This is a genomic window from Trinickia terrae, assembly GCF_005144415.1.
GTDB lineage: Bacteria > Pseudomonadota > Gammaproteobacteria > Burkholderiales > Burkholderiaceae > Trinickia_A > Trinickia_A terrae.
Genome location: NZ_SWJE01000005.1, coordinates 171,286 through 228,164 on the forward strand (window position 1 = coordinate 171,286; position 56,879 = coordinate 228,164).

Annotated in this window: 53 protein-coding genes, 2 tRNA genes and 1 pseudogene (2 of these 56 only partly in view); 37 read left to right on the top strand and 19 right to left on the bottom strand. The window is 60.5% G+C overall.

Going from position 1 to position 56,879, the window contains the following annotated elements; genetic code table 11:
* The 3 genes from FAZ69_RS10155 to FAZ69_RS10165 all read left to right on the top strand — a co-directional run.
* Positions 1–495, top strand: the 3' portion of a protein-coding gene (locus FAZ69_RS10155) for a HugZ family pyridoxamine 5'-phosphate oxidase (protein ID WP_136893946.1). 171 nt of this gene lie to the left of the window's left edge; 495 of the gene's 666 nt are visible here — the last part of the coding sequence; its start codon lies off the left edge, out of view; its stop codon occupies positions 493–495.
* Positions 496–892: 397 nt separating this feature from the next.
* On the top strand, positions 893–1,195 hold the full coding sequence (locus tag FAZ69_RS10160; protein ID WP_136894904.1) for an H-NS histone family protein: 303 nt from the start codon (positions 893–895) through the stop codon (positions 1,193–1,195).
* Between the two features lie 316 nt (positions 1,196–1,511).
* Positions 1,512–2,717 (top strand): cation diffusion facilitator family transporter, encoded by a 1,206-nt coding sequence (locus FAZ69_RS10165; protein ID WP_136893948.1) that lies wholly within the window; start codon positions 1,512–1,514, stop codon positions 2,715–2,717.
* A 40-nt stretch (positions 2,718–2,757) separates the two neighbouring features.
* Here the strand turns inward: FAZ69_RS10165 and FAZ69_RS10170 are convergent, their stop codons facing one another.
* From FAZ69_RS10170 to FAZ69_RS10180, 3 genes are all read right to left on the bottom strand, one after another.
* The gene (locus FAZ69_RS10170; protein ID WP_085228732.1) at positions 2,758–3,216 is read right to left on the bottom strand and encodes an Lrp/AsnC family transcriptional regulator; all 459 of its coding nucleotides are present in this window, start codon (positions 3,214–3,216) and stop codon (positions 2,758–2,760) included.
* Between the two features lie 91 nt (positions 3,217–3,307).
* A complete protein-coding gene (locus FAZ69_RS10175) occupies positions 3,308–3,958 on the bottom strand; it encodes a 3'-5' exonuclease family protein (RefSeq protein WP_136893950.1) in 651 nt (216 codons plus the stop codon).
* Entirely contained in the window at positions 3,955–4,599 is a 645-nt protein-coding gene (locus FAZ69_RS10180) for an MBL fold metallo-hydrolase (RefSeq protein WP_136893952.1), read from the bottom strand. Before FAZ69_RS10180 ends, FAZ69_RS10175 begins: the two co-directional genes overlap by 4 nt.
* Before the next feature lie 658 nt (positions 4,600–5,257).
* Between FAZ69_RS10180 and FAZ69_RS10185 the strand changes: the two genes are divergently transcribed.
* The gene (locus FAZ69_RS10185) at positions 5,258–5,830 is read left to right on the top strand and encodes a septal ring lytic transglycosylase RlpA family protein (protein ID WP_136894906.1); all 573 of its coding nucleotides are present in this window, start codon (positions 5,258–5,260) and stop codon (positions 5,828–5,830) included.
* Between the two features lie 54 nt (positions 5,831–5,884).
* Here FAZ69_RS10185 and rsmI read toward each other — a convergent pair whose 3' ends face one another.
* Entirely contained in the window at positions 5,885–6,757 is an 873-nt protein-coding gene (rsmI, locus tag FAZ69_RS10190; RefSeq protein WP_136893954.1) for a 16S rRNA (cytidine(1402)-2'-O)-methyltransferase, read from the bottom strand.
* On the opposite strand from rsmI, the gene FAZ69_RS10195 reads away from it, so the two are divergent.
* From FAZ69_RS10195 to FAZ69_RS10215, 5 genes are all read left to right on the top strand, one after another.
* Complete coding sequence (locus tag FAZ69_RS10195; protein ID WP_136893956.1) at positions 6,756–7,187, top strand: YraN family protein; 432 nt, start codon at positions 6,756–6,758, stop codon at positions 7,185–7,187. The genes rsmI and FAZ69_RS10195 overlap by 2 nt on opposite strands.
* 111 nt (positions 7,188–7,298) lie before the next feature.
* The gene (locus tag FAZ69_RS10200; protein WP_136893958.1) at positions 7,299–7,886 is read left to right on the top strand and encodes a phosphoheptose isomerase; all 588 of its coding nucleotides are present in this window, start codon (positions 7,299–7,301) and stop codon (positions 7,884–7,886) included.
* A gap of 44 nt (positions 7,887–7,930) precedes the next feature.
* A complete protein-coding gene (locus FAZ69_RS10205) occupies positions 7,931–8,734 on the top strand; it encodes a BON domain-containing protein (RefSeq protein WP_136893960.1) in 804 nt (267 codons plus the stop codon).
* Between the two features lie 26 nt (positions 8,735–8,760).
* Positions 8,761–9,105, top strand: a complete 345-nt coding sequence (locus FAZ69_RS10210; protein ID WP_439654764.1) for a c-type cytochrome — start codon at positions 8,761–8,763, stop codon at positions 9,103–9,105.
* A 68-nt stretch (positions 9,106–9,173) separates the two neighbouring features.
* Positions 9,174–9,249 (top strand) — tRNA-Ala (locus FAZ69_RS10215).
* Positions 9,250–9,445: 196 nt separating this feature from the next.
* On the opposite strand, the gene FAZ69_RS10220 is transcribed toward FAZ69_RS10215, so the two are convergent.
* The gene (locus tag FAZ69_RS10220; protein WP_240702172.1) at positions 9,446–10,288 is read right to left on the bottom strand and encodes a DUF4145 domain-containing protein; all 843 of its coding nucleotides are present in this window, start codon (positions 10,286–10,288) and stop codon (positions 9,446–9,448) included.
* Here FAZ69_RS10220 and FAZ69_RS10225 point away from each other — a divergent pair.
* The 5 genes from FAZ69_RS10225 (at position 10,287) to FAZ69_RS10245 (ending at position 18,302) form a co-directional block, all read left to right on the top strand.
* The gene (locus FAZ69_RS10225) at positions 10,287–15,251 is read left to right on the top strand and encodes a DEAD/DEAH box helicase (RefSeq protein ID WP_136893964.1); all 4,965 of its coding nucleotides are present in this window, start codon (positions 10,287–10,289) and stop codon (positions 15,249–15,251) included. The genes FAZ69_RS10220 and FAZ69_RS10225 overlap by 2 nt on opposite strands.
* A 35-nt stretch (positions 15,252–15,286) precedes the next feature.
* Positions 15,287–15,637, top strand: a complete 351-nt coding sequence (locus FAZ69_RS10230; RefSeq protein WP_136893966.1) for a hypothetical protein — start codon at positions 15,287–15,289, stop codon at positions 15,635–15,637.
* A gap of 106 nt (positions 15,638–15,743) precedes the next feature.
* Positions 15,744–16,652, top strand: a complete 909-nt coding sequence (locus FAZ69_RS10235) for an AbiTii domain-containing protein (protein ID WP_136893968.1) — start codon at positions 15,744–15,746, stop codon at positions 16,650–16,652.
* A 90-nt stretch (positions 16,653–16,742) separates the two neighbouring features.
* Positions 16,743–17,393 carry a hypothetical protein gene (locus FAZ69_RS10240; protein WP_136893970.1) on the top strand — a complete coding sequence of 217 codons (651 nt, stop codon included), beginning with the start codon at positions 16,743–16,745 and terminating at the stop codon, positions 17,391–17,393.
* 135 nt (positions 17,394–17,528) lie between these two features.
* Entirely contained in the window at positions 17,529–18,302 is a 774-nt protein-coding gene (locus FAZ69_RS10245) for a hypothetical protein (protein WP_136893972.1), read from the top strand.
* A gap of 1,784 nt (positions 18,303–20,086) precedes the next feature.
* Here FAZ69_RS10245 and FAZ69_RS10250 read toward each other — a convergent pair.
* Positions 20,087–21,040, bottom strand: a complete 954-nt coding sequence (locus FAZ69_RS10250) for a hypothetical protein (protein ID WP_136893973.1) — start codon at positions 21,038–21,040, stop codon at positions 20,087–20,089.
* A 183-nt stretch (positions 21,041–21,223) separates the two neighbouring features.
* Between FAZ69_RS10250 and FAZ69_RS10255 the strand changes: the two genes are divergently transcribed.
* Positions 21,224–21,922, top strand: coding sequence for a recombinase family protein (locus FAZ69_RS10255; protein ID WP_136893975.1), 699 nt, complete (start codon positions 21,224–21,226; stop codon positions 21,920–21,922).
* A gap of 62 nt (positions 21,923–21,984) precedes the next feature.
* Here FAZ69_RS10255 and FAZ69_RS10260 read toward each other — a convergent pair whose 3' ends face one another.
* On the bottom strand, positions 21,985–22,227 hold the full coding sequence (locus FAZ69_RS10260) for a helix-turn-helix domain-containing protein (RefSeq protein ID WP_076926612.1): 243 nt from the start codon (positions 22,225–22,227) through the stop codon (positions 21,985–21,987).
* 86 nt (positions 22,228–22,313) lie between these two features.
* Between FAZ69_RS10260 and FAZ69_RS10265 the strand changes: the two genes are divergently transcribed.
* From FAZ69_RS10265 to FAZ69_RS10280, 4 genes are all read left to right on the top strand, one after another.
* A complete protein-coding gene (locus FAZ69_RS10265; protein WP_169708602.1) occupies positions 22,314–23,345 on the top strand; it encodes a lysozyme inhibitor LprI family protein in 1,032 nt (343 codons plus the stop codon).
* A gap of 111 nt (positions 23,346–23,456) precedes the next feature.
* A complete protein-coding gene (locus FAZ69_RS10270) occupies positions 23,457–23,948 on the top strand; it encodes a YbjN domain-containing protein (protein WP_136893979.1) in 492 nt (163 codons plus the stop codon).
* A gap of 79 nt (positions 23,949–24,027) precedes the next feature.
* Positions 24,028–24,819 (top strand): TIR domain-containing protein, encoded by a 792-nt coding sequence (locus FAZ69_RS10275; protein WP_136893981.1) that lies wholly within the window; start codon positions 24,028–24,030, stop codon positions 24,817–24,819.
* 212 nt (positions 24,820–25,031) lie between these two features.
* Positions 25,032–25,385 (top strand): hypothetical protein, encoded by a 354-nt coding sequence (locus FAZ69_RS10280; protein WP_136893983.1) that lies wholly within the window; start codon positions 25,032–25,034, stop codon positions 25,383–25,385.
* 75 nt (positions 25,386–25,460) lie between these two features.
* Here the strand turns inward: FAZ69_RS10280 and FAZ69_RS10285 are convergent, their stop codons facing one another.
* Positions 25,461–26,441, bottom strand: coding sequence for an integrase (locus FAZ69_RS10285; protein ID WP_169708603.1), 981 nt, complete (start codon positions 26,439–26,441; stop codon positions 25,461–25,463).
* A 96-nt stretch (positions 26,442–26,537) separates the two neighbouring features.
* Between FAZ69_RS10285 and FAZ69_RS33225 the strand changes: the two genes are divergently transcribed.
* The 4 genes from FAZ69_RS33225 (at position 26,538) to FAZ69_RS33570 (ending at position 29,258) form a co-directional block, all read left to right on the top strand.
* Positions 26,538–26,603: transfer RNA gene (locus FAZ69_RS33225), tRNA-Ala, on the top strand.
* 585 nt (positions 26,604–27,188) lie between these two features.
* Entirely contained in the window at positions 27,189–27,518 is a 330-nt protein-coding gene (locus FAZ69_RS10290; RefSeq protein ID WP_136893987.1) for a helix-turn-helix transcriptional regulator, read from the top strand.
* A gap of 3 nt (positions 27,519–27,521) precedes the next feature.
* The gene (locus FAZ69_RS10295) at positions 27,522–28,499 is read left to right on the top strand and encodes a replication initiator protein A (protein WP_136893989.1); all 978 of its coding nucleotides are present in this window, start codon (positions 27,522–27,524) and stop codon (positions 28,497–28,499) included.
* Between the two features lie 468 nt (positions 28,500–28,967).
* Complete coding sequence (locus tag FAZ69_RS33570; protein ID WP_240702173.1) at positions 28,968–29,258, top strand: hypothetical protein; 291 nt, start codon at positions 28,968–28,970, stop codon at positions 29,256–29,258.
* Between the two features lie 122 nt (positions 29,259–29,380).
* Here the strand turns inward: FAZ69_RS33570 and FAZ69_RS10305 are convergent, their stop codons facing one another.
* The 8 genes and pseudogenes from FAZ69_RS10305 to FAZ69_RS10340 form a co-directional block, all read right to left on the bottom strand.
* Positions 29,381–31,231 (bottom strand): ATP-binding protein, encoded by a 1,851-nt coding sequence (locus tag FAZ69_RS10305; protein WP_136893992.1) that lies wholly within the window; start codon positions 31,229–31,231, stop codon positions 29,381–29,383.
* Positions 31,232–31,377: 146 nt separating this feature from the next.
* Positions 31,378–32,175, bottom strand: a complete 798-nt coding sequence (locus tag FAZ69_RS10310) for an endonuclease (protein ID WP_136893994.1) — start codon at positions 32,173–32,175, stop codon at positions 31,378–31,380.
* On the bottom strand, positions 32,172–33,437 hold the full coding sequence (locus FAZ69_RS10315; protein WP_136893997.1) for a DNA cytosine methyltransferase: 1,266 nt from the start codon (positions 33,435–33,437) through the stop codon (positions 32,172–32,174). The genes FAZ69_RS10310 and FAZ69_RS10315 overlap by 4 nt, the downstream gene beginning before the upstream one ends.
* A 79-nt stretch (positions 33,438–33,516) precedes the next feature.
* Positions 33,517–33,927: a very short patch repair endonuclease gene (locus FAZ69_RS10320; protein ID WP_136893999.1), complete on the bottom strand. Its 411-nt coding sequence runs from the start codon at positions 33,925–33,927 to the stop codon at positions 33,517–33,519.
* 9 nt (positions 33,928–33,936) lie between these two features.
* Positions 33,937–34,194 (bottom strand): annotated as a pseudogene (locus FAZ69_RS10325) (tyrosine-type recombinase/integrase); the annotation flags it as partial.
* Positions 34,142–34,690 (bottom strand): type I restriction-modification system subunit M N-terminal domain-containing protein, encoded by a 549-nt coding sequence (locus FAZ69_RS10330; protein WP_206171188.1) that lies wholly within the window; start codon positions 34,688–34,690, stop codon positions 34,142–34,144. The pseudogene FAZ69_RS10325 and the gene FAZ69_RS10330, both read right to left, overlap by 53 nt.
* A gap of 34 nt (positions 34,691–34,724) precedes the next feature.
* Entirely contained in the window at positions 34,725–35,624 is a 900-nt protein-coding gene (locus tag FAZ69_RS10335) for a helix-turn-helix transcriptional regulator (protein ID WP_136894001.1), read from the bottom strand.
* A gap of 194 nt (positions 35,625–35,818) precedes the next feature.
* Positions 35,819–36,265, bottom strand: a complete 447-nt coding sequence (locus tag FAZ69_RS10340) for an SRPBCC family protein (RefSeq protein WP_136894004.1) — start codon at positions 36,263–36,265, stop codon at positions 35,819–35,821.
* Positions 36,266–36,635: 370 nt separating this feature from the next.
* Between FAZ69_RS10340 and FAZ69_RS10345 the strand changes: the two genes are divergently transcribed.
* The 5 genes from FAZ69_RS10345 (at position 36,636) to FAZ69_RS10365 (ending at position 41,665) form a co-directional block, all read left to right on the top strand.
* Positions 36,636–37,724: an SGNH/GDSL hydrolase family protein gene (locus FAZ69_RS10345; protein ID WP_136894006.1), complete on the top strand. Its 1,089-nt coding sequence runs from the start codon at positions 36,636–36,638 to the stop codon at positions 37,722–37,724.
* A gap of 73 nt (positions 37,725–37,797) precedes the next feature.
* Complete coding sequence (locus FAZ69_RS10350; RefSeq protein WP_136894008.1) at positions 37,798–38,946, top strand: amidohydrolase family protein; 1,149 nt, start codon at positions 37,798–37,800, stop codon at positions 38,944–38,946.
* A 137-nt stretch (positions 38,947–39,083) separates the two neighbouring features.
* Entirely contained in the window at positions 39,084–40,913 is a 1,830-nt protein-coding gene (locus FAZ69_RS10355; RefSeq protein ID WP_136894010.1) for a carbamoyltransferase family protein, read from the top strand.
* The gene (locus tag FAZ69_RS10360; RefSeq protein WP_136894012.1) at positions 40,906–41,208 is read left to right on the top strand and encodes a hypothetical protein; all 303 of its coding nucleotides are present in this window, start codon (positions 40,906–40,908) and stop codon (positions 41,206–41,208) included. The genes FAZ69_RS10355 and FAZ69_RS10360 overlap by 8 nt, the downstream gene beginning before the upstream one ends.
* A gap of 55 nt (positions 41,209–41,263) precedes the next feature.
* Positions 41,264–41,665 carry a GFA family protein gene (locus FAZ69_RS10365; protein WP_136894014.1) on the top strand — a complete coding sequence of 134 codons (402 nt, stop codon included), beginning with the start codon at positions 41,264–41,266 and terminating at the stop codon, positions 41,663–41,665.
* Between the two features lie 26 nt (positions 41,666–41,691).
* Here FAZ69_RS10365 and FAZ69_RS10370 read toward each other — a convergent pair whose 3' ends face one another.
* From FAZ69_RS10370 to FAZ69_RS10380, 3 genes are all read right to left on the bottom strand, one after another.
* On the bottom strand, positions 41,692–43,044 hold the full coding sequence (locus FAZ69_RS10370; protein ID WP_136894016.1) for a sigma-54-dependent transcriptional regulator: 1,353 nt from the start codon (positions 43,042–43,044) through the stop codon (positions 41,692–41,694).
* Positions 43,037–44,899, bottom strand: a complete 1,863-nt coding sequence (locus FAZ69_RS10375) for a sensor histidine kinase (protein WP_136894910.1) — start codon at positions 44,897–44,899, stop codon at positions 43,037–43,039. The genes FAZ69_RS10370 and FAZ69_RS10375 overlap by 8 nt, the downstream gene beginning before the upstream one ends.
* Before the next feature lie 113 nt (positions 44,900–45,012).
* A complete protein-coding gene (locus tag FAZ69_RS10380; RefSeq protein WP_439654765.1) occupies positions 45,013–46,278 on the bottom strand; it encodes a 2-hydroxycarboxylate transporter family protein in 1,266 nt (421 codons plus the stop codon).
* A 501-nt stretch (positions 46,279–46,779) separates the two neighbouring features.
* Between FAZ69_RS10380 and rbsK the strand changes: the two genes are divergently transcribed.
* From rbsK to FAZ69_RS10425, 9 genes are all read left to right on the top strand, one after another.
* Positions 46,780–47,667 (top strand): ribokinase, encoded by an 888-nt coding sequence (gene rbsK / locus FAZ69_RS10385; RefSeq protein WP_136894020.1) that lies wholly within the window; start codon positions 46,780–46,782, stop codon positions 47,665–47,667.
* Between the two features lie 8 nt (positions 47,668–47,675).
* Positions 47,676–48,074 (top strand): D-ribose pyranase, encoded by a 399-nt coding sequence (rbsD, locus tag FAZ69_RS10390; RefSeq protein WP_136894022.1) that lies wholly within the window; start codon positions 47,676–47,678, stop codon positions 48,072–48,074.
* 21 nt (positions 48,075–48,095) lie between these two features.
* Complete coding sequence (locus tag FAZ69_RS10395; protein WP_136894024.1) at positions 48,096–49,610, top strand: sugar ABC transporter ATP-binding protein; 1,515 nt, start codon at positions 48,096–48,098, stop codon at positions 49,608–49,610.
* Between the two features lie 85 nt (positions 49,611–49,695).
* The gene (locus FAZ69_RS10400) at positions 49,696–50,646 is read left to right on the top strand and encodes an ABC transporter permease (RefSeq protein WP_206171189.1); all 951 of its coding nucleotides are present in this window, start codon (positions 49,696–49,698) and stop codon (positions 50,644–50,646) included.
* A 64-nt stretch (positions 50,647–50,710) separates the two neighbouring features.
* Positions 50,711–51,655, top strand: a complete 945-nt coding sequence (gene rbsB / locus FAZ69_RS10405) for a ribose ABC transporter substrate-binding protein RbsB (RefSeq protein ID WP_136894026.1) — start codon at positions 50,711–50,713, stop codon at positions 51,653–51,655.
* Between the two features lie 86 nt (positions 51,656–51,741).
* Positions 51,742–52,758 carry a LacI family DNA-binding transcriptional regulator gene (locus tag FAZ69_RS10410; protein WP_136894028.1) on the top strand — a complete coding sequence of 339 codons (1,017 nt, stop codon included), beginning with the start codon at positions 51,742–51,744 and terminating at the stop codon, positions 52,756–52,758.
* A 500-nt stretch (positions 52,759–53,258) separates the two neighbouring features.
* Positions 53,259–53,807, top strand: coding sequence for a fimbrial protein (locus tag FAZ69_RS10415; protein WP_136894030.1), 549 nt, complete (start codon positions 53,259–53,261; stop codon positions 53,805–53,807).
* Positions 53,808–53,889: 82 nt separating this feature from the next.
* Entirely contained in the window at positions 53,890–54,840 is a 951-nt protein-coding gene (locus tag FAZ69_RS10420; protein ID WP_136894032.1) for a fimbrial biogenesis chaperone, read from the top strand.
* Between the two features lie 179 nt (positions 54,841–55,019).
* Positions 55,020–56,879: the 5' portion of a fimbria/pilus outer membrane usher protein gene (locus FAZ69_RS10425; protein WP_136894034.1), read on the top strand. The gene runs 912 nt beyond the window's last position; only the first 1,860 of its 2,772 coding nucleotides appear in the window; it begins with the start codon at positions 55,020–55,022; its stop codon lies beyond the right edge, outside the window.

Here is a 56,879-nt window from a genome sequence, read left to right on the forward strand (position 1 = left end):
CGCAATTTGCAGGCCGACCCGCGCGCCGGGTTTCTGGTCGCGCATGCGCCGGGCGGCGATCCGCTGAGCGGGGAGCGGGTCACGCTGGTCGGCCGGTTCGAGCCGCTGGACCCGTCCGCCGCCTTTGTGACGCGCTATTTGCGCTATCACCCCGATGCCGAGCGCTACCTGGCGCTTGGGGATTTCTCCTTCTGGGCGATGGCGATCGAGCGGCTGCGCTATATCGGCGGCTTTGGCCAAATGGGCTGGCTCGATGCCGCCGATCTCGACCCGCTCGCGCCGCTGCCGGACGAAGATGAAATCGCGCTGGCCGCGTTTTTCGAGCAGTATCCGCAACGCCCGGCGCGCCTCGAATTAGCGGGTGTGGACCGTTATGGCGCGGACCTGAAGTTCGGCGGAATGTTCGAACGCCATGCTTTCAATGAACCCAAACAGAACATCCTGGAAATCGAGGTGGCACTGGCCGATTGCATTGCGCATCGCGCGTCGAATTAGTCTCGTGTTTATCCTGATCGGGAAAACGCTGATGGGTGCGATTTTAGTAAAGATCAACACTCATATCATCGGTCATAAATTCCTATCCTTTCATCGCATGAGAGGTTTTAATGAGATGGATGATATGAGTTTCATATTTTGGGAGCTATGCACATTGGGCTAGTCCAACACACAATATTTTGAGATGTGTAACAGAAAGTTAAATGCCGGCGATGATCGTGCATGATGCGCACGAGATCTGCGAATTGAAATCGGAGATTTTCATTTTTTTGCCTTTCACGCTTTTCTTCGCTTTCGAATTTGTGCTAATCTCGCTCCGAAATATCCGAGGCACAACGTAGTGAAATGGCAAGCCGGCTTCAGACCTGCGTCATTTATCGAAACCACAAGGGAAAGTATGTCTTCTTACAAGGAACTTCTCGCCCAACGAGAAAAGCTGGAGAAGCAGATCGAAGAGGCGAAGGCGCGTGAATACGCGGAAGTGCTTAACGAGATCAAACAGAAAATGGCCGACTACGGCATTACGCTCGCCGAACTCGGCGTCGGCGGCCGCGGCAAACATGCGAAAGTCGGGCGTCCGCGCGCCGGCGTTGCGCCGAAATATCGCGACCCCGAATCCGGCAGCACCTGGTCGGGCCGCGGCAAACCGCCGAAATGGATTGCCGGCCAAGATCGCGATCAATTCCTGATTCAGAAGTAATCGGCGCTGTACAGCAGTTGCCTTAAGGTTGACTTAAGGCTTGCTTTTGCTGCAACCGCCGAAGCGAAAAACCGCGCACCGCTAAACGTGCGCGGTTTTTTATTGTCTGCGGAAAGACAAGGGCGGCGCGTAGCGTCCAATGTCAAGCAATTCTGCTTACGCTTTCTTGCGCCCGTTGTGAGGATATCGAAATACGAATACGTCGCGTTTGTATAAGCATATGATTTAAAAAGAGAACTTGGGAGTTTGCGGCGACTTGTCATAGTTGCGCTGCTAGAATTCGGGCATTCAAAACAATCAATGCTCGGGTTTCCTAATGTCGCAAAGCTTCGAAAATTTCGACGCCGAATCCACGGAAAAACAAGCGGTCGCCCGCAAGACCACGTTCGTCAGCATCGTGCTGAACCTCGCGCTGACGACGCTTCAAATCATCGTCGGCGTCTTTGCCCATTCTCAAGCGCTTATCGCCGATGGCGTGCATTCGCTTGCCGATCTCGTGTCGGATTTCATCGTCCTGATTGCCAACAAGGCGAGCGGCGCCAAGCCGGATGCCGATCACAACTACGGTCACAGCCGCTATGAAACGGTCGCGTCGCTGTTTTTGGGCGGGCTGCTGATTGCGGTCGGCGTCGGCATGCTGTGGGGCGCGGGCAAACGCCTCGCCAACCTCGGCGAGATCCCGGCCGTGCATGCCGGCGCGCTCGTCGTCGCGGTGCTGGTGCTCGTATCGAAGGAAGCGCTCTTTCGCTACATGCTGCGCGAGGCGCAGCGCGTGCGCTCGGCGCTCCTGATCGCGAACGCGTGGCATGCGCGCTCGGATGCGGCGTCATCGCTGGTCGTGGCGATCGGCATCGTCGGCAGTCTCCTGGGCGTGCGGCTACTCGACCCGATCGCGGCGGCGATCGTCGGTTTCATGGTGGCGCGCATGGGCTGGACCTTTGGTTGGGATGCGCTACAGGACCTGTCGGATCGCGCGCTCGACGAGACCGCCGCCGCCGATGTCCGCACGCTCCTGATGGCGACGCCCGGCGTGCGCGACGTGCATGAGCTGCGCACGCGCAAGATGGGCGACTTCGCGCTCGTCGATGCGCATATCCTGGTCGATCCGCTGATTTCGGTGTCGGAGGGGCACTACATTGCCGAGTCTGCGCGTTCGCGCGTGCTGACCGACAAGCGCGTGCTCGACGCGCTGATCCACGTCGATCCCGAGAACGACGCGCTGCGACATCCCGCAGCCAACCTGCCGCCGCGCGATGCGGTCGTCGCGGCGCTCGGCGCCGAGCTGGCGAAGCGCGGATTGAGCGCCGTGAGCCTTAATCTCCACTACCTCAGCACCGGCCTGGACATCGAGGTGACGCTTGCCGCCGACGCGGCCGCCACGCCCGCGCAGGATATGCAACTCGCGAGCCGTGTGGATCTGGAGGAACTGGCCGCTCGGCTCGGAGCGCGCAAGGTTACGCTGATGCGCTCGCTCGATGCCAAACCACTGGCAGCCGACAAGACGGCTACACGCGTTCTCTAACCACCCGGGCACCGGCGCATGCCGCCGGATCGGGCCGCCCCTACAGCGGCAACTGAGTATCGAATTTGATTTCGCGCAGCACCACGCTGGTGCGAACTTGCGCCACGGCGGGGATCTTGAAGATGCGCTCGTGCAGGAACGAGTCGTACGCCTTGATATCGGGGGCGACGATTTTCAGGATGTAGTCGGCTTCGCCGGTGGTGCTGTAGCACTCGGTGACTTCCGGGCAGGTGGCGATTTCCCGCTCGAATTGCTCGACGCCGCCTTCGGTGTGCCGCGTCAGATGAATATGGGCGAGCGCGCAGACATGCAGCCCCAGTTTTTCGCGATCGAGCAGCGCCGTGTAGCGCTGGATCACGCCCGATTGCTCCATATCCTTGATGCGACGCCAGCACGGCGTGCTGGACAAGCCGACTTGATCCGAGATCTCCTGGACCGATCGGCGCGCATCGAGCTGCAGCAGGCGCAGAATTTTTTGAGAAAACGTATCGAGGGTCACGCGCGCCTCCCAGTTCGGCCGCAACTTTTTTGAATGTTAGAGGCGGCGGAAAAGAAAGGCAATGCGATGCCCGTGGACTGAGGGGATTTACCTAATTTGCCGGGTTGCTCGCGGCGTTTTGCCCTGTGTCGTCTCCGGTAGCCGCATCGCGCGCGGGCGAATTCGAGATGGCGGCGAGGGCCGCTTGCTGGTTGCGCAATTCGGCGAGCATGTTGCAAAAAAGCGCACCTTGCTCGATGGCGTCGTCGAGCGCGACGTGGGTGTGAGGATGGTCGTCGAACCAGTGCTTCGGCATGCGCGGCTTGATGCACTTCCGGTACGGCAGGCCGGTCATCGCGAAGGCGAGTGTCTTGATGTCGAGCGCGGACCACGAGAAGGGGCAGCGCCCCGCAAAGCGCATCATGTACCAGAACATGAAGGTGAAATCGAAGCCGGCCGGCATGGCGACGAACACCGGCTTGCCCGGCAGCGATTCGACCCACTCGACGTAGGCGACCAGCGCCGTCTCCGGCTTTTGTAGATCCGCGCGGCACGCCGCCCAGGCCTCCTTCTGCGTCTTCCACCAGGCTGCCTGGATCGGATGCGCCTCGGCGCCGGGCAGCGTTTCCAGGTTGGCGGAGAAGGTGGCGATCAGCTTCTTGTCGGCGGTGTAGGCAGCGGACGCGAAGCTGAGCATCGAGTGCGGGCCGGGAATCGGGCCGTCGGCTTCAACGTCGGTGCTGACGTAGATCTCGTCCGTCATGCGGCGGCTCCGTCCGCGACATAGGGGTTGGTGCGCCGCTCCTCGCCGAATGTCGAGGCGGGGCCGTGCCCCGGGACGAAGGTGATGTCGTCGCCGAGCGGCCACAGCTTGCCGCGGATCGATGCGATCAGGTCGGCGTGATTGCCGCGAGGAAAATCGGTGCGGCCGATCGAGCCGGCGAACAGCACGTCGCCGACCAACGCGAGCCGGTGCGTGCCGCTCACGAATACGACGTGCCCCGGCGTGTGGCCCGGACAGTGGTAGACGTCGAGCGTTTCCTCGCCGAACTGCACGGTGTCGCCATCGGCGAGCCAGCGGTCGGGCTCGAACGCTTCCGCGGCGGGAAAACCGAAGCGCTGGCTTTGCTGCGGCAATTGGTCGAGCCAGAAACGCTCGTCCTGATGCGGCCCTTCGATCGGCACCCCGTAGTGTGCGGCGAGCGTCTTCGCGCCGGCGCAGTGGTCGATATGCCCGTGGGTCAGCAGCACCTTCTCGACGCTCACGCCCAGCTTGGCGACCGCGGCCTGGATCCGCTCGAGATCGCCGCCCGGATCGACAACGGCGGCGCGGCCAGTCGCCTCGCAGACGAGCAGCGAGCTGTTTTGCTGAAACGGCGTGACGGGGATGATCGAGACTTTCATCGGAGACTAGACGCAGACGGCGAAAAGCTTCGATTGTACCGGCCGAGCGAGGCCGCCGCAGGCTGGCCGGATGGTCAAGCACCCAACCGAACGGTCCTAACAAATCCCGATTGTTACGCTCATAGTGAGAATCAATCGTGCCTATGAGCGTTGTCAGGTGCTTTGAAAATGGTTTTGCTATAATGCGCCCCATTGTGCGTGGAGCATCCACGCTGCCAATTGACGATCCGGACTCGCCCTTAGGCGAAAAACACCGGATCGCCGTCAAGTGAAGGGCCGTCGGTTGCGACGGCACGAACCTTGCGTCGGATAGGTTATTCGATGCACACGTCTTGCCCAGCCAGGCGCCGCGCGCCTGCCACGGCCTTGCTGCCGTGACGCTGGGTGGGGCCTACGCCGCTGTTCCTGTACGTCGTAAGACGTACACAGAGCGTGAAATTACGTTCGATGGCGGCATGTGGGGTCTGGTCAGGCTGCCGGGGACAGGTTGCGCCAGACGTGAAAGCTAACCGGGCGGAAAGCGGCGAGACGCCGCACCCGAGTGCCTGTGCACGACTCGCAAACAGCGAGCGGAGTCACGTCGCGCCTCGGTCGCCCCGAGCTGCAAGCTTTACGCAAGATTTGCGTGCGGCGGCTCGACACTGCTGAGTTACGTCATATGAATTCTCGATTGCTTCGACTGGGGGGCCTTTTTGCCTTTTTGGCGCTAACGGGCTGTGCGGTTCCCCAGGGGTCGGCCGATCAGGCCAACGCCGCGGCGATGCGCACGCAGGCGGGCGCGCCGCTCGGCTACGGCGACGCGCTCACGTCGATCCCCGCTGCCGCCCCGAAACCGAGCCTCGCGGACGCGAAGCCGCTGGATGCCGGCCCCGACGTCTCCGATTTCCACCAGACCGGCCGCGCCTCCTGGTACGGCACCAAGTTCCACGGCCGCAAGACGGCCAGCGGCGAGCGCTACAACATGAACGCGCTGACGGCCGCGCACAAGACGCTTCCGCTCGGGGCGTTCGTGCGGGTGACGAACATGACCAACAACAAGTCGGTCGTCGTGAAGATCAACGATCGCGGGCCTTACATTCGTGGCCGCGTGCTCGACGTGTCCTACGCGGCGGCCCGGCTGCTTGGGCTGAGCAAGGCTGGAACGGCGCGCGTGAAGATGGAAGGGCTGTCGCAGCAGGAAGCGAAGGCCGAGCAGACCGCCCAAGCGGAAACGCTGGCCGACAATCGCTGAGGCAACGCTTCTCCGATTCGATTCGAACCCTGAAGGGCTGCCTCGCGCGGCCCTTCAGTCTTTCTTGAGCTCGAGCGCGCGCGCGTACAGCGTGTTGCGCGGCGCACCGGTGATCGCCGCGGCGACTTTCACCGCGCCGCTCACGGGCAATTCTTCGAGCAGGATAGTCAGGAGTGCGTCGTGATCGTCGGCGCCCGGCTCCGCTTGCGGCGCGCCTTCGACCACCAGCACGAACTCGCCGCGCTGCCGGTTCGCATCGGCGGCGAGCCACGCTGGCCCTTCGGCCAGGGTGCAGCCATGCAGCGCCTCATGTAACTTGGTCAACTCTCGCGCGATCAGCAAGCGCCGCGCGCCGCCGAATGTGTCGGCGAGCGCCTGCACGGTCTCGACGATGCGATGCGGCGCTTCGTAGAACACGAGCGCATGCGGATGTCCCGCCAATTGCTGAAGCTGGGCTGCGCGCTGCTTGGCCTTGGTCGGCAGGAAGCCAAGAAACGAGAACGTGGCGGTCCAGTCGCCGGCCACGCTGAGCGCGGTCGCGAGCGCGCTGGCGCCGGGCAGCGGAACGACGGCCAGGCCGGCGTCGCGTACGGCGTCGACGAGCTTCGCGCCCGGGTCCGAGATGCCGGGCGTGCCGGCGTCCGAGACATAGGCAATGCGCTCGCCGGCCCGCAGATGCTCGATCACGCGCACGGCGGCGGCGCGCTCGTTGTGCTCGTGCACGGCGACGAGCGGCTTGGAAATGCCGTAGCGGGCGAGGAGCTGGCCGCTGTTGCGCGTGTCTTCGGCCGCGATGCGGTCGACGATTCCGAGCACATGGAGCGCGCGCAGCGTGATGTCGGCGATGTTGCCGATGGGCGTCGCCACAACATAGAGGGCGCCGGCGGGGTACTGCTGCCCTTGCGCGAGTTCGAGGAGATCAGTCATGACGCAGAAAACGCGGACGAGCGGAACAAGGCCGACATTGTGCCACGCGGCGGACCACAACTTTCCCGGCCGCGCCGGATCGAAGCGTGTAGGAACGGCGTTCGAGGCGCGTGCGCTCGAGTTCCTGCGGCGCCAGCGCATGCGCCTCGTCGCGCGCAACGTGAGCTGCCGCGGCGGCGAGATCGACCTCGTGATGCGCGATTGCGATGGCGCGCTGGTGTTCGTCGAAGTGCGCGCGCGAGCCGATCGGCGCTATGGCGGAGCCGCGGCGAGCGTCGGCTGGCAGAAGCGCCAGCGTCTCGTGAGAGCGGCTCAGTACTTTCTGGTTGCGAAAGGCGCCGCCGCAAGCGCGTGCCGCTTCGACGTCGTCGCGTTCGACGGCACCCGCCTCGAGTGGCTGCGCGACGCTTTTCGCGCGGACGACGTCTGAGCGGTGTTTCGGCGCATGCCGAGTGCGGTAAACTTGCGCGCAAACGCAATGCCGTACCGCCGCAATGCCGCCTTGAGGTTGCGCCCCAGCCTCGCCATGAGTTAGAGATCGATGTCAGTCGAACGCATTCAACAGCACTTCCGCGACAGCGCGGCCGTCAAGCTCGAAGCCCTGGAAACCCTGTCGATGCCGATCGCCGTGGCGGTCGACACCCTGTTCGCCGCGCTGGCGAACGGCAACAAGATTCTTGCGTGCGGCAACGGCGGCTCGGCGGCCGACGCGCAACGCCTCGCGGCCGAGCTGATCGGCCGCTTCGAGCGCGAGCGGCCCGGCTTGCCTGCCATCGCGCTGACTGCCGATTCCGCCGTCCTGACCGCGCTCGGCGACGACTACGCGTTCGACGAACTCTACGCCAAGCAAGTCCGCGCACTCGGCCACACAGGCGACGTGCTGCTCGTGCTGACGACCACCGGCAACTCCGCCAACGTCCTCGCGGCGGTGGCCGAAGCGCACGAGCGCGAGATGGTCGTGATCGCGCTGACGGGCCACGGCGGCGGCAAGATGAACGAGGCGCTCAGCGACATGGACATCCACATCTGCGTGCCGTCGGAGCGCCTCGCGCGCGTGCGGGAAGTCCACATGCTGACGATTCATTGCCTGTGCGACGGCATCGACGCGATGCTGCTCGGCGAAGATTGATTACCGGATTGACCACCTAATTGACCACGATAGGGAGCGCGTTGATGAGCGGAAACCGCGTCAAGAAGACGCTTGTGAGGACCACGCTCGTGGTCGGCCTGACGGCGGGGCTTGCCGCCACGTTGCAGGGGTGCGTGCTGGCGCTGGCCGGCGCGGCTGGAGGCGGCGCGCTGATCGCGACCGACCGGCGCACGCTGGGCGCGCAGACCGAGGATCGCGAGATCCAGGTGAAGGCCTCGACGCAGATCGCCAACGATCTGCCCGATGCCGCGCACGTGAACGTGACCGTGTTCAACCGGCGCGTGCTGCTGACGGGCGAAGTGCCGAGCGAGCAGTACAAGCAGCAGGTCGAACAGATCGTGCGCAACCTCAATAACGTCAACCTGATCGTGAACGAGCTGGCGATCCAGCCGAAGAGCGATTTTTCGTCGCGCGCGAACGACTCGTACCTCGAAGGCCGCGTGAAGACTGCGCTGATCGCGGAGAAGGGCATCTCGGCGAATGACTTCAAGGTGGTTTGCGAACGCGGCAACGTCTACCTGATGGGGCTCGTTACCAGCGATGAAGGCAACGCCGGCGGCGCTGCCGCGAGCACCGTGCCGGGTGTGATGAAGGTCGTGAAGGTGTTCCAGTACATCCAGCCGCAGGAAGCGCGGGCGCTCGAGGCGTCAGCGGCGGCGGCTGCCAGTGCGCCGGGGGCCGCGTCTGTGCCGGCGGCGACTTCGAACGAGCCGACGGTCGGGGCGGTGCAGTCGGCGCCGGTCACATCGCAGCCGCTCGGAAAGCAGTCGCCTGCGCCGGTGACGAGTTCGAGCGGGGTTCCGGGTAATTCGAAGGCGGTGCAATGAGGTTTGTGATTTTGACGCGGGGGCGCATGGTTGTGGCGGGGGCGGTGGTGATGCTCGGCGCGGCGGCGGGGGCTGCGCCTGCTCTGGCCGCCGATGGGCCGGACGGGCTCGCGATCGCGAAGAGCAATGCGTGCATGGGGTGCCATGCGGTCGATCGCAAGCTCGTCGGGCCGTCGTTCCTGCAGATCGCGGGCAAGTACAAGGGCGACGTGCAGGCGCCGGCCAAGCTGGCGCTGAAGGTGAAGGACGGCGGGGCGGGAGTTTGGGGCGCGATTCCGATGCCGGCGCATCCGCGGATGAGCGATGCCGATATCCGCACGGTGGTGGCCTGGGTGCTGGCCGGGGCGCCTTCCTCGGCTTCCGCCAAGTGAGGCTTGCTGGTGGCGGTTTGGGCGCTTGTCAAACCGCCAGAGCGCTGTGCTAGAATTAGCGCTTCGTTGGGGCGGTAGCTCAGCTGGGAGAGCGTCGCGTTCGCAATGCGAAGGTCGGGAGTTCGATCCTCCTCCGCTCCACCAAGAAATTCCTTTAAAATCAGCCACTTAGGCTGATTTTTTCTTTGTGCGTTGCTTCCGTCGTCGTTGGCTCGACACCCCGCAGGGTGACATCAGGGTGACAGACAGTTGCCTGTCTGGCGGAAGGATGGCACGCGCTCCGATACAAGGTCAACAGTCACGACAGGGCGTGACCGCTCGCGACCGAGCTTGCCCGTCATTACTCATCGTCTGATGTGCGGTCTTCGTCAGCGATGCGGTTCTTCTCTCGAAGCAATGCCAGCACCGTTTCACGATCATCGTAGAAGTCGTGCAACAGATAGGCCGCGTATTCCTTGGCTACCTTCACTTCTGGCGGCGTGACTTGTCGCCATTCTTCGTGCAGCACGTAGTTTCCCAAGGTGCGAATCTCGTCATGGGTGCGTTTCCGTCGTGACGCAGTGATAACGCCATCTGCGGCAGCCAGATCAATCTGCTGTTCGAGCGACGTACCCTTCTTCAGTTTGTACCCGTTGGCGCGAAGCGTCTTGTCCAGCACGGACCGAAACAATGCGGCAGCCGCCCGGTAGCACCCGGCTTCCGCGCACTCTTCGCCTTCCCGGAATTCCTTGACGATTCCTTCGGGAACCGCTTCGGGCAAGACATGGCGAATTTCGGCTTCCGGGTAAAAGTCGGTCAATTCCGCCTGACCGCCGCCGTTCGCGTTGGTCGCCAACAGAGTAATCAACGCACCCGCGCCGCAGCCCGTGCATCGAGCCAGCCTGTATATCTCGGTCTGACTCGGGTCGATTTGTCGATAAATTTGCCCGTATGGGCCGCCGCGTTGCGGGTCGCCGATCAGGAAGGAAGTCAGCGCACCACTGCAAGTCGGGCAGTTCGCAAAGACGTGCCCGTGTTCATTCATTGTCGCCATGGCTAGTTTCGATCTGAATCGAGTCAACCGGCATTCTGCGGGTATTTCCTGCATTGTGGAAAGCCGAAAAGAAGCCGATGTACCGGACCGGGGCGGCATAATGTCGTCCTTGCGGCCAGCTTGGCCTGATTCCTGAAATACGAAGAACATGACCGCTCTCGAAAACCTGCTCGATACCTTCCGCCATGCCGCCGTCACGGAACGAGAGAAAGGAACCTACTTCGAAGAGTTGATCGTCACCTATTTGCGGAACGAAGCCACGTACCGCGATCTGTACAGTGATGTCTGGACCTATGCGGAATGGGCTGACCTGCAAGGGTTGGACAAGCGGGACACCGGTATCGACCTTGTGGCGAAGACGCGCGGCACGGATGAATTCCACGCCATCCAGTGCAAGCTGTTTGCGCCGGGCCACAAGGTCCAGAAGAGCGACATTGACAGCTTCTTCACGGCATCGGGCAAGAAGCCTTTCACGCGCCGGATCATCGTCGCCACGACGAACCATTGGAGCGAACACGCCGAAAACGCCTTGCTGGATCAGCAGCCACCTGTCAGTAAGATCGACCTGACGGCCCTTGAAGAGAGCCAGATCGATTGGGGCCAGTACCAGCCGAAGGCGGCACCGGTCATCAAGGCAAAGAAGGAACTGCGCCCGCACCAGACCAATGCACTGAATGCCGTTGTTCATGGTCTGGCGGATGCCGACCGTGGCAAGCTGATTATGGCTTGCGGTACTGGGAAGACGTTCACCAGCTTGAAGATCGCGGAGACACTTGCGGGTGCTGGCAAGCGCGTACTTTTTCTCGTCCCAAGTTTGTCGCTGCTATCGCAGTCCCTGACCGAATGGACGCAGGAGAGTGAGACGCCGCTGCATAGCTTCGCGGTCTGTTCCGACAGCGACGTTGGCAAGAAGCGCAAGAAAGAAGACGACATGGTTCAGACCTTCGTCCATGAACTGCGCTATCCGGCCACCACGGATTCGGCCCGACTGGCGGCAGAGATGGCGACGCGGCACGACGCGTCGCACATGAGCGTCGTTTTCTCGACCTATCACTCGATTGATGTCATCAGCCGTGCGCAGAAGCAGTTCGGACTGGCGGACTTCGACCTGATCGTCTGCGATGAAGCGCACCGCACGACCGGCGCGACGTTCGGCGACGATGACGAAAGCGCCTTCGTCCGGGTTCACGATGCCAACTACATTCGCGCCGCCAAGCGGATGTACATGACGGCGACGCCACGTATCTATGGGGATTCGGCCAAGGCCACTGCTGAACGCGACAACGTGGCGCTTTGTTCGATGGACGACAAAGCCCTGTATGGTGACGAACTGTTCGTCATCACGTTCTCGGAAGCCGTCAAGCGCGGGTTGCTCGTCGATTACAAGGTGATCGTGCTGGCGGTCGAAGAAGCGCACGTCAACCGGCGTCTGCAAGACCTGCTGCGAGACGAGAACAACCAGTTGAAGGTGGACGACGCTGCCAAGATTGTCGGCTGCTGGAAGGCCCTGTCGAAGCAGGGATTGACCGAAGACTTGGTTGGCGACGGCGATCCCATGAATCGTGCGGTGGCCTTCTGTCAGGTCATCGAAGTCTCGAAAGGTGCCAAGACGCACAAGGTCAGTTCGAAACAGATCGCTGGAATGTTCCAAGCGGTCGTCGAAGCCTATCAGGAATCTGAAGAGACGGAAGAATTTGAACAGGCGGCCCGACTTCACTGCGAAGCCGAACACGTTGATGGCGGCATGAACGCCAGTGAGAAGGAAGCGAAGCTGGCGTGGCTGAAAGCCGAGATGCCCGAGAACACCTGTCGCATTCTCAGCAATGTCCGTTGCTTGTCCGAAGGTGTGGACGTTCCGGCACTGGATGCCGTGCTGTTCCTGACACCGCGTAACTCTCAGGTTGACGTGGTGCAGTCGGTCGGTCGCGTCATGCGCAATGCACCGGGCAAGAAGCGCGGCTATGTGGTGCTGCCGGTGGTCATTCCGGCTGGCGTCGAAGCGCACGAAGCCCTGAACGACAACAAGACCTATGCCGTGGTCTGGCAGGTTCTGCAAGCACTGCGCTCCCACGACGACCGCTTCGATGCAATGGTGAACAAGCTCGACTTGATCGGGAAGGACACCAGCAAGATGGAAGTCATCGCGATCACTGACAAGATTCAGAAGAAGCAGCAGAAAACCAACGGGACGAAGAACAAGGACGCTGGTAAGGGCGGCTTCACCATTGGCGAAGCGGTCAAGAAGCGCACTCCGCAGGAACAGCACGAACTGCAATTCGAGATCGGCGAGATCGAGAAGGCCATCTATGCCAAGCTGGTCCAGAAGGTCGGCAACCGTCACCATTGGGAAGATTGGGCGAACGACATCGCGAAGATTGCCCGGACCCACATCGACCGCATTACCGGCATCATCGAGAACCCCGCGAACACGAAGGAACGGGACGCGTTCGATTCATTCGCCGCCGAACTGCGCGACGACCTGAACGGCAGCATCACGGACGGCGAAATCATCGAGATGCTGGCGCAGCATCTCATCACCAAGCCGGTATTCGACGCCCTGTTTGCCGACTACAGCTTCGCGAAGCACAACCCTATGTCGCTGGCGATGCAGAGCGTGCTGGATGTACTGCACGAACACCGGTTGGATAAAGAAGCCGACACGCTGGAACGCTTCTATGAGAGCGTGAAACTGCGGGCGGAAGGTATCGACAACGCGGCGGGCAAGCAGAAGATCGTCGTCGAACTTTACGATAAGTTCTTCCGCAACGCTTTCCCGAAGATGACCGAACGTCTGGGGATCGTCTACACGCCGGTCGAAGTCGTGGACTTCATCATTCATAGCGTCGGGCATGTGTTGCAGTCCGAGTTCGGCCAGACCTTGGGTAGCAAGGGCGTCCACATCATCGATCCCTTCGTCGGGACAGGCACGTTCGTGACGCGTTTGCTGCAAAGCGGTCTTATCAAGCCGGAAGAACTGCCCCACAAGTACAAACACGAAATCCACGCCAACGAGATCGTGCTGTTGGCGTATTACATTTCTTGTATCAATATCGAGTCGGTCTATCACGGCATCGTCGGCGGCAGCTACCAGCCGTTCGAAGGCATTTGCCTTGCTGATACCTTTCAACTTTACGAGAAGGAAGACTTGGTGGACGCGGTTCAGGCAAGCAACAGTGCCCGCCGCAAGCGCCAGAAGAAGCTCGACATCCGGGTAATCATCGGCAACCCGCCCTATTCAGCCGGTCAGGACAGCGCGAACGACAACAACCAGAATGTGGCGTACCCGCATCTCGACAGCCGCATCCGAAACACTTATGCCGAGCGGTCCAGCGCCACGAACAAGAACGCGCTGTACGACAGCTACATTCGTGCGATCCGGTGGGCCAGCGACCGAATCGGCAAGAGCGGTGTGATCGGCTTTGTGACAAACGCAGGGTTTCTGGAAGCAAACACTGCCGATGGCTTGCGGAAGTGTCTGGCTGACGAGTTCAGCAGCATTCACGTGTTCCATCTGCGGGGAAATCAGAGAACTTCCGGCGAAGTGTCTCGCAGGGAAGGCGGCAAGATTTTTGGTGGTGGCAGCCGTGCGCCGATTGCGATTTCGGTGCTGGTCAAGAACCCACATGCTGCGCAGCACGGTCAGATTTACTTTCACGACATCGGCGACTACCTGAGTCGGGAAGAGAAACTAGCCAAGATCAGTGGTCTTGGTGGCATTGCAGGGATCGCTTCGGCAAATGCATGGCAACCGATAATCCCGAACGAGCACGGTGACTGGTTAAAACAACGTGATGATGGCTTTTCTGATTACATCGCGATGGGAGATAGAAGTGGCTTGGGGTTGTTTGACTGCTACTCCAATGGTGTAAAGACAAACGCGGATGCATGGATGTACAACGCGGGCATCGTTGAATTGATGCGGAGCATGCAAGTATTTGTGGAAACGTATAACACTGAAGTCGCTCGCTATGCTGTCTCGGACAAGAAAGTGCGATTCCAAGACTTTGTCACGATGGATATGACAAAAATAAAATGGCACAGTGGCATTATTCCGAAGGCAATGTCCGGCAGGATGGGGCATTTCGATAAGACTAAGATCGTTCCAAGCGTTTATCGCCCGTTTGAAAAGCAGAATCTGTATTTTGATCCGATGTTTGTGCAGCGTGTGGCCCAAATGCCGCGAATTTTCCCAGATGCTAATGCTGATAATCTGGTAATTGTGACATCGGGCACGGGCGGTCGGACCGCTTTCACCGCGCTAATGGTGAACGTCAGCCCTAGTCTCCACATGGCAGACATCGACGGTTCACAATGCTTCCCGTTGTACCTGTATGACGAACCTGCTGGTGAAATCGCCGACGCGTCACCGAACGCCGACCTTTTCGAAGCGCCGAGCGCAGCCACGGCGCAGCGCGAACGTCGAGATGCGCTGACCGACATAGGTCTGATGCACTTTCAAGCGGCGTATCCGGGCGAGCACATCGGCAAGGACGACGTTTTCCATTACGTCTACGGCTTGCTGCATTCGCCGGAGTATCGCGAACGATATGGAGATACGCTTCGGAAGGAACTGCCGCGAATTCCGTGCGTGAAGACTGCTGCCGACTTCTGGGCGTTCTCGACGGCTGGCCGGAAGCTGGCCGATCTGCACGTCAACTACGAGACGGTCGAGACGTACCCGTTGCAGATCGAAGGCGGCGGACTGCTACTGACCGATGCCGACTACCGGGTCGAGAAAATGCGGTACGGCAAGAACGGCAAGGACAAAGACCTTACGACGCTGATCTACAACGACAAGATCACGGTAAAGGGCATTCCGCTGGAAGCCTACGAATATGTGGTCAACGGTAAGTCGGCACTTGATTGGGTCGTCGAACGACAGTGCGTCAAGACCGACAAGGACAGCGGCATTGTCAACGACGCGAACGATTACGCCGTCGAGACGATGAACAATCCGCGCTACTCGCTCGAACTGTTCCAGCGGGTCGTTACGGTCAGTCTCGAAACGATGAAGATCGTTCGGTCGCTTCCGCGTCTTGATGTTCAGTCGCCCGGATCGGCTGACGGACAACTGGTCGAATCGGCGGGCGCTTCTGGCGCACTGACTGCGTGATCGCCCATAGGGGGCAGCAGCTTGGATATACCAATATGAAAAGAACCCTTCTCCTTGCCATCGTCGTACCGTCGATAGCCTTTGCATCAACGATCTCCGACTTCACGTCACAGGTGCGTTGGATGTCTCGCACCGGCCAGCTACTGTACGGCGGTCCATGTCATGCGACGTTCGGAACGACGGGTGTTGCGCCAACCAAGCCATTGGCCTACACGCTTTCGTGTCCGGGCTATACCGAAGCTCGAATATACATCTGGACCCAGACTGATCTCGCGACGGTCGGCGATCTACCGGCGCGGGTGACACAGAAGCAGCGACGGTCGATCTCTCTGCTGACCGCAGAAGGTGAAACGCTCACCTTCACCATCGATCCGAACGCGGAGTGACGACCCGAGAAGAGACATGTGGCGCAAGTGAACAAGCCCAACGCTGGTCGATTCTCATGCCTTTGATTCCGTTAGAATTGACCATCCCTTCGGACGCAAGGTCGAGATGCAACTGCTAAAAGACATCGTAACGTTGTTGAGCGACAAGGACGGTTCGCTGACGGATGCACTTCTGAAGACCAAGGTGCTGATGCACCGTATCGGGCACAAGGAGCTTGCCGGATGGGTGAATGACGAACTGAACGGCTATGCAGACGGCACACCGGTGCCCGCTTACCGTGTCATTCCCGTTCGTTTGGCTGGCAACCTGCGCAACATAGCGTGGTACTACCAAGATCAAACGTTGCCGACAGGACATCTGTCTGACAAGGAACGGAAGTATCTGACGCAGAACGAGCTACGCGAATCAATACGTGTGCTGGAAGAATACGCATCGAATCCGACCGGCCACTTGATTCATCGACTTGCGCCGGAATTCTACGGGAAGTTATCGGAAGCCTTGGACGGCGTCTGGGTTGAAAGTGCATGGACCCAGATGGCATCAACTCAGGTAATGAACGTGCTTATCGAAGTCCGCTCCCGATTACTGGACTTCGCACTCAATCTACAAGGCGAATTGGGTGACGTGGCGGAAGACAATATGAAGGAAGCAGCGAAAGGCATTGATGCGGCTGGGATGTTCGCATCAGCGGTGTTTGGCGACAATGCGACGGTTGTGATCGGGAGCAGCAACGAAACCACGATTACGAACACCGTCACGAAGGGCGACTTCACTGCGCTGGCGAAAGCGTTCAAGGCAACGGGCGTCAGCGAGACTGACGTAGACGAACTGAAAGCCGCCGTGGACGATGATGACCCAAAGGCCGTAGCCGAGACGAAGCAATTCGGACCAAGGGTGAAGGCTTGGATGGGAAGAATGTCCGCGAAGGCAATCGACGGCGCGTGGAGTATCGGGATCGGCGCTGCTGGAAACTTATTGGCCGTTGCGCTTGGCAGCTATTACGGCATCAAGTGACGGTCGCCAAGCATGTCATGACGACAGCGCCGCGATCAGTCGGAACCGGGCATTGCACTTATTTCTAATCATCAGGATGCAGTGTACGAGATGAAGCCCAAAGAAAAATCCACGCTTTTCGATAATCTCAGTTGTAGCTTCCCGCCTACCCCCCTGTATCGGACGGATATTGAGCAAATAATTCAAATCGGCACAAGTCGGGAACTAAAAGTCAACATCTCGGACAGCACCGCCGAATTCGATGATCTCGACGATGTGCAGGAAAATCGTGGAAATCGAGTGAAAGAGCTAGCCGTTTCATTCTCAGGAAAGACGGCCTTTTCGTCGATCAGCCTGAAAATAGGAAGCGGCGGCATCACATTACGCAGTTCAAAGGATGATGCGCTTGTGCTGGCGTGGCACGACATTAAATCTGCCATCGAGCGGCGTGTGCCGTTTCATGCACGATTCATGAAGCCCACACTTTGGCTTGCCATTGTTTTCTGCATTGCTGTATTTGGAACTAAGTTCAACATTCTGCCAAGCAACGAATTTGCTCGCATCGGTACACTCATCGTGCCTACATGGCTATGGGCTATGTCTTTGTATTACGTCAAGAGTAGCGGTGGCGTGTATCTCCAAAAGGAGCACGAAGTGCTTAGTCTCTGGGATCGATATGGAGAAAAAATCGTAAATCTGATCGCGGGGGCCATAATCGGGGCCATCGTTACAGCAGTTAGCCAGAAATTTTTGGGGAAATGATGTCAAAGGCGTGCTACCGTCCATTGTGTCATGGCTGACTATTCAAAGAATCTCGCAGAACGGTTTTCGAACCGTGGTCCGAAGTTAGGTTACTGTGCGATTTGCCGAACGCACGGCCCGCTTACGGCAGATCACGTGCCGCCAAAGAACTGCGGCAACATCAACGACTCGATATTCACCGATGTCTACGGTCCAAGTCCTGAAAGGCCGCGCAAGCCGGTTATGTCTCAGGGCGGGTCACATTTCAGGACGATCTGTGGGTATTGCAACAACACGGTACTTGGGACCGAGTACGATCCTGCACTGCGCGATGTAGTTCATCAGATCGAGACGTACTTCAAGCTGGCGTCAAGCAGCCGTCTGTCGTTGCCACGAACGCGATTGTTCGATTACCAGCCGAACAGGTTTCTACGTGCCGTGGCCGGACATCTGTTGGCCGCAAATGGTGTCCCCGACGTTGTATCAAATGATCGAGTTGCGCCACTGGACGTTGCGTTGCGGGAGTACGTGCTGGACCCGGCGCGATGTCTTCCCGAAGAGTTGTGCGTCTACTACTGGTTCTATCCGCACCGACGCCGTGTCGTCATGAAGCATTCGGCGATGGGGTTCTTTGGTGGCAATGGCGCGACCAACTACGGACACGTCTTCAAGTTCTTCCCGTTCGGGTTCTGGTTCGTATGGAATGAAGACGGTGGCCGAAGTCGGCAGTTCGCCTTGCGACAAATGAACGACTCATCTCCGTTCATCTCAGCTACATCTCGTATGGCACTGGACCTTTGGCCGCTACAGTCGCTGAATTTCCCAGAAGCGCCGTCGAACGACGGCATGTGGCTTGTGGCCGATCAGTATGTTTCTCAGGCAGACGACCGCGAGAAGCAAGGCAAAGTAAGAACCGCAGAATACCCCTGACGGGGCCGAAATGGCCGGGATTCGTGATTGCAGACGGCAACCTTGGCCGGAGACTCGGGGCGGTGGTGCGGTCGTCGCCGTACAAATCGTGTGAATCTGCCTAAAAATTGAGCAATTTGTAAGCAAATGCTTACTAAGGTCGTTCTGTTACAATTTATTTGTAGAGTATTTACTCTATTTTCAGGGGTTTCTGTAAGTCATTGTATCGAAACGATTTCTTGGCTTTTTTCTGTGAATTTTTGAGCAGAAAGTACGCTTTTCGGCTCCAAAACCCCCGCTTTTCGGCTCCAAACCACCGCTTTCACAAACCTTACGTGACTAAATATTAAGGGTTTTAAAGATGTGAACGAACTAGTTGAACTGACAAGTAGGAACAAGAAGAAAAACAAGTCAGTAAAGAACTTGTGTTCTGAGCGAAGCGAAGTGCCCGAAGGGCAGAAATGAAGAAGCAACTAGTTGAAGTGATAAGTAGGGAACAAGAAGAAAAAAAGTCGATAAAGAACTTGTGTTCTGAGCGAAGCGAAGTGCCCGAAGGGCAGAAATGAAGAAACAACTAGTTGAATGACATGTAGGAACAAGAAGAAAAACAACTCGGCAAAGAACTTGTGTTCTGAGCGAAGCGAAGTGCCCGAAGGGCAGAAATGAAGAAACAACTAGTTGAATGACATGTAGGAACAAGAAGAAAAACAACTCGGCAAAGAACTTGTGTTCTGAGTGAAATCCAGAAGCGCCACAAGTCACATCATCAATTGGTAACTGATCTGCGCTTCGCGCATCTCGCTTCGCGAGATCGCCATAGGTGTTGAATTGGACATGTGATAAGTCCCAGTTATTGAACATCATCTGGACTTGTTGCCTTCAATTCACCCCTAATCCGTCATTCATTGCCAGTTCATCGTCTGTCACTGGCAATCACCCGCCATTGGTAATCACCTGTCACTGGCAATCACCAGTCACTGGCAATCACCTGTCACTGGTAATCACCTGTCACTGGTAATCACCTGTCACTGGTAATCACCTGTCACTGGTAATCACCTGTCACTGGTAATCACCTGTCACTGGTAATCACCTGCCATTGGTAATCACCTGTCACTGGCAGTCACGTGTCACTGGCAATCACCAGCCATTGGCAATCACCTGCCATTGGTAATCACCTGTCACTGGCAATCACCCGCCATTGGTAATCACCCGCCATTGGCAATCACCTGTCATTGGCAGTCACGTGTCACTGGCAATCACCCGCCATTGGTAATCACCTGTCACCGGTAATCACCCGTCAGCGGCAATCCCCCGCCATTGGTAATCACCTGTCACTGGTAATCACCCGCCATTGGCAATCACCCGTCACTGGCAGTCACGTGTCACTGGCAATCACCTGCCATTGGTAATCACCTGTCACTGGCGGTCACGTGTCACTGGCAGTCACGTGTCACTGGCAGTCACGTGTCACTGGCAGTCACGTGTCACTGCCAGTCACGTGTCACTGGTAATCACCCGCCATTGGCAATCACCTGTCATTGGCAGCCACGTGTCACTGGCAATCACCTGCCATTGGTAATCACCTGTCACTGGTAATCACCCGTCAGCGGCAATCACGTGTCACTGGCAATTACCCGCCATTGCGTCATTATCTGTCACGTTCCAACGTCGATCAAATTTGATTCAAAAACGGGTGCGCCGATTGAAAACCGGCTTCGCGCTGGTTCGATAGATGACCGGACGGAATCCGCACGTCTACCGGTACTGATGTATCGAAACCTATCCTGTGGCTTCCGGCTGCGTTCTCATTCGGTCTCTACGTCGTCTGGTGGACCGACCGATTCCCATTCGCACGCGCGACATACCGTTACATACGGTGGGTCCGGTTCAAGCTCGGGTGCATAGAAGCTGGCGAGTTGATAGGATGAACAACGGGGACACCGGTCGGGTCGCGCAGATTCTTTTCTCACGACGGCAGCAGAGAACACTTCAAGCACATGATGCGTCGCGTCCATCGCCAGTTCCGCATCGATGGCGACCGCGTTGGACGTGTGCGTAAGCCAGTTCACCAAGCCCCATGCCGAACCTGACATCTGCTTCAGATACGCACGTATGTCTTTCGAGTGCTTACCCGGTGCCGACCAGTCCGCGATCAGTTCCGCCCATTCCGTGAAGTTCCCGCGCTTTGGAAGCGTGGCACCGTCCGGCAGTTCGACGTACTCGGGCGCACTAGCGACAAACGTCAACAGACACTCGCGGCACTTCATTCCGACCGCCTGAAAGTCTTCTGCTTCTGACGCATTGTCAATTGCCGATGCCGCTTGTTCCCATCGCCGCCATGCTGCGGCGAATCGATCCTGATTGGGCGTTCCGGCCTTGCGGGCATCACGCGATGCCACGCGGGACATCAGGCCGATGTGGAAGGACAGCAGGTAGTCAAGGCCCGGAAATTGTGCTTGGGAGTATAGGTTTGTCGGGTTGGTGACGACCCACCATCTCCCGTCTGTGGCGTGGACATCCCAGACCGCGTACTTCCGCCCGAACACGACTTCGGTCTTCATCTTTTCCAAATGACGCACCGTGATCCTGTCGTCATCATCGCGACCTTTGTTCGCTTGCCATTCGAAGTAGTCAATGATCTCCTTTTCTTCGCGTTCCGACCGCCCTAATACTGTTTCACGCAATTTGTCGATCTTCGGATCGGTCGGCAATGTGCACTCGTCCCCAGATTGTGGTTGTTCTTCCTTCGCGCTAGTCATGGCGGTCTCCGTTCCTTGATGCGTGTTGTCTGAAGATTAGCTGATTCGGTCGGGCATGCGCTGGTTCCAGACGGGTATGCCTTAGCAGAACCGTTTCAAAACTGGTTCTCTAAATGGCTTGACGGAACCCATATCGAACTGATAATATGCGAACCATCCTAATAAGACCAGTCGGGGTGATTCATGTTTGTTCGTGCCTACCTTCGCGCTTCGACTAAAGGACAAGATGCCAGTCGCGCCAAGAATGACCTGATCGAGTTTGCGCGGGAGCGTGGGCTTCAGATCGCCGCGTTCTATGTTGAGAACGAATCAGGCGCATCACTTCAGCGCCCGGAACTGTTCCGGCTGCTGTCCGACTGTCACGAAGGGGACGTTTGCCTGATCGAACAAGTGGATCGTCTCTCGCGCCTGAACGCTGATGATTGGTCCAAGCTGAAGACCGAACTTCAGTCGCGTCGGGTTCGGGTTGTCGCGCTGGACCTGCCTACATCGTGGATGATGACCACTGCAACGGATGACATCACCGGGCGCATGATGGATGCCCTGAATTCGATGATGTTGGACATGCTGGCTGCAATCGCCCGCAAGGACTACGAAGACCGGCGTCGCCGACAGCAGCAAGGGATCGAGAAGTTGAAGGAAGTGGGCGGCTATCCCGGTCGCAAGCCTGACGACCAGCGAAACGCGGGGATCATGCAGATGCTACGTCGGGGCGATAGCTGGAACACGATCATCGCGGCAACCAAGTGTTCCCGGTCTACGCTTTCGCGGCTCTCGCGTCAGATCAAGGAAGAGTCGAACGATTTGACGGGCATGGGACCCGATGGCGTACCGTGCGCACTGATCGACTGGTCGGATCGTCGCAAGTCGCGCGGCGCATGAACATTAGCCATAAGGCCAGTATGCGGGTGCGGGAACCGGCAATCGAGCAATCGACGGCTATCTCATAACCCGGCTTCGGCTATCAACTCGGCCAGCGTTATGTCGAGTGCGTTCGCCAGTCTTTTGAGCGTCAACGTGGCGGCATTGTTGGTGCCGCGTTCAACACGACCGACATAGCTTCGATCAACGTCAGCGAGCAACGCCAACTGCTCTTGCGATAGTTCTTTGGCTTCGCGGTGGCGGCGAATCGCTTCACCGAGCGCGATTAAGGATGGGTCTTTGCTTTGACGGGTGCTAATTGGCATCCCGTCATCGTGTGGGGTAACATCGCCCAGTTCGACGGACCATGGTCCCCTTTGCGGCGGGACCGGAAAATTACGGGGGATTCACAATGAAAAAATGCCTTTTCTGCGCAGAAGAGATTCAGGACTCCGCGATCCGATGCAAGCACTGCGGTGGCGACATTGCCGCCGCCGTAGCAAACGCTAAGGAAGCAAAATTCGAGAAGTCGTACAGCAACGGGTTTGGGAAGTTCTGGGCCGTAGTTGGTGCCGCAATCTTTGGCTTGCTTGCTTTCGGCGCGTACACGGAAGGGCTGTACATGGACATAGCGATCTGCGTTGGATTCGGACTCGTCTTCCTGTTCTTGGCCCCAAAGGCATGGCACGTAGGGTTTCTCGCTCGGAATGCGGGGCAGCCCGACATCATCATTGCCAGCAGTGCGGGTGAGTTGGCGAAGCAACGCTTTTTCTATGAGTACGGTGCGCGGGTCTTCTTGACTGGTGCGCTGTTCATTGTTCTTCTGACCGGCCTTTACTTCCTTGTGCCGCTTGATCGCATCGTCTTCGGACCGGGGACTCAGGTCGCTGCGTCGTCGGAAGCGAAGTCGTCATCGGGGAGTGGTGCAGCAGACGCACAAGCGGTCGCCAGCGCCACGACGGGCACTGAAGCGCAAGCGGTCGCCGATGGTCAGTCGGCAGGTAGTGATGACGCGACTTCGGCGGCCCCGGTACAGGCGTCATCAGACAATGCAACGCAAACAGCGCAGCAACCGATGGAACTAGGGAAGGCAGTCAACGCATCGCTCGCATCGTCGGCACCGACAGCCAGTGCAGTACCGCAGTTGGCATCGACGACGACCCCGAAGCAGGATGCAAATGGCGCGACGGATGTTCATGCCAGCTTTGACTGCGCGAAGGCGTCTTCGCCCATCGAACATCTGATCTGCTCGACGCCGCAAACCGCTGATGCGGACCTACGCCTTGCTTCGGCGTACTCAGCCGCCCGCACCAAGTCGAGTGACCCGGCTGCCCTGAAGGCGGATCAGCGGAACTGGATGAAGGGCGAGCGTGATGCCTGTTCCGATGCGGCGTGTCTGCTGAGTGTGACCGAAGCCCGGATTCAGAAGCTTGCGGCCATGTAGCTTGCGCGGTTAGCGACGTATGCAGAGAACCAGTAACCGCCGTTCATCGGCGGTTTTTCTTGCGGGGTCACGGCTCAACAGCCGGGCCTTACTTCCTATCGGGAGAGCCTATTGACGAAAACCTTCACTGAATCCGCAGTTACCATCGAAACTCTTGACGCCCATCTCCGCGATAGCGGCGTGGTGCCCTACGACGTACAGCCTGATGTCATCCGCTTGCGCACCGAGCAAGGCATCGCCTACCGTGTGTTCTTGATCCCGGACCGGAAATTCATCAGGTTCGCCACATACCTTCCCCTGAACCGGCAAGCGCCCGTCGAACAGAAACATGAACTGGCGCGGCGGCTGAACGAAGACGTGTTCCTGCCGGTCTTCACCATCGACTTCGACGGGGACCTTGCTGTCTCCTACGTCTTGCCCTTTGGTGGCGGCGGACTCATCGCTGGAAACTTCATGTCCATCGTGAACAGGTTCGCGTCGCTGCTGGAATTCGTGGTGGAAACGTACAACAGCGATGGCCTGATCGATTTCGGTGCGCCGACAACGGTGCCCGCCGTGGTTGACGCGGGATCAGCACCGACCAGCGGCGAACTGCTGCACTGATGGGGGACGCTTGACGATTGCGGGACTGGCTGGGAGTAAAATCTTGCGTCAGTTCCTTCGCGTCAAGTGAGAGCGTCCAATGCCGATTTGCTTCGTAATTCAGCCCTTCACCGACACCTACAACAAGCGATACGACGATCTGTACAAGCCAGCTATTGAAGCAGCGGGGATGACGGCCTATCGTGTCGATCAGGACTCTTCGGCGACCGTGCTAGTCGAAGCAATCGAGAAGAACATCAAGCGGGCAGCAGTGTGCCTTGCGGACATCACGGAAGACAACCCGAACGTCTGGTACGAACTTGGGTTTGCATACGCAGCCGGACGGCCAGTCGTCATGGCCTGTTCGGATGAACGGCAAAAGGCCGGGAAGCGATTTCCATTCGACATCCAGCACCGGGCCATCGTCACTTACAAGACCGAATCTCCACGCGACTTTCAGGCGTTCAACGACAACCTGACCGAAAGACTAAAGTCCATGCTTGAACAGGGCGAAGTGCTGGAAGAGATGGCAGAGCAGTCGAGCGTCGCCAGCGTTGACGGTCTTTCTTCTCAGGAACTGAGCGTGCTTGCTGTAACAGCCAATAGCGTCGCCCAAGACGACCACGCCACGTCCGTATGGTCGGTTAGGAATGACTGTGAACGCGCGGGACTGAACAACCTTGGCTTCAACCTTGGGTTGCGGCGATTGAAGGTCAAGAAGTTTGTTGAAACGGTAGAAATTGAAGACGAGCGCGGTGAACCATACCCCGGTATTCAAGTGACTGATCAGGGGTGGCAGTGGATTGAAACAAACGAAGACAAGTTTACGTTTCACTCAGCGAGCGCGAAGAAGGGCGGCTTCGAAGACATGGACGACAGCGTTCCCTTCTAGTCAGTTTCTAGGTGGGCGGATGATATGTCGAGAATCACGAACATACTTGGTGCTGTTGCGACGACGGAACGTCAGAACGGCTGAGCAGTCCTAGTTCAAACAGCGATTCAGAGACCCGCGTCATGGTTAGCCGGAAGCATCCACACCGCCGACGCGAACTGCTGAGTCGATTCGGGCGAATCACAAGGTGGGACGCGAGTCTAACGGAGCGCGTGGACCGCCCACGCGGTTATCCACCCGAGCGCGAAAGTCGTGCATCGATTCTGTTGCAAGGGGAGTTCACCGAACCGGTGCGCGATGTGACCCAGTTCTTGATTCAAGTCTCCCCGACTGACCAACTGGGTATTGGCAATGCCGATGTGCCTAACATTGGCGCGTTCATCTCGCTCAAACCGGAGTTACAGGGCGTCGTTGACATGACGGAGAGTCGCTTTCAGGAATTGTTAACGCTGGCCGCGTCCGGTCGCTTGGAGTGGTGCCACGTCGCGTTCACGGTTCCATTTCGGCGGTCCGCGTTGATCACCAGTATTGATTTCACGACACGCCCGCCCGATGAAGAAACGTAAGGGTTGAGCGGACACTGATCGATCCACCGCGCGGCGCGGGCGATGGACCGATAACCAATGCTGTTTCAGCTACGGTTAGCCGAGCTTCATTGCCAATTCGCCAGCATCAATCGAGACGTACCGTTGAAGCATGTTGGCGGTTGTGTGACCGGATATGGCGCGAAGTTCCAGAATCGAGAGTCCCTGCTTTGCCAATCTTGTCAGCGCGTCATGTCGGAGATCGTGGAATGTGAAGTTGGCGATACCGGCCCGCACAACCGCTCGTTCGTATGCCTGTTTAACCGTCTCCATGGATACAGGGAAGACCCGTCCGTCAAGGCTGTGGGGTAGTGCTTCAAGCATGGTGACGCACGTTGTGGATAGCGGAATCCTTCGCGGCTGCCCGGCCTTTGTTACCTGTAGGGTTGCCGTCCGATGTGCCAAGTCAACGTATTGCCATCTCAGTGCAAGGATTTCGCCGCGTCGTGCAGCAGTTTCGAGCGCAAAGATGACGACAGGCTTGATCCACGGGTTGCGGCACTGACCGCAAGCCGATATGAGCGCGGTCCTTTCGGATGCGGTCAGCACGCGGTCACGGGCCTTCCCGGATCGTGGCTTCCTGATAAGGCTAACGGGATTGCTGGGAAGCTGAACGCCCCACTCGCGGATCGCGACGCTGAAAACGTGTCCGAGAAGCTGAAGCTCCCGCAGTGCGGTGCCGGACGAAACTTCTCCAAGTCGGGCATCCCGCCACGCCGCGACCATCTGCGGCGTTATTAAGGACAGTGCGTGCTTCGCAAGGCTGAGTTTCTTGAAACTTTCGATTCTGTACGATTCGGCGCGGGTTCCACGCTTGCCACTGCTGACTTCCTTCGCGTATCGGTCGAGAAGTTCGCCCAAGGTCGTTTGGCGATCTTGGGGGCTGTCGATCCACTGCCCGGCATCGATGAGACGTTCCTGCTGTCTCGCCCACTTCTCCGCATCTTTCTTCAGGGTGAACGTTTTCGATTGGACCGGGTAGCCTTTTCGTTTGATGATCGCCTGCCAGCGGTCGGCACGTTGTCGTATGGTTGCCATCACTTCTCCAAGGGTGACAGCAGGGTGACAAGCCAGTTCGACGAATGGGGGCATCTAATGCTAACCCCTTGAATCATAAGATCGTTTGCACGGTCTGGAAGCTGGGAGAGCGTCGCGTTCGCAATGCGAAGGTCGGGAGTTCGATCCTCCTCCGCTCCACCAAGAATTCGTTTAAAAACAACGCACTACGTCTTGCGATGTAGTGCGTTGTTTTGCATTTGGATGCAGATTTTGGCACATTGTGTGTGCCAAATTTGTGCCATCGCTATCCCGCCGCATGCCTTCCCATCTGCATGACACTGCCGCACACTGCTGGTAGACTCTCATTGCCCGAGAAATTTGGGTTTGCCGCGCGCTGAAGACGTACAGAACGGCTACGAGACAAAAGCAAAGGATGGATGCGGGTAGCGCCGCTCGCATCTAAGAAGCGTGGAGCCACGGACTATTCAGCAGCACCCACCATAAGCGGAATTGGTGGGAGAGCAAGAAAGGATGCCCTATTGGGCAATCGCCAGGAGCGTATCCCGCCGGTCCGGATGAGGACGGTTTCAACAAAAGGTTGATACGCACCAGGAGAGCGGGCAAGCGAACGAGGGGGACAACCCCGCCGAAGTTTTGAGACCGATGCGATGTCGGCCCTCTGCAGCTCAATCGAGCAACGCAAGGTCGTCTAGGCCAAGACTCGGTTCCGCGGACCTCATCCGACTTGGCTGGTCATTGACCAGTCGGGATCGGAGGCGTTCGCCCATGAAATCGCTCCTGACAGTAGAACAACTATCGCAGTATCTGCATAAATCCGTCGCAAGCATTCGTAGCGACGCGACGCGCAATCCCCAGTCCCTTCCACCGATTTGCCGCCTGCCGGGCACCAAGCGGTTGCTTTGGCGTCTGGAAGACGTCGAGCAATGGTTGGCGGCTCATGTCGAGGGTCTGTCTCGCCCAGCGGTCTCGGTTTTTTCCGATGAACCGCAACCACGCCGAGGCCGCCCTACCAAAGCCGAGCAGGTTGCGCGGCAGCGGACCCTGCATCGCAAGCGAGCCAGCGTCTATTCCATCGAAGCTACGGCCGAGGTGTGATCGATGCAAGCTTTCATCGTCGAAGCGACGCCGCTGGCGTCGCCGGGCGAGGTTTGCGATGCGTCTGCATCGACGTATTCACGCCTTGCACCACTCAGGCACCGACAATGCGATTTCTTCGTCGCGGACATTCTCGATGCTTTGCCAAAGGACGACCTGGCAAGCATGGAGCACCCGCTTTTCGCCTTGCGCGCTGGCGACCGACGCATACGTGTGTACGAACGAAAAGAGACAAGGATAACGGTAAAGCCTGGAGTTGATGGTTGTGCGACGATCCACGACAAAGATCTATGGATCTACTGCATTAGTCAGTTGGTCGCGGCGAAGAACCGTGGTCGCGATATCACTCGCACGGTGCGCTTCACGGCTTACGATTTCCTGCATTCGACAAATCGCGACACCAGTGGCCGTGCCTATATTCGCATGGGAGAGATGCTTGCACGACTCACCGGCACACGCATCGAAACCAACTTCGAGACGGCGGGCAAACGCGAACGTGGGTTCTTCGGATTGATCGATTCCGCCAAGGTCATCGAACGCGGCGGAGGCGACCGCATGGTAGCCGTGGAAGTAACCTTGCCAGATTGGCTGTTTCGCAGCGTGGACGCCATGCAGGTGAAGACCCTTTCGCAAAACTACTTCCGTTTGCGCAAGCCATTGGACCGGCGCATCTACGAGCTGGCCCGCAAGCACTGCGGCGATCAACCAACTTGGAAATCTAGTATTGCCACGTTGCACGAAAAGAGCGGCAGCGCCGACAAGCTTTTCAAGTTCCGGGCAGCCGTCAAGGCCCTAGCGCTGTCCGGTGAGTTACCCGACTATCGCATGGCCTACGATCCTAAGTCCGACCACGTGACGTTCTATGCCAACGGCCCAAAGGGCTATCGGGCCGAGATCGCAGACATGATGAAGGGCTTGCCTCACACCCCGGCCAAGGCTCGCGAGAAGGCGCATGCTCGTAAGCTCGGTGGACTCAAATGATGCTGAAATCGCGTGCCGGCAGTTGTGGATAACCTGCTCTCGCCTGTGAATTACCACGTGCCTTTAGGGATGCAGCCAAGTGGATTACACGTGCCTTTAGGGATGAGCCACTTCGTGCTTTTAGGGATGAGAACATCCCCATGAGCCTTGCACCGCAAGGGCTTCAAGAACCGTAACGCGCGCGCGATTTAACTCTATATAAACCTTAACATCGGAGTCGTGTTTAGGGGGGCGTGCAAAGCCGTGAGTCTCGGCGGAAGCCCTCATTCTTTGTCTAATTTGCGCGCCCAGCCCGCATTGCGATTTGGTTCGTATCTTGTTGCCGAGAGCTACGCCCGATGACATTCGAGCCAGGGCCGGCCGTTTAACCGACGCGTAATATCCATCGTCGATAAGAATGAATAAGGAATATTCTTCTTATCGACTACCGCAATGGGGCCCATTACATCGAACCGAGCCGGAGCGACCATGACTGAAAGCAGCAACGGAGGGCAGTCGAGCCCCAACGTCACTTCGGAACCGAGCGACAAGGCTGCGAACGCGGCCGGCACGTTGATCGAGGATGCTTGGAGCGAGCAGGATGCCATCGCAAGCCGTTCCGCCTCGTCTGATGTGCCACAGCCAACCTTCCTAGACGATGACGGCCCCGACCTCGATGTTCCTCTGTTCATTACGAAGGCCAACGCCCGCGAACTATTCGGTCTACGCCCCGGCGAAACTGTAGCCCAGGCGTTAGCTCGCAAGGACGAGGAATACTAGGCGTGGACTCGCCTGCGATTAGAAAATCCGAATCCACGGTCTGGCTCCGCCGAGTTCGTTAACAACAGGCGACAACGTGAAGCGTCAGTGCGGTCGATCAGTAAGTCCGCGATCTCCATCCGCTAGACGAGCATCGCGTGGATCCTTTTGAGCCAGCCCGATACCTCGCCGGCCGCATCTATCTCCGCAAGTCTGGCGGGGCTCATTTTGGCGGCGGCGTCGCGGTTGAGGCGCTTTTTGACCCGATTGACCTTGTCGCCCAACTCCTTGGCGTCAGACAATACGTCCGCCCATGGCTTCGCGCTACCGGACGACTCGTGAACAGACTTCGCCACGATCAACGGAACATCGCAGGTATCGGTATAGGCGACCACGATACCGTTCATGCCTTCCGCGATGGCGCCCGCGTGCAAATAGTTTTCGAGTTCTCGTTTCGCTGTTATGACAGCCCAAGATCCGTCGGTGCGTGCGTTGACCGTATTGCATTCCGCTTGATACTTCGGCGGGATAGCGTCGTCACGATCATAGATATGAATTTCTGGAAGTTTCAGGTTTCGCAGATAGTGTTTCGCAACCCATTGTTTGAGCGAGCCTCCGCCGAGAGGGACAAGTGCGACGCGGTTATCGTTGGTAAAGTCAACGACATCAACCATACTTGGTTTCAGCATGGAACTGATACGCTCAAGGAATTCGATATCGTTAGTTCCTTCGACGAAGACCAGTGCTTGGACCCGCCGATCAGGCAGGACGCCGAGTTCGTTTGCAATGGTGGCCAAATCGTCGTCAGTGCAATGAACGACGGTCGCCGTACCGTCGGCCTGTTTTCGCACACACCGCAAGCTATCGCTTGGCAGAAGCCCGGCTAGCCCCGGCGTGTGGGAAGTGACCAGAACTTGTGTGTTCTCGTCTACGGCGAGTTCCTTAAGCGCCTGGACCAGCAAGCGCTGGTTGTCGGGGTGTTGCGACGTTTCCGGCTCCTCGATCGCGTAGATGACGCTCAATGCGCCTTTCTCTGTCCGTCGTCTCTCTGCTTCGGCCCGGAAGAAGTTCAGGAGAATGAGGCGGCGAACACCGCTCCCGCGCTTATTGATGGGTATGTCATTGTCGCCAACAAGGCCAAATTTGAAGACATCCCATTTCGGGTCGGTCTTGAAAAATGGTTTAAGCTCGCTCGCCAGCCGAGCATCCATCTCGTTCAATTTTCCCAACGTCCGCTTCGCGACATCCTCTGCCCGAAGTCTGACCGCATCTTCGATCTTCTTCAGATCGTCCGCCATCTCCTTCAACGCTTGTGTGATCGCGAATTTGAGTGGGCTTTGAACCTCCTCGTCGCCGTCCTGACTCGGTCGGTCCGAGCGGAATAGCGCGTACATAGGAAGCTGCGGCCTGAGCTGATCCCAAACCTTCTTGGCATCCTCCTTGTCGAGCGGTAGCAGCCGGCGCTCTGGCACTAGCGGTTGACAGGCAATACGGATCGCTTGCCGCATGCTCCCGTTTATCGCCAAGTTCACGGTCGACTCGTCGATGCCCAGCTTTTTGATTCTGGTTTTCAGGTCGCTGTTTTTGAGCGTGAGCAGATCGGCGGCATCGGCATTAGTCGGATGCAGAGCAGCCGCGAAAACCGCTTCTTTCGGGGTTTTGCTCGAACAGTCCCACTCCTTAATGATTTCCAGCTCGCCTTTTTCGTTCAGCAGATGCTCGGCAGCGAGGGACGTGTGGGCAGCGGCGTCGAGGACGATGTCGATAGGCAGGCTTGTGAAGGCGCAGCCGATGCGGATCGTCGTGCCGGTCCCGTGCACGCATGCGTCGCCGCGTTCCGGTTTGCCATCGTTAAAGAAGATTTCGAGTGCTTCCAGGATCGTTGATTTGCCCGCGTCGTTCTTGCCAATGAAGGCGGTCAGATCGTCGACCTCGATCCGGACGCTTTGGGCGTATCCACGGAAATTTTCAAGAATTACAGCAGCGAGTTTCACAAAGCCCCCCGACGAATGTGGTTCACCGAATTAGCAGTTTCCTAACGCCTTAAATTGCTCGAAATACGTCTCGCCCTACAACTACGTCGATGGATCTGAGCCACTCGGAGAGTGGCTGGTCGCGTAACGGCTGCGGCGGCCGCGAGCTACGTCCGGTAAGCGACGATCTCGCCTTGATCGAGATCTCCCGCCGGCACCAGCTTGTAATGCCGCTCTTCGACGACCTTGAGCCGATCGCCCTCGATTTTTAGCTCGAACAACGCAATTTGATCGCTACTGATGAATTGAGCTGAGATTGGTCGGCATCGCAACGTCGGATACTTTTGTACGCACCAAGCCGTATCCTGCGCGGTTTGCACCGTCGAAATTTGGTCGTTGCCCCCCTTTGCTTGTACGGGGATTACATAGTGGCAACCATACTTGTCGAGACCGACGTAAAGTTCGTCGATCTCGATTTGCCCCATACCCTTGACGCTGGTGCGCAAATGGTTTTGAAGCGAGAACGTAGTAAGGCCAAGGAAAATGTCGATGAGCCGGTTGTAACGCACCTTGGCGAGCAGTGCCTGCTCATCGTCGAGCGCGTAGGCCGCGATGATTTCCGGCGTGCTATCAGGGATACGAATAACAGCGAGATTCGGATTCGGCACGATGCGATTGGCGGTCGCTAGCCGAAAGCGGTACTTCGAACGTCCTACCAACTCGATAATCCATTCGCGTTCCTTCGGTTGCGTGGCGATGACCTTCGCCGGCATGGGGACGCGAAATCGCATAGCATAGATTACGTCGCCCAAGTTGTCGGGCAGGACGATGTCAAGCTCCTCGGCAGCATCTTTGAGCGCCTTGCGCTCGAAAGGAATCTCGGTAGCGCCTTTGCTGTATCCATCAAAAAAAATTTTTTCGATGAGCTGGTGATAGCGTGTGGGACCTTTGACTTTGTTGTTCATGCCTCCACCGCTTCCGTTTCGTCCTCGTTGAGACGTTCAGCAGGACGTTGGCGCCGGCCGATGACGGTGCTAGGCACGCCGAACATGGCGGCCGCATCGCTCATCGAAATCCCAATCAGACTTTCCTCGCCCAACGCTAGGGTTTCGGTGGGTTTTTCAGGCTTCTTTTTCAAGGCCTTCATAATCTGAGCGCCGACAGCACGTCCAAGCATAGGAGGTACGCTGTTGCCGATCTGCCTGAACCCGTGCCATTTGGTCGCATGGAAACGGAACCAGTCGGGATAGGAGTGCAACCGTGCGGCTTCGCGTACCGTGATGACGCGGTGCGCAGTAGGATGGATCGGTCGCGGCGACGTAAAAGCACCCCGGTCACTTGCAGTGCCGGCACGGAGTGTGTTGCAGACGCCATCGAGGGCCAACTTCTTGAAGCGACTGACGGGTTCCACGTCGCCGGGGGCGGTGGCCGCGAATCGGCTTCTAGAAAGCTCCGTATGCTCGGTTAACAAGGAGGCAGTCAACAGGGAAGCATCGAACTGTCGCCGATAGCTAAAGTCAGTGGGGTCGTCTTTTTTGCCGCGCAGGTACGCCGCATAGGCCGAGGGTTTGCCGTACTTGGCCTTTGTCCAATCCCGCTCCCACAACGCGGGAAGGGTCTCGGCGTCCGGTATGTCGCCGATCGCTTCGGCAACAGTCGTGTGCCCAGTGGGTTGGGGGTAGGTCGGCAGGGCTAGACCTTTGCGTGCACCCATAAGGATCAGCCGTCGCCTATCTTGGGGCACACCGAAATCGGCAGCATTAAGCACCTTGTAGTTCGTCTCGACGTCGTAGCCGCCCTCTTGGAAAGCTTCGATAATCTCCTGTAGAAATTGTCGATGCTTCCCGATTGTCAGCCCCTTCACGTTCTCGAAGACGAAGTATTTGGGCTTAAGCTCCAAGACTACTCGGACGTAATGATGCACGAGCTGATTGCGCGAGTCGTCGAGAGCCCGCTTGCCAATAAGCGAAAAACCTTGGCATGGTGCGCCGCCAACCACAACGTCGATATCGCGCTTGCCAATGCCCGCGCGGCTTCGCAGTTCGTCGCCGGTCACTTGTATGACGCTCTTGCAAATGGTGGCGCAATTGGGGAAGTTGAACTTGTGAGCGGCGGAGTGAATGGGGTCTATGTCCACCGCGGCTACGATGTCGAAACCGGCTTGTTCGAAGCCGAGGCTCAGGCCGCCGGCTCCCGCGAAAAGGTCGATCCCGATAGGGCGAGTCATAGGTGATGATCCCTGTTATTGGTTGCAATTCGTTGCCCGCGAGTTTACGCGAAAACGATCGCTTTGTCGATCGCAAATTTCACTCCGTATCGAGCAGTGCTCTCAAGCGCGCAGTCAGAGCGTCGAGATCGACCAGCTCGCATTGCCAAACGACGGCCACGCGCCAGCCAGCCTGCTCCAGCGCGGCCTCCTTGCGTGCGTCACGGCTACGGTTAGCGGCAATTTTCGGTCCCCAGTAATCGAGGCGCGATTTGGGCAATTGGCCGATGCGGCAACCGTGTCCATGCCAGAAGCAGCCGTGTACAAATAGCGCAAGACGGCGGCTCGGGAATACGACATCGGGCGTGCCGGGCAAGTCCTTGCGATGCAGCCGAAAACGATATCCAAGGCGATGCAGCAGAGAGCGGACAATCATCTCTGGCTTCGTGTCCTTGCCTTTGACCTGCTGCATGAGGTGTCGGCGTTGCTCGGGATTGAGGCGGTCTGTCAAGATCGAGCTCTACAGGAGGCGTTTGGCTAGATCCTCGGCACGGGGATGGTAGTACCGCATGAGCATCCGCGGGTCTTTATGGCCGGTAATCTTCGTCAGCTCGTGCATCGGAAAGATCGACGCTAGCCGGGAAGTAGCTTCGTGCCGCAGATCATGGAATCGGAGGTCCGTCAGGAACTTCGCATCAGCTCGTCTTCCGGCCTCTTTGCACTCGTCAAGGTAGAGCTTTCGTGCGCGCGCTACGGCTCGTTCGAAGGCTCTGGTAACCCATCTGCAAATTGCTGATGACCTTGGGCGAGAGATTGATATCTGCCGAGCAGAACTCTTTGATGATCAGGTAGAGGCGGTTGGCTTCATCCAGCTTTGCGATTTCGGTTTCAAATTCGAACTTATCGAAGATGTCGCGGGCGCGCAGGGAGAATCCCTGAATGTAGGCGATCAGGTTGCCCGCGATGTTGGGTGCATCGCCCAGCAGCTTTTCAAACGTGAAGCCGCTAGTGTTAAACAGCTCTTGCTTGCGGTCGGTGGCAGCAATGCGCGAAAGAGCCTTTTCCAGCGCGGGCCCAGTGATGCCTTTGTGCTCCAGACGCTTTTTTTCGTCCAGTACCTTCTGCTTGTTCTCGGCCAGCACCAGATCGAAGCGGCGCAGAACAATCAGCGGCAGCATGACGCGGCGGTACTGCGGTGGACGGTAGGGGCCGCGCAGCTTATTGGCAATATTCCAGATGAACCCGACTAGGTTTTGGTGTTGTGCGCTTTGCATGAGGTTTCTAAATACTGTCTAAATTTGTCGATTGCTATTTCTTCACAGCGCTGACCGGTGGTTGATACCCCGGCGCGAGCTTTGCGTTCTCTACCCCGTACAAGGCCAACGGGTCGCTCAGCCAAAGGCGGTACTGTTCTTCTTTAAGACTGTGATCGGGCGACGCATCGACGCTCCAGCGCAGGAGCATGTAGCCCGCGACTGCCGCGCGCACACGCATTCGGATCGAGTCGTCGGTCATGCCGTAGTCCATCCTGATGATCTCGGGGCGGGCGAGGCGCGGGTGCGGCACCAACTCCAACTCGACGATCCGCGTCCACTGAATATCGCTGTCAGGGCGCTCGTTGGCCTTGGGATTTTCGTCGACCAAGGTTGGTGCTTCGATTCGCGTAACAGCGAAATCGCGGAACTCGCCGCTCTTGCGATCAAACGCGCGAACGTGCCAGCGTAGGCCGGTGTCAACTAGCGCGAAGGGAACGATGACTCGCTCGGACTCTCCGTTGCTCATTGAGTGGTAGCGGATGGCGACCGGACGCTTAGCATGAATGGCTCGGCAAATCGGAGCCAGTACGTCCATTCGGGGGCCGCCTAAAGCAGCAGGCGACTCGCAGGGGAGCATTGACCGTGACTCGCCATTCACCCCATCACCAAACCCTAGGGCGAGCGCCGACAGCACGCGCTGCGATCCGTGCTCAAACAACGGGGCGAACTCTTTACCGATTCGGTAGATCTTGTTGCTGCCGTCGAACTCAATGTTCTTTGGGGCAACCTCTCGGTACAACGCCAAGTCTCTTGTCGCACCTGCAGGTGCCACGCCAAATCGACTGGTCAGATCGGGACGGCCGATTTCTCCCAAGAAGTAGAGCCGGAAGTCGATGTAGGCTAACCGCTCGCGTTGGGCGTGACTTAAGCATTCGACGCGCTGAGGGTGCATGGCCAAGCGCTCCTCAACTGCCGCAAACGGGACCAAAACCGACTTCAATCTTGCTCATTTAGATGAGAACTATATCATCAAAATGATGACATTATGCGCTAGGGTGCAACTTTGAGCAAGCGGGGCCAAATCGTGCGATTCACGTAAATCTGTGGGACACGGGTTCGGGTCCCAATCCGTGCCGGCCCTAACCTTCACCCCGGAATTTCCGTCCCCACCAACAATGCAAGCTGCGCCAACGACTCCTGCCACCCCAGATAACAAGCTTCCGCAGGAATAGCCTCCGGTATCCCTTCCTGGACGACATTCAACTCCGTCCCAACAACCACCTTCCGCAGCGACACCGTCGTCTGCATCACCCCCGGCAAGTTCGGATCATCGAACTTATCCGTGTACCGAATACGCTCATTCGTCACCAGCTCGAGATACTCCCCGCCAAAAGAGTGTCCATTGCCCGTAGTGAAATTCCTGAACGACATCCGAAATCCGCCGCCTACCTTGGCGTCCAGTTGATGGACCGTGCAGGTGAACCCATACGGCGGAAGCCACTTCGCAAGCGCGTCAGCCTCCAAAAACGCCCGATAAACCCGCTCAGGCGTAGTACGAATCACACGATGCAGCCGAACAGTATTTGCAGACATGGTCATCTCCGAAGAAAGCAGAGGAAGGTCCCTCTGATCCTATACGACGAATGAAGCCCTGCGGAATCGACAGCCCGCCGCCCCGCCATTCCCGCCACTCTCCCCACCCTTTGGCGCCAAACCACGATACTCACCGCACGCACGCGTGCGGAAATCGACTAGGTGATGGCGTCTCACAGCGAAGCCGCAGGCGTACCTTCTCGTTTACTTACAGCGCAGGCCGCCTGTCAGGCGGCCTGCGCGACGCGTGCGCGCAACCTTGAAACGAAGGCCGCCTAACTCGTCAATCAGGATGACTACAAAGGTCACTCACTAATTCATGTGACAAAAACAACATCAAATACCAACAACCCAGGAGACCAAGAAAACCATGAATGCGCGCACACAGGCCCCAGAAGCGCCTGGTCTGCACCGCCGTCTGATGCAATACGACCCGCTCATCGGCTACCGCTTCGCCCCTGGCCTCAAGGTCCGCATCCCGCACGAAGGCGGCGGCTACCTCGTGAAAACCAACCGCGACGGCTTCCGCTGCGATCACCAGGTGACGCCCCGCAAAAATCGCCCGCATCGCGTACTGGTCTTCGGCGATTCCTACACAGCGGGCGACGGCGTCAGCAACGGCAAGCGCTACTCCGACGTTCTAGAGCAGCAGCTGCCCAACACCGAGGTACTCAACTTCGGCCTGAGCGGCAGCGGCACCGACCAGCAGTACCTGATCTTCCAGCAATACGCCGGGCAAATCGACTATGACGCCGTCGTCATCAGCGTGCTCGTCGAAAACATCCAGCGCAATGTCCTGAAGGATCGCGGCTGGGCAGATCGCGCCGGCGAAGCCATCCGCGTGCCCAAGCCCTGGTTCGAGTTCACCGCCGGCGGCGGGCTGGCCCTGAACGGCGTGCCGGTCCCGCAGCCTTACAAGGCGGACGTATCGTCCGAGCCGCGAGCGCCAGGCGGCCTAGGCGCGCTGCGCTCGAGCGTCCGCAAGATGGTCAACAAGCTCGGCCCCGATTTCAAGGACCTCTGCCAGCGGCTCACAAAGTTCCAGCCGCTCCCGGAGTACGGCTCCCCGAGCAACGAGGGCTGGAAGCTCATGCGGGCCATCCTCGAAAAGTGGGTGTCCGAGCTCGAGGTGCCGGCGGTGATCGCGGTCATGCCGGTCTATCAGTACGTCGAGGAAACGGCCAGCTACGGCGGCATCAGGAAGCGTTTCGACGAGCTCGCGCAGTCGATCGACGTGCCGGTCCATCACGTCGTCGACGACTTGCTGCGTCACCCCGCCGACATGAGAAGGCAGTTGCGTTTCCGTAACGACTGCCATTTCACGCCGATCGCGCACAAGCTCGTGGGCCAGGCGCTGGCGAAGGTCGTAGCGCCGTTGCTGGACGCGAGCACTTCTGTCGATGCGAATGCGGCGGCGCCAAGTCCCACGGCCGCCGCGATCGCGATGCACGGCAGGTGAGGCGAGCGGGCGATACCGGGAAGCAGGGGATTGCAGCGGCAGGCAGGCTAGGCGTCAAGCACATGAGGGGCATATGGACGTTCTCGAAACCGGCGCTTGCGGAACAGCTGGATGGGCGATCGTCGATACGCTGTACTTCGATTCGTCGCGGCATCGCTTTGTGCGCGGCGACATCGAGATCGAAGGCTCGCGCATCGCGCGGGTCTTGCCGCCGCGCACCTCGCGCTGCGCCTCCAAGCTGGCGGGCGATACGACGGTGTGTCTGCCCGGCCTGATCGATTCGGATGCAGGCCCGGGCCACGAGGACTGGAGCCGTTATTCGCAGGAACTCGCCGTGCACGGAGTCACGACGGCGGGCGTGTTTTGCGGGAGCCTAGCCGAATGCGCTGAGTGCTGCGGGCCCGAAAGCGTGCGCCGGCTCCTCTATGTCGAACTGGAAGAAAAAGGCGACAGCCCGGCAGCGAGCCAGCGCGCGCTGGAAAGCTTCGTTCGCGTGGTGAATTCGCTCAAGCTCGCGCGCTGCGAAGTGTTTCCCGCCGTGGCGCCAAGCGAGATCTGGTCTTCGGCGACGCTGCTCGCCGCCGCGTCGATCGCCGAGCGGCTGGGCCGGCGGCTGTGCGTGCGCCTCAGTTCGACGACCGGCGACGCGAAGCGCTATAAGGAAACGCGCTATTTCACGGAGGTGGGGCTGCTGTCCTACCTGTCGCTGCTGTCGCAGGCGACGATCTTCAACCTCTCGCAACTGACGCGCCGCGATGTGGCGATGGTGAACGAATCGTCCGCGAACGTGGTGTGCGCGCCGGGGGCAGTCAGCGAGCTGTTGCTGGAGGAGCACTTTGCGCGCTTGTCGCTGAAGGATCGCGCTTTGGGATTCGCGCTCAGCCGTCATGCGGTGTCGCGCGCGGATCGCTACGAGTCGCTCGTGGTCTTGTCGACGGCGTTGATCCATCAATCGGGCGATGCCGCGGCCACGTGCGACGTGGTAGTCGATGCGTTGACGTGTTCGGCGGCGCTGGCGCTCGGCATCGCGAACATCGGCGCGATCGCAGCGGACATGAAGGCCGATCTGTGCCTGTTCGACCGGCCGGACGATCTCGCGGAGAACGGCGACAGCCGCGACTTCATCAAGCTGCTAGCACGTAGCAAGCCGCGCGATGTGCTGATCGACGGCGCGCCGCTGGTGCTAGATGGCGCTGTCGTGCGCGAGCGGGAGCAAGCGTAAGCGATGGCGCAAATCCATCGTGCCATGGCGCACATTCTTGCCCGAGGAACGTGCCGACAATGAAGCGCGGCGCCGATTCGGCAAGCGAATTCACGACAACACGGCGAGCCGATTGTCATCGTCGATGGGGGAGAACCATGTCCAGGTATGTGCTAGGCGTCTCGGCCTTCTATCACGACTCGGCCGCGGCGGTGCTGAGAGACGGCAAGATCGTCGCCGCCGCGCAGGAAGAGCGGTTCAGCCGAAAGAAACACGACCCGCGTTTTCCGCGCGGCGCGATCAACTACTGTCTCGAAGAAGCGGAGATCGACGGCAGCGACCTCGCGGGAATCGCGTTCTATGACGATCCCGCGCTGACAGCCGATCGCATCATCCGCTCGTCGATTGCGTTTGCGCCCGGGGCGGAGCCGTTCTTCACGCGCGCGGTCCGCTCGTTCTTCGGCGTGAAGCCCTATTTCAAGGAGCTGATCGAGGAGATGCTGAACTGCGAGGTGCCGATCTACTTCGCGAGGCATCACTATTCGCACGCGGCATCGGCGTTCTTTCCATCGCCGTTCGAAGAGGCGGCGGTGCTGTGCGTCGACGGCGTCGGCGAGTGGTCGACGACGAGCCTCGGCATCGGCCGCGCGAGCGAAATCGAGATCCTCAAGGAAATTCGCTATCCGCATTCGCTCGGTCTGCTCTACAGCGCGTTCACGTTCTTCTGCGGCTTCAAGGTCAATAGCGGCGAGTACAAGCTGATGGGCCTCGCACCTTATGGCAAGCCCATCTACGCGGGGAGGATCAAGGAGCACCTGATCGATATCAAGAGCGACGGCTCGTTCCGGCTGAATCTCGACTTCTTCGATTTTCACCAGGGGCTCACGCTCACCAACGAGCGTTTCCATCGGCTCTTCGACGGACCGCCGCGCGTGCCCGAGTCGCGCATCACGCAGCGCGAGATGGACCTCGCAGCTTCCATTCAAGCCGTGACCGAAGAGGTGATGCTGAAGATCTCGCGCACGCTGCGCGACCTGACCGGTGCGGCGAACCTGTGTCTCGCGGGGGGCGTCGCGTTGAATTGCGTGGCCAACGGGAAGATCCTGCGCGCGGGCATCTTCGACGACATCTGGATCCAGCCGGCCGCCGGCGACGCGGGCGGCGCGATCGGCGCGGCCTATCTCGCCGACTTCAACATGCTCGGCGGCGCGCGGCCCGCGCTCGACGGCGCCAGGGATTCGCAGCAGGGGAGCTTCGTCGGCCCCGAGTACAGCGACGATGAGATCGTCACGTTCCTCTCCCGATCGGGCGCCGTGTATCACCCGCTGGACTACGCCGATGCGGGCGCCGCGAAGATCGCGGGCCTGCTCGCCGGGCAAAAGATCGTCGGCATGTTCGCGGGACGCATGGAGTTCGGTCCGCGCGCGCTCGGCGGTCGCTCGATACTCGGCGATCCGCGCGCGGCGACGACGCAGTCGCGCATGAACCTCAAGATCAAGTTCCGCGAATCGTTCCGGCCGTTCGCGCCGATCGTGTTGAAGAGCCGGGCCGCGGACTATTTCGAGCTCGGCTCGGACAGCCCCTACATGCTGATCGTCGCGCCCGTCAGGGAGGCGCACCGGCGCGTGCCGGAGGCGTCGTCCGATCCCGAGGACATGCTGCAGATCGTCAACGCGGTGCGCAGCACGGTGCCTGCAATCACGCACGTCGACTACAGCGCGCGCATCCAGACGGTGGAGGCGGACGTGAACCCGCGCATGTTCTCGGTGCTGAAGGCGTTCGAGGCGCTGACGGGATGTCCGCTGCTCGTCAACACGTCGTTCAACGTGCGCGGCGAGCCGATCGTCTGCACGCCCGAGGACGCCTATCGCTGCTTCATGCGCACCGAAATCGACGCGCTCGTGATGGGCAACTACATCCTCTATCGCGACGAGCAGGCGAGCGTCGAAGCCGACGACTCTTGGAAGAAGGAGTATCAACTTGACTGACGCTGACCTTGGAAAATTCTTCCGCTCGAAGCTGGCGGGCACGAAGCCGCAGGTCGAGCCGTTCGTGCGGGCGAAGACCGATCCCGCGTGCGCTTCGTATTTCCTCGATGTCTTCGAGCCGAAGCCGATCGTCGTCGAGGAAGACATGATCGAGGCGCTGATCGCGATCTGGCGCTCAGAGGGGCTCGATGCGCTGGCGGCGCTCGAGCCGGAGCTGCGCAAGATGGCGAAGGCGCTGCGTGCGCCGGCCGAAGAGAGCGAGACCGTTTCGCAATTCGTCTATGCGATGTATTGAGGCGGTTTTTTCGGCGCTATGATCGCTGCACTCGGGGTGATTCACGGAGAGTGCGATGCTCACAGGCGGCTGCTTTTGCGGACAGGTTCGCTATGAGGTGTCGGCTCCGGTTGCCGACTCGACGGTTTGCCATTGCGTCGACTGCCGCCGTGTAGCGGGCGCGGCGTTTGTGCCGTGGTTCACGGTCGAGCGCGCGGGGTTTCGGTTCGTCCGTGGTGAGCCGAGGATGCTTGCTTCGAGCGCGAAGGTTGTGCGCGCTTTCTGTCCGGCGTGCGGGACGCATCTGACCTATCAGAGCGCCGATTTCCCTGACGAGATCGATATCTCGACGTGCAGCCTCGACGCGCCCGAACGCGTCCCGCCGCGGCATCACACCTGGACGGCGCAGAAGCTGCCGTGGGTGAATCTGTCGGATGGGCTGCCGCAATACCGGGGCGGGGATTCGAGTGGCGGCTGAGCGCGCGCAAAGCCGCCCGCCGCCAATCAATCCCCGCCGGCCCCTTCCGCCGCCGCCATCTTGAACTGCCGCATCTTGTGATAGAGCGTCTTGCGCGGCATCCCCAGCGCGGCGCTCGCATCGCCGACATTGCCGTGATGGCGGCGCAGCATCTCCTCGATCAGCACGAACTCGAAATGCGCGAGCTGCTCGGCGAGCGTGCCGGCCGGCGCGGCGCGGCCTTCGTCGGGCACGAGCGTGTCGCCGGAGAGGCCGAGCACGAAGCGGTCCGCGACGTTCTGCAGTTCCCGCACGTTACCCGGCCACTGATGCGCCATCAGCTCTGAGACCTGCGCGGCGGACACGAGCGGGGCAGCCGTCCCGAAGCGCTGCGCGGCGGCCAGCACGAAATGCTCGAACAGCAGCGGCACATCCTCGCGCCGCTCGCGCAGCGGCGGCAACTCGATCTGCGCGACGTTCAGCCGATAGAGCAAATCGGCCCGGAAACGCCCATCCTTCGCAAGCTCGCCCAGATCCGCCTTCGACGCCGCCACCACGCGGCAATCCACCGAAATCGGCTCGTTCGCCCCGAGCCGCTCGATCTGCCGCTCCTGCAGCACGCGCAGCAGCTTGACCTGCAGCGGCACCGGCATGGTCTCGATCTCGTCGAGAAAGAGCGTGCCGCGATGCGCCCATTCGACCTTGCCGACCCGGCTCTTCGCCGCCCCCGTAAACGCTCCCGGCTCATGCCCGAAAAGCTCGCTCTCGAACAGCGGCTCCGGCAGCCCGCCGCAATTGAGCGCGACGAAATGATGACCGCGCCGGTTGCCGAACTCGTGCAGTCCGCGCGCGATCAGCTCCTTGCCGGTGCCGGTTTCGCCGGTGATCAGCACCGACACGGCGGTATCCGCGAGCCTCAGGATCTTCTTGCGCACGTCGGCCATCGCGGGCGACTTGCCGAGCACCATCGCCTCGATGCCGCGCCAGTTGTTGAGCGCGTCGCGCAGTCCCTGGACTTCGAGCGTGAGCCGCCGCTTCTCGACCGCGCGCGCGACGCGGCTCGCGATGTGCTCCGACGAGAACGGCTTCTCGATGAAATCGTACGCGCCGACGTGCATCGCGCCGACCGCCGTCGAAATATCCGCATGCCCGCTGATCAGCACGACGGGGATCTGCGAATCTGCCGCGAGCACGCGCGAAAGCAATTGCAGGCCGTCGATTTCCGGCATCCGCACATCGGAGACGAACACCACGGGCGCGCCCGGCGCGGCTTCGGCGAGCGCCGCGGCCGCCGAGCCGTACGCGCGCACCGGAAAGCCCGCGAGCGCGATCGCCTGCTCGACGCCGACCCGCACGTTCTCGTCGTCCTCGACCACCACTACGCTGATTTCGTCATCCATCGACTACCCCTGTTTCGGTCATGCTCATGAATTCGATCGTGAATTGCGCGCCGCCGTCGGGCCGGTTCGACGCGAAGATCCGCGCGCCGAAGCCGAGCACGAGCCGCGACGTGATCGCGAGGCCGAGCCCGAGGCCGCGCCCGCGCGGCTTGGTCGTGACGAACGGCTCGAACAGGTGCGGGAGCACCTCGGGCGCGATGCCCGTGCCGCTGTCGGCGATCGAGAACAGCACGCGGCCGGGCTGGTCGGCGTCGTGCGCCTCGATCGCGATCGAGCGCTGCGGCTCGTCGGCGACGGCGTCGAGCGCGTTGCCGAGCAGGTTCACGAGCACCTGCTGCAGCTGGCTCGGCTCGGCCCAGACGGTCGTGCCCGCCGGGATGCGCACGTCGAGCTGCACGTCCTTGTCGCGCAGGCGCGCTTCGTAGATCAGGAGCGCGTGCGCGACCGCATCGTCGAGCGACACCGCGACGGGCTGAACGTCGGATTTGCGCGCGAACGTCTTCAGCTCGCCGGTCAGCACGGCCATTCCGTCGACGAGCTTCGAGATCCGCTCGAGGTTGGCGATCGCGAGCGGCTGCTGGTTGCGTTCGAGGAACGAGCGCGCGTTGTCCGACAGCGTGCGGATCGCGCCGAGCGGCTGGTTCAGCTCGTGCGTGAGGCCCGCCGCCATCTGCCCGAGCACCGCGAGCTTGCCCGCGTGCACGAGCTCCTGCTCGGTGCGCGCGCGCTCGGCGATCTCGCGCTGCATCGCCGCGTTGGCCGCCGTGAGTTCGGCGGTGCGCTCGGCCACGGTCGCTTCAAGGTGGTCGTTCGCCTCGCGCAGCGCGTCTTGTCCCTTCAGCTTTTCGGCGATGGCGCGGCGGCGCTGGGTTGCGTAGAGCGCGTAGAGCCCGGCGATCATGAAGAGCGCGGTGACGAATGCGAACGCCGTGCGCAACTGGCGCATGGCGGGCTCGACGTCGAGCAGCACCATGAGCGAGTCGCCCGCCTGCGGCGCCGGCCGCGAGAGTTCGAGAAAACGCTTGTCGTGGCCGGGGCGGGTCCAGTCGGGATAGCGGGCAAAGCGCGCCGACGCGCTCCAGCGGTCGAGCTTTTGATGCGGCAGCAGCGCCACGGCGCGCCCCGCGTATTGCTTCGACGCCTCGATCTGCCGCTGCCGCTCCGGCGTGATCGGCGTGAGCGCGGCGAACTTCCACGCGGGCACGGTCGAGATCACGATCACGCCGTTGCCGTCGACCACCATCGCCGCCTCGCCCGGCGAGCGCCACGCCGATTCGAACGCATCGACGCTGACCTTCACCGCCACCGCGCCCGCGGGCTTGCCGGCGTCGAGCACGGCGCTCGCGAAGTAGAGGCCCGGCACGCCCGTGTTCGTGCCGATGCCGAAGAAGCGCCCCGAGCCGCGCGCGAGCGCGTCGAGGAAGTAAGGCCGATAAGAAACGTTGGTGCCGATGAAGGAGAGCGCCTGGTTCCAGTTGCTGGCGGCGATCACCTCGCCTTGCCGGTCGATCACGTCGACGGCGAGGCCTCCGGTGTCACCGTTCACGGCTTCGAGGTAGCGGTTGACTTCGGGCAGCAGCGCCGCGCGCGCGGCGCCGGGTTCGGCGTGCAGCAGGGCGCGCACGCTGTCCTGCCGGGCGACGATGCCGGGCACCGTCTCGTAGCGCCCCAGTTCGCTCCTGAGCGCGGCCGCGTATAGATCGAGCCGGTGGCTGCCGACCTCGGCGATCGACTCGATCGACCGCTGCCACGCAAACGCAGCGGCGGAGGCTGCCGCTACGACATACAGCACGGCCGCCGCTGCCCATCCCCACAGTGGAATGCCCCGCACTTTGATGCGCGCGAACGACCTCATCGATGCCCCGCCGGCGAAAAACGTCGGCTCATTGTGGCAAATCGCCGCTGTGGCGTACAGCTTGGCGAGCCGGCGCTGGGCGCTCGAGAGGCGTCCGGCGCGGCGCTCGCCGGTCATCCGAAGTGCGCGAGCCCGATCAGCGTCAGCGTGACGACGATCGCGCCGCCGATGCGCGTGGCGATCTGCGCGAACGGCATCAGCTGCATGCGGTTCGCGGCGGTCAGGATCGCCACGTCGCCGGTGCCGCCCTGGCCGCTGTGGCAGGCGTTCACGATCGCGGTGTCGATCGGATACATCTTCAGCAGGCGGCCGACGATGAAGCCTGTGCCCATCAGCGTCGCCACGGTGACGACGATCGTGATCACGTTGGCGAACGTGAACGAGGCGACGAGCTTGTCCCACGGCGTCATCGCGACGCCGATCGCGAACAGCAGCGGGTAGGTCACCGCGGTCGAGAAGAACTTGTAGACGACGAACGCGCCTTCCTGCAGCGGCGGCGACACGGCGCGCGCGAGCTTCACGAGCACCGCGATGAACAGCATCGCGACCGGCGCCGGCAGGCCGAACAGATTGCGGCACATGAGGCCGAGCAGGTACAGCGTGATCGCGGTGATGCCGGCGGCGGCGATGTGCGTGACGTCGACGTGGCCGGTGATCTCTTCGCTCACCGTGTCGAGCTCGTCCGCTTCGCCCACTTGCAGCCGGCCTTTGCCGGTGAGATGCGGCAAGCGCTTGCCGAGCATGTCGAGCGCGCCGGACAGCACGATCGCCGTGAGGCTGCCGAGCATCACGGGCGGCAGCACCTGCGCGAACATCTCGCCTTGCGGCAGATGGAGGATTTCCGAGTACCCGACCGACAGCGGAATCGCGCCTTCGCCGACGCCGCCCGCCATGATCGGCACGACGACGTAGAGGAACGTGTGGCCCATGCCGAGGCCGAGCGCGGTGCCGACGAGCGTGCCGACGATCATCGCGGCGATCGTGCCCGCCGCGAGCGGCACGAAGATCTTGATGAAGCCGCGGATCAGCACGCGGCGGTCCATGCCGAGAATGCTGCCGACGATGATCGACGCGATGAACAGGTAGAGGAAGTTGGTCTGCTTCGTGAACTCCGTCGTCAGCGAGAGGATCGGCTTCGGCAGCAGGTGGTAGTAGTTGAGCGCCGACGGGATGAAGGTGGCGAAGATCGCCGCCGCGCCGATGTGGCGGACGATCGGCAGACGCTTGCCGAGCTCGGCGCAGGTGAAGCCGAAGAAGGCGAGCACGGCGATCGCCATCGAGATCTCGCCCGGCACCTTGCCGGAGACCGCGAAGCCGGCGATCAGCGCGAGCAGGATCACGTAGACCGGCAGCGGAATGATGCCGATCCGGTATTCCATGAGCCGCCACCAGCCTTCGGGCCAGAATTTCGTTTGAGCGGTGAGCGGCTGCGCCGGTTGGGCGGGCGGTGGGGTAGTGGACGAAGTGCTATGCACGTCAGGTCTCCTGTCTCCGTTGAGCGGCGTGGCGCGCCGCGAGTCGTTCATGCCATGCCGGAGGGAACGAGGCGTTCCGGCCGGATGGGTTTGTCGGCGGAGTGAATGCAATGGGCATGCCAGGTGGCGCCCGGCGTCATCGCATCGCGCGCGGCATTGATTTGATTGGTTTTTTTGAGCGGCGCCCGCGAGCGTCCGAGGGCGTGCCGGCTTAAATCTCAGAATTAGTCCGTCGGCGTGGCTGAAATCTCGGCTTGGCCGGTGAGCCTAGGTAATTCCCTAGAGCCACTTCCCACCGCCAGCGGGCTCTGGTATAAATCCGCCCCAAGCAAGCTGATTACGTTTTAGCCGAAGAAATAACGATGCCGCGCTGATGGCGGCAGCGAAGCGCTCGAGGAGGCCGCGATGGCACGCGTGGTGGTGGTGGGCAGCATCAACATGGACCTCGTCACGGAAACCGATACGTTTCCGCGGCTCGGCGAGACGCTGTTCGGCAAGCGCTTTGCGCAGTACCCGGGCGGCAAGGGCGCGAATCAGGCGGTGGCGGCGGCGCGTCTCGGCGCCGAGGTCACGCTGATCGGCTGCGTCGGCGACGACGCGCTCGGCGCGCAGATGAAGACGGTGCTCGCGCGCGAGGGCGTCGATACGCGCTGGATCGCGACCGGACGCGAGGCCACGGGGATCGCGCAAATCACGCTGTCAGGGGGCGACAACGCGATAGTCGTCGTGTCGGGCGCGAACTACGAGCTGTCGCCGGCCGACATCGACCGCGCCGAAGCGGCGTTCCACGCTGCCGACGTCGTGCTCGCGCAACTCGAAGTGCCGCTCGCGACCGTGCGCCATGCGGCGCGCGTCGCACACGCCTACGGCAAGCCGTTCTTCCTGAATCCGGCGCCCGCCGTGGCGCTGCCCGAGGAGCTGCTCGAGCTGACCACGCTGCTCACGCCGAACGAGCACGAGCTCGCCGCCGCGCTGCAGACGCACGGCGCTGCCTGGCAGGACGTGCTGCGCCGCAGGCCGGGCCGCATCGCGATGACGCACGGCAAGGACGGCGCCTACTACACGACGGAAGACGGCGAGCTGAAGCACCAGCCCGGCTTCAGCGTGCAGGCGGTCGATACGACCGGCGCCGGCGACACCTTCAACGGCGCGCTCGCGGCGTTCTGGCACCTGGGCATGGCCGAAGCGATGCGGCGCGCGAATGCGGCCGGCGCGCTGTCGGTCACGCGCGCGGGGGCGCAGGGCGGCATGCCGACGCTCGCCGAGCTCGAACAATTCCTGACGTCCCACTGATCAATGCAATGAAGAAACTCGGGCACCTGAACCGCGATATCGCTCGCGTCCTGGCCGGCATGGGACACACCGACAGCCTCGTGATCGCCGATTGCGGCCTGCCGATCCCGGACGGCGTCGAATGCATCGACGTCTCGCTGAAGATCGGCACGCCGGGCTTCTTCGACGTGCTCGACACCGTGCTGGCCGATTTCAAGGTGGAGCGCGCGGTGTTCGCGAGCGAGAGCCTGACGCAGAACTCCGAGGTCGCGGGCCGCGCGGCGAGCTTCGCGAAGACGGGCGTCGGTGTCGAGTACGTCGCACACGAGGACTTCAAGCGCTTGACGAAGAACGCCAAGGCCGTGATCCGCACCGGCGAATGCAGCCCGTACGCGAACGTGCTGCTGTATTCGGGCGTGATTTTCTAAGTCAAGAAAGAGGAGCGCGCGATGCAAGTCACCCTGCGCGGGATCAGCAAGGCGTTCGGCCCGGTGCGCGTGCTCGACGGCGTCGATTTCAACGTCCGCGCGGGCGAGATCCACGCGCTGATGGGCGAGAACGGCGCCGGCAAGTCGACGCTGATGAAGATCCTCTCCGGCGTCTACCAGGCCGATGCGGGCGAGATCCTGATCGACGGTCGCGCCGTGCAGATCCGCGATACGGTCGACGCGGAGCGCCTCGGCATCGCGATCATCCATCAGGAGCTGAACCTGATTCCGCAGCTCTCGGTGATGGAGAACATGTTCCTCGGCCGCGAGCCGCGCCGCTTCGGCGTCGTCGATACCGGCGCGATGCGCCGCGAGGCGCGGAAGTGGCTCGACGTGCTGGGCGCCGCGCGTATCGATCCGCAGACCGAAGCGGGGCGGCTCTCGATCGGGCAGCAGCAGATGGTCGAGATCGCGAAGGCGCTGTCGCTCGACGCGCACGTGCTCGTCATGGACGAGCCGACCGCCGCGCTCACCGACCGCGAGATCGAAACGCTCTTCAAGATCATGCGCGAGCTGAAGGCGCGCGATGTGGCGATCGTCTACGTGTCGCACCGGATCGAGGAGATCTTCCAAGTCTGCGACAAGCTCAGCGTGCTGCGCGACGGCCGGTTCGCCGGCGAGCGGGCCATCGGGCAGACGCATTTCGAGGACGTGGTGCGGCTGATGGTCGGACGCGAGATCGGCGAGCGCTTTCCGAAGCGCGAGAGCCAGCCGGGCGAGGTGCGCTTCAAGGTCGAGGACCTGGCCGACGACGGCCATATCTCCGGCATTTCGTTCGACGTCCGCGCGGGAGAAGTGCTGGGCATCGCCGGGCTGATGGGCGCGGGGCGCAGTGAAATTCTCAAGGCGATTTTCGGCGCGAGCCGCAAGACGGCAGGGCAGATCACGCTCGACGGACGTCCGCTCGACATCCGCGACCCATCCGGCGCAATCGGCGCCGGGATCGGTTTTGTCACCGAAGACCGCAAGACCCAGGGCCTGGTGCTCGGCATGTCGGTGCGCGAGAACGCCACGCTGGTGCACCTGAGCCGCTACGCGCGGCTTGGCGTCGTGAGCGACGCGGCCGAGCGCAAGGCCGTGGCCGGGCTGATCCAGCAGCTGCGCATTCGCACGCGCGACGCCGAACTCGACGTCAAGGCGCTGTCCGGCGGCAACCAGCAGAAGGTGGTGTTCGCGAAGTGGCTCGCCGAGCCGCCCAAGGTCCTGCTGCTCGACGAGCCGACGCGCGGCGTCGATGTCGGCGGCAAGGCGGAGATCTACACCATCATCAATCAGCTCGCGGCGCTGGGCGTGGCGATCGTGATGGTGTCGTCGGAGCTGCCCGAGGTGCTGGCGATGAGCGACCGCATCCTCGTCATGCATCAAGGCCGGCAGAACGGCATCTTCCCGGCGGCCGACTCCACGCAGGAGTCGATCATGACGGCAGCCACGGGCGGCGCGCCGGCCCATGCCGACGCGGCTGCGGCCGTCGCTTGATGCAACGCGCTCGAAGCGCTTCGCCATCGTTCACCCAAGTTCACCCCGAAGACGGCACCCGCCGCCGACACCGAGTACCGAGACCGTGCAATCCATCCTGACACCCACCCACAAGGCCACGCTGCAAAAGCTCGGGCCGTTCATCGCGCTCGTGATCGTGGCGGTCGGCCTGTCGCTGACGAGCCCCGATTTCCTCACCGTCGGCAACTTGCTCAACGTGATGCGCCAGGCGTCGATCAACGCGCTGATCGGCTTCGGCATGACGCTCGTGATCCTGCTCGGCGGCATCGACTTGTCGGTGGGCTCGATTCTCGCGCTGTCGTCGGTGATGATCGCGAGCCTGATGCAGACCGGCATGCCGCCGATGCTCGCGACGCTGCTCGGCATCGTCGCAGGCGGCTTGATGGGCTTGGTCAACGGCCTCGTGATCAGCAAGGGCAAGGTGGCGCCGTTCATCGCGACGCTCGGCTCGATGACCGTGCTGCGCGGCCTCGCGCTCGTGGTCTCGGACGGCAGCCCGATCAGCAACTTCAACAGCGATGTCTTCTCGATGCTCGGTGGCGGCTACGTGGCGCGACTGATTCCGATTCCGGTCGTGCTGATGCTGATCATGTTCGGCGTGTTCTGGTTCGTGCTGAAGAAGACCGTGTTCGGCCGCCATGTCTGCGCGACGGGCGGCAACGCCGAGTCGGCGCGGCTTTCGGGCGTGAAGGTCGACCGCGTGCAGCTTTGGGTCTACTCGATTTCCGGCGTGATGGCGGCGCTCGCGGGCGTGGTGCTCACGTCGCGGCTGAACTCGGCGCAGCCCACGGCGGGCACCGGCTACGAGCTCGATGCGATCGCCGCCGTCGTGCTCGGCGGCACGAGCCTGACGGGCGGACGCGGCTGGATCTTCGGCACGCTCGTCGGCGCGCTCCTGATCGGCGTGTTGAACAACGGCCTGAATCTGCTCGACGTCTCGTCGTTCTATCAGCAAGTCGTCAAGGGCGGCGTGATCCTGCTGGCCGTGCTGATCGATCGGGCGAACAAGAAGTAACCCGCGCAGCAACAAGCGCGTTCACTCATTACTCCAACCATCGACAGGACATAGGAGATCACACATGAAACGAATCATTTCGCCGCTCTTCGCGAGCCTCCTGGTGCTCGGCATCGCCGCGTGCTCGAAACAAGGTCCGGACAGCACGGCCGCCTCGGCCAACGCGCCGGCCTCGGGCAGCGCGGCTGGCGGCGCGGTGACGGTGGGCCTGTCGATCTCGACGCTGAACAATCCGTTCTTCGTGTCGCTCAAGAAGGGCGCCGAGGACGAAGCGAAGAAGGAAGGCATCACGCTCATCACCGTCGACGCGCAGAACGACCCCGCCAAGCAGCAGGCGAGCGTCGAAGACCTGATCCAGAAGAACGTCAGCGTCATCCTGATCAATCCGACCGATTCGTCGGCCGTCGCCAACGTCGTGAAGGAAGCGACCGGCAAGGGCATCAAGGTGGTGTCGCTCGATCGCAGCGTGAACGGCGCCGACGTCAGCTCGCACATCGCCTCGGACAATACCGCCGGCGGCAAGATGGCCGCCGACTTCATGCTCGAGAAGCTGGGCGGCAAGGGCAACGTCGTCGAGCTGCAGGGGATTCCCGGCTCGTCGGCGGCGCGCGAGCGCGGCGCGGGCTTCGACACGGCGATCGCGGCGGGCAATGGCGTGAAGGTCGTGACGAAGCAGCCGGCGGACTTCGATCGCGCGAAGGGTTTGTCGGTGATGGAAAACATCATCCAGGGCAACAAGGATGTCCAGGGCGTGTTCGCGCAGAACGACGAGATGGCGCTGGGCGCGGTCAAGGCGATCCAGGCGGCGGGGCTGAAGAACGTGATCGTGGTCGGCTTCGACGCCACTGACGACGCTGTCGCCGCGGTCAAGGCCGGCAACATGGCGGCGACCGTGCAGCAGCAGCCCGAGCTGATCGGCCAATACGGCGTGCAGACGGCGAAGAAGCTCGTCGGCGGCCAGCCGGTCGGCAAGTTCATCCCGGTTCCGCTCAACCTCTACAAGCAGTAAGGCTTCCGCGCGGCTATTTTGCGCGTCACGCTGGCGTAGTACTATCGGGCCCTGAAATCGCCTGTTCGCCTAGAGGAAACGCCAGCGTGACCCAGTTCGAGCGCTTGACCATCGACGACATTGCCCGCCTCGCGAACGTCTCGCGCACGACGGCGAGCATGGTGCTCAACGGCTACGCCGAACGCTACCGGATCTCCGCGGCCACGGTCGAACGCGTGCTGCAGGTGGCGAAGGAGCACCACTTCACACCGTCGCAATCGGCCCGCGCGCTGCGCTCGCGGCGCAGCAACACCATCGGCCTCGTCATCCCCGATCTCACCAACTCCGCGCACGCGGCGCTCGCGCAGGCGATGGAAACGCTGTGCCGGGACGAATACGGCTATCAGCTGGTCGTCGTCACGAGCGATGAAGACCCGGCGCGGGAAACCGAAGGCATCGCGCATCTGGTGTCCCACCAGGTGGACGGCATGATCGTCGTGCCATGCACGGCCGAGGCGAACCGCTATCAGAAGTGGGTCAAGCGGCTGCCGCTCGTGTTCGCCGACCGCCGCGTCGAAGACAGCGACATTCCCTACGTGGTGACCGACGCCACCGAGACCGTCGCGACGCTGATCGGCGACGCGCTCGCGCAGGGCGCGCGCGAGGTCGTGTATTTCGGCGGCCAGCCGGAATTGTCCGCGAGCCGCGACCGGCTGGCAGGCTATCGCCAGGCATTGGCGGCGCACGGCGTGGCCGAGCGCGACGACTGGGTGTTCCAGCGCGACTACCAGCGCGAGTCGGGGCATGCGCTGATGGAGGCGTGGTTCGCCTCGCACGGACGCTATCCCGAAGTGCTGTTCGCGGGCTCGATCACGCTGCTCGAAGGCGTGCTCGCGTACATCAATCAAGCGCACAGGCTCGGCCAGGCGCCCGGCCGGCTGATGACCTTCGACGATCACCAGTTGCTCGACTGCCTGCCGCTTTCCATCGATGCCATCGTGCAGGACAGCCAGCAACTCGCGGCGCAAAGCTTGCAGCGTGTGATCGACATGCTCGAAGGGGTGGGCGGCAAGCCGGAGTCGATGCTGGTGCCGGCGCATGTGCATTACCGGCGGGGGCGGTAGGGGCGGGTTGGCTGTCTGGACGCGGGCAACAATCCATTCTTGCTTGTCAAGCAGATTGCTGTCTATTTTTGTGCTTATTTGATAGGAATCCTGCTTTATATGCGGCGATGTAAAGATGTCGTAGGAGTTGTGAGAAACTCATCTCGCCGTTTTTAAGATGACCGAAGCGCCGCAAATCAATAAATATAGGGCGGTCGAATTAAATAGTTCATCTTAGTTTAAGCAAATTCTTATTTCACCCGCATTCCTCACTCGGTAACCTGCTTTCCAGGCTACGAAACCTGCGTCCAAGGCAGCCGTAGCCCTTCGATGGCGGTGCACCCAAGCGCTGGCCATCCTCGTCTCACGCTCGTACAGGTCCTGCTGAAGTTGCGGCGTTGTGCGCATGTTGCTTGAAGTCAAGGCCATGTACAGCTTTGCTGCCGACAATCGACTGCCAGCAGGTTAAGTCGAGTGCGACAACCTCAAGTCACGTCTGTTTAATACCAAGGGAGATTGCAATGAAAGCAAATCTTAAAAAAGTTTCGCTGGTCGCGTTGATGGGCGCATTTGCTGCGCCGGCGGCGTTCGCAACCGCTACCGACGGCAGGGGCACGGTCACGTTCAATGGCGAACTGACTTCGAACACCTGCACGATCGATGCTGGTGACGTCGACAAGGTCGTCACGCTGCCGACGGTTTCGACGTCGAGCTTGACCGCGGCGGGGCAAACCGCGGGTGCGACGATGTTCAGCATCTCGGTCTCCGGTTGCTCTGCGGACGTAACGCAGGTCGCGGCCCACTTCGAAACCACCAACCTGGACCAGGCTAGCCGCGGTGCGAAGAACCTGTACGCCGGCACCAGCACAGACCCCGCAGCAACTTTCGTCGCTGTCCAAATGCTTGACAGCGACGGCACGACTGTACTCAACCTTGGCACCAAGGGTACTGCGGTGCCCGTGACCGACTCGGCCGCAACGATGTACTACGGCGGTCGCTATTACGCTAACGGCAAGACCACGGCCGGTAAGGTGCAGGCGGTCGTGAGCTACACGCTGGCTTACAACTAAGCAGTTCTCAATCTGGATATTGCAGGGCAGTTCCTATCTCGATAGGGCTGTCCGGATATCCGTCAAATCGGAGATGTACGTCATGCGTTCGTGGAAGCCCTATGTTCTTGCGTTTGCTGCGGTCGTTTGCAGTGTGACGGCGTTCGCAGCGCATGCGGCCATCGTCATTACCGGTACGCGTGTGATCTACCCGGCGCAAAGCCGGGAGGTCAACGTGCGCTTGAATAACGTTGACGACCGGCCTGTTTTGGTGCAGGCATGGATTGACGACGGCAACCCGGCGGCCGCACCTAACGAAATCAAGGTGCCGTTCATGCTGTTGCCATCGGTGTTTCGAGTAGAGCCGCACAAGGGGCAATCGCTGCGAGTCATGTTTACCGGCGCCGATATGCCGAAGGATCGCGAGTCCGTGTACTGGCTCAACGTGCTGGAAATCCCGCCCAAGCCTTCGGATGCTGACCAGCGGAACATGATTCAGCTCGCGTTTCGCACTCGGATCAAGCTGTTTTACCGCCCGCAGGTCCTGACCGATGATCCGACTTCGGTGCGCGAGCAGCTTAGGTGGGAACTCGTCTCGAACGACAAGGGCGAGCGATCATTGCGCGTCGAGAATCCCTCGCCCTACTACGTTTCGGTTGGCGAAGCCTCGGTGTCTTCCGGCAATAAAAAAATCGACCTGACTCCAGATATGGCGCCGCCGTTCGGCCATATAGACCTCTTTCCTGCAAAGGGAAATCTCGATGTTAAGACTCCGGTTACGGTCTCTTATGCGCTCGTGAATGACTACGGCGCGCTGGCCAAGGGAACGGTCCAGATTGGCGAAGGCGGCGCGGCGGCAAAGAGCGCTGCCGAGGCTGGCAAGGTGTCGCCGAGCATGAATAACCCCGTCCAGGAAGGGGGGGCACGTTCGGACGCAAAGAGCCCAGGTGGGACTGACAACGCACAAGCGAGCGTAAATGACGTGGCCCAGGTGGGGAAGGCAGTAGACGCAAAGGACGCGGCTCAAAACGGCGATGTGGCGGCACAGAAGTAATGGGTTCCGCCCGCGGTAAGTAAAAGCATTTCGCCCAGATTCGCGACGCTGGAGCAGTCAAGCAGACTCACTAAGCAGGTTACGGGGTGCATGGAGTGGTAAGTAACAAGAAATGGGCAAGGCGGCAACGTGGCGCATACAAGCCTTTGCGCTACCATCCTCTTGCATGGGCCGCAGTCATGGCTTCCGGTGGCTGGGCGTTAAGTGCTGATGCATGGGCCGCCGAATGCGGGCCGGCCACCTCTCGCGAGAGTGTTGCTGGGGACTGCACTGAGCTTGCTCAGATCGCGCAGCCTGCGGGCGACGTGCATTCGTCGTCTGCCGTAGGCGCAGCGAATACCGAAACATCTCCTGTGACCGCAACGCGTGCGCCAGACAGCGGCGCGCAGAACGTGGTGCAGTCGGCGCCTCCTCAGGAGGTGGAATTCAACCCGGCGTTCTTCACCGGCAATGTGGCCGATTTATCGCGCTTCACGCGCGGCAATCCTGTTTCGCCAGGCACCTATCCGGTTGATGTGTCCATCAATGGCAAGGGGCGCGGGCGGTATGACGTCAAGTTCCAGGCGGTGCCGGGTTCGGATATTGCCGCACCTTGCTTTACGCTTGCCACGATGGACCGTTTGGGTATCGACGTCGAGCGTTTGATCAAGCGCCTCAAGGATTCGGGCAAGGAAGCCGAAGCCACGCTGTCTTCGTCTGTTTGCCGTCCGTTGGCAGAGGCCGTGCCAGGCTCGACCGCATCGTTCAATACCGCTGACTTCCAGCTGGACTTGACGATTCCGCAGCTCGAGATGCAGAAGTTCGCAAGCGGGTACGTTGATCCTTCTCGCTGGGACGAAGGCATCAACGCGGCGATGCTTCAGTACAGCCTTGCTACATATGCAAGCCATGCCCAAGGGGCGGATTTAAACAGCGCCTTTCTCAGCTTGCAAAGCGGGATCAACGTGGGCGGTTGGCGTTTGCGCCAGTGGTCTTCTGCAAACTGGCAGAGTCGCGGAGCCGGCACGCGCTGGCAGAGTATTGCGCTGTATGCGCAGCACGATATCACTGCCCTGAAGGGGCAAGTGACGATCGGCGACAGCTCCACAACTGGGGATGTTTTCGATTCCTTCAATGTGCGCGGTGTGCAGCTTTCCAGCGACGATCGCATGTTGCCCGACTCCGTGCGCTCATACGCGCCTGTCGTGCGCGGCGTGGCCGACACCAATGCGCGTGTGACGGTGCGCCAGAACGGCATCATCCTCTACGAGACTACCGTGTCTCCCGGTCCGTTCGAACTCAGCGACGTTCCGCCAACCGGATATGGTGGCGATCTCGATGTGACCGTGACGGAAGCCGACGGGCGTGTGCGGCGCTATGCCGTGCCGTTTGCTTCGGTGCCGCAGTTGCTGCGGCCCGGCGTGCAGCGCTTTAACGTGACGGCCGGCATGTATCGCGATTCGGTTCTGAACTCGCAGCCTGGAGTCATACAGGGCGTTTATCAGCGCGGCCTCACAGATTTGCTGACCGTCTATACGGGCGGGCAGGTATCCGCAGGTTACGGCGCCGGATTGTTCGGGGTAGCACTGAACACTGCAGCGGGCGCTTTTGCGCTTGACGTAACGGTTGCGAACACGAGTCTCCAAAGTGGCGGCGGCACGGGTTATAGCGGGCGAGTCACCTACAGTAAAGTGGTTCCGGGTGTCAGGACGAACTTCGCCGTCGCGGCTTATCGCTACTCCACCTCGCGTTTCTACAGCTTGCGCGACGCAATCTATGCACGCGATCAGTGGGGGGGGCAGAGCAGCACGTACGATTACCGTGCTCGTAACCGTCTTCAACTGAATATCACTCAGCCGCTTGGCGATACGAGCTCGCTCTATGTCTCGGGTAGTTCGCAAGACTACTGGGGAAGCGCCCGAAGCTACGATCTGCAATATCAGGTCGGGCTGAGCAGCGTGTTCAAACGGGTTTCGTACACGCTCTACGCGCAGCGAACGCGCATGCAAAACTCCGGCATCAATACACAGGTTGGGGTGAACCTCTCGATTCCGTTGGGG

Excerpts from the sequence above, each read along its gene's own strand:
- FAZ69_RS10420 (WP_136894032.1), top strand. The coding sequence starts at position 53,890 with ATGCGTTCGTGGAAGCCCTATGTTCTTGCGTTTGCTGCGGTCGTTTGC.
- FAZ69_RS10165 (WP_136893948.1), top strand. The coding sequence starts at position 1,512 with ATGTCGCAAAGCTTCGAAAATTTCGACGCCGAATCCACGGAAAAACAA.
- FAZ69_RS10235 (WP_136893968.1), top strand. The coding sequence starts at position 15,744 with ATGCAACTGCTAAAAGACATCGTAACGTTGTTGAGCGACAAGGACGGT.
- FAZ69_RS10250 (WP_136893973.1), bottom strand. The coding sequence starts at position 21,040 with ATGACTAGCGCGAAGGAAGAACAACCACAATCTGGGGACGAGTGCACA.
- FAZ69_RS10260 (WP_076926612.1), bottom strand. The coding sequence starts at position 22,227 with ATGCCAATTAGCACCCGTCAAAGCAAAGACCCATCCTTAATCGCGCTC.
- FAZ69_RS10195 (WP_136893956.1), top strand. The coding sequence starts at position 6,756 with ATGACGCAGAAAACGCGGACGAGCGGAACAAGGCCGACATTGTGCCAC.
- FAZ69_RS10275 (WP_136893981.1), top strand. The coding sequence starts at position 24,028 with ATGCCGATTTGCTTCGTAATTCAGCCCTTCACCGACACCTACAACAAG.
- FAZ69_RS10230 (WP_136893966.1), top strand. The coding sequence starts at position 15,287 with ATGAAAAGAACCCTTCTCCTTGCCATCGTCGTACCGTCGATAGCCTTT.
- FAZ69_RS10380 (WP_439654765.1), bottom strand. The coding sequence starts at position 46,278 with ATGGAATACCGGATCGGCATCATTCCGCTGCCGGTCTACGTGATCCTG.
- FAZ69_RS10185 (WP_136894906.1), top strand. The coding sequence starts at position 5,258 with ATGAATTCTCGATTGCTTCGACTGGGGGGCCTTTTTGCCTTTTTGGCG.
- FAZ69_RS10160 (WP_136894904.1), top strand. The coding sequence starts at position 893 with ATGTCTTCTTACAAGGAACTTCTCGCCCAACGAGAAAAGCTGGAGAAG.
- FAZ69_RS10375 (WP_136894910.1), bottom strand. The coding sequence starts at position 44,899 with ATGAGGTCGTTCGCGCGCATCAAAGTGCGGGGCATTCCACTGTGGGGA.
- FAZ69_RS10415 (WP_136894030.1), top strand. The coding sequence starts at position 53,259 with ATGAAAGCAAATCTTAAAAAAGTTTCGCTGGTCGCGTTGATGGGCGCA.
- FAZ69_RS10370 (WP_136894016.1), bottom strand. The coding sequence starts at position 43,044 with ATGGATGACGAAATCAGCGTAGTGGTGGTCGAGGACGACGAGAACGTG.
- FAZ69_RS10350 (WP_136894008.1), top strand. The coding sequence starts at position 37,798 with ATGGACGTTCTCGAAACCGGCGCTTGCGGAACAGCTGGATGGGCGATC.
- FAZ69_RS10205 (WP_136893960.1), top strand. The coding sequence starts at position 7,931 with ATGAGCGGAAACCGCGTCAAGAAGACGCTTGTGAGGACCACGCTCGTG.
- FAZ69_RS10180 (WP_136893952.1), bottom strand. The coding sequence starts at position 4,599 with ATGAAAGTCTCGATCATCCCCGTCACGCCGTTTCAGCAAAACAGCTCG.
- FAZ69_RS33570 (WP_240702173.1), top strand. The coding sequence starts at position 28,968 with ATGACTGAAAGCAGCAACGGAGGGCAGTCGAGCCCCAACGTCACTTCG.
- FAZ69_RS10225 (WP_136893964.1), top strand. The coding sequence starts at position 10,287 with ATGACCGCTCTCGAAAACCTGCTCGATACCTTCCGCCATGCCGCCGTC.
- FAZ69_RS10175 (WP_136893950.1), bottom strand. The coding sequence starts at position 3,958 with ATGACGGACGAGATCTACGTCAGCACCGACGTTGAAGCCGACGGCCCG.
- FAZ69_RS10210 (WP_439654764.1), top strand. The coding sequence starts at position 8,761 with ATGGTTGTGGCGGGGGCGGTGGTGATGCTCGGCGCGGCGGCGGGGGCT.
- FAZ69_RS10355 (WP_136894010.1), top strand. The coding sequence starts at position 39,084 with ATGTCCAGGTATGTGCTAGGCGTCTCGGCCTTCTATCACGACTCGGCC.
- rbsD (WP_136894022.1), top strand. The coding sequence starts at position 47,676 with ATGAAGAAACTCGGGCACCTGAACCGCGATATCGCTCGCGTCCTGGCC.
- FAZ69_RS10290 (WP_136893987.1), top strand. The coding sequence starts at position 27,189 with ATGAAATCGCTCCTGACAGTAGAACAACTATCGCAGTATCTGCATAAA.
- FAZ69_RS10395 (WP_136894024.1), top strand. The coding sequence starts at position 48,096 with ATGCAAGTCACCCTGCGCGGGATCAGCAAGGCGTTCGGCCCGGTGCGC.
- FAZ69_RS10310 (WP_136893994.1), bottom strand. The coding sequence starts at position 32,175 with ATGAACAACAAAGTCAAAGGTCCCACACGCTATCACCAGCTCATCGAA.
- FAZ69_RS10315 (WP_136893997.1), bottom strand. The coding sequence starts at position 33,437 with ATGACTCGCCCTATCGGGATCGACCTTTTCGCGGGAGCCGGCGGCCTG.
- FAZ69_RS10365 (WP_136894014.1), top strand. The coding sequence starts at position 41,264 with ATGCTCACAGGCGGCTGCTTTTGCGGACAGGTTCGCTATGAGGTGTCG.
- FAZ69_RS10200 (WP_136893958.1), top strand. The coding sequence starts at position 7,299 with ATGTCAGTCGAACGCATTCAACAGCACTTCCGCGACAGCGCGGCCGTC.
- FAZ69_RS10340 (WP_136894004.1), bottom strand. The coding sequence starts at position 36,265 with ATGTCTGCAAATACTGTTCGGCTGCATCGTGTGATTCGTACTACGCCT.
- rbsB (WP_136894026.1), top strand. The coding sequence starts at position 50,711 with ATGAAACGAATCATTTCGCCGCTCTTCGCGAGCCTCCTGGTGCTCGGC.
- FAZ69_RS10330 (WP_206171188.1), bottom strand. The coding sequence starts at position 34,690 with ATGCAAAGCGCACAACACCAAAACCTAGTCGGGTTCATCTGGAATATT.
- rbsK (WP_136894020.1), top strand. The coding sequence starts at position 46,780 with ATGGCACGCGTGGTGGTGGTGGGCAGCATCAACATGGACCTCGTCACG.
- FAZ69_RS10335 (WP_136894001.1), bottom strand. The coding sequence starts at position 35,624 with ATGCACCCTCAGCGCGTCGAATGCTTAAGTCACGCCCAACGCGAGCGG.
- rsmI (WP_136893954.1), bottom strand. The coding sequence starts at position 6,757 with ATGACTGATCTCCTCGAACTCGCGCAAGGGCAGCAGTACCCCGCCGGC.
- FAZ69_RS10295 (WP_136893989.1), top strand. The coding sequence starts at position 27,522 with ATGCAAGCTTTCATCGTCGAAGCGACGCCGCTGGCGTCGCCGGGCGAG.
- FAZ69_RS10255 (WP_136893975.1), top strand. The coding sequence starts at position 21,224 with ATGTTTGTTCGTGCCTACCTTCGCGCTTCGACTAAAGGACAAGATGCC.
- FAZ69_RS10345 (WP_136894006.1), top strand. The coding sequence starts at position 36,636 with ATGAATGCGCGCACACAGGCCCCAGAAGCGCCTGGTCTGCACCGCCGT.
- FAZ69_RS10220 (WP_240702172.1), bottom strand. The coding sequence starts at position 10,288 with ATGTTCTTCGTATTTCAGGAATCAGGCCAAGCTGGCCGCAAGGACGAC.
- FAZ69_RS10265 (WP_169708602.1), top strand. The coding sequence starts at position 22,314 with ATGAAAAAATGCCTTTTCTGCGCAGAAGAGATTCAGGACTCCGCGATC.
- FAZ69_RS10285 (WP_169708603.1), bottom strand. The coding sequence starts at position 26,441 with ATGGCAACCATACGACAACGTGCCGACCGCTGGCAGGCGATCATCAAA.
- FAZ69_RS10240 (WP_136893970.1), top strand. The coding sequence starts at position 16,743 with ATGAAGCCCAAAGAAAAATCCACGCTTTTCGATAATCTCAGTTGTAGC.